The following is a 57,223-nucleotide window of genomic DNA, read 5'->3' on the forward strand; positions in this document are numbered from 1 at the left end:
GGTGTCGCTCATGTCGCTCCTTGTGACACGCCGCGCACGCGCGCGACTGACTCTGCTACGGCGATTCTACCGCCGAGGGATCGGGAGGGCCCTGGTCACCGCGCTGCGGCGTTCATCCTCGCCAGCAGCAGCGCCTCGGTGCCGACGGCGTGGCGGAAAGTGTCCAGGTGCAGGGATTCGTTCGGGCTGTGCGCCCGCGAGTGCGGGTCCTCGACGCCGGTGACGAGGATCTGCGCCTCGGGGAACTCCCGGACGAGGTCGGCGATGAACGGGATCGACCCGCCAACGCCGAGGTCGACCGGCTCCACGCCGTATCCGTCGGCCATCGCCTGGCGGGCCAGGCCCACGGCCCACCCGCTCGTGTCGACGAGGAAGCCGTTGCCGAGGTCGAGATCCGAGAAGGTGAGTTCCGCGCCGAACGGTGCGTGCGCGCGCAGGTGCTCCTCGAGAGCGGCATACGCCTCCTCACCCGTCTGACCGGGCGCGACGCGAGCGCTGATGACGACGGTCACTTCGGGGAGCAGGGTGTTGGATGCCGACTCCACACTCGTGGCGTCGATGCCGATGACCGTGACGGCCGGCTTGTTCCAGATCCGGCTGAGGATGCTGTCACGACCGATCGGCGTCGTGCCGGGCAGGAGGCCGGCCTCGTCGCGGAGCGTCTCCTCGGTGTACTCGGGGGTCGGCGCGTCGCGCTCGGTCATCCCCTCGACAGCGACGGCGCCGTCCTCGTCCCACAGGGTGGAGAGCAGCCGCACGGTGGCCATCATGGCGTCGGGCACGGCGCCTCCGAACATCCCCGAGTGCGAGGCGTGGTCGAGGGTGCGCACCTTCATGGTGAAGCGGGCGTTGCCGCGCAGCGAGACCGTGAGTCCCGGAGTGGTCGAGTCCCAGTTGCCCGAGTCCGCGACGACGATGGCGTCCGCACGCAGCGCGTCCGCGTTGTCGCTGAGGAACTGGGCGAAGGAGCGGGAGCCGTACTCCTCCTCCCCCTCGATGAACAGCGACACCCCGAGGTCGAGATCGTCGCCGAGCACCTCGCGGACGGCCCGGAGCGCCGCCATGTGGGTCATGATGCCGGCCTTGTCGTCCGCTGCGCCGCGCCCGTACAGGCGTCCGTCACGGACCGTCGGCTCGAACGGCGGCGTCTTCCACAGCGCGTCATCGCCCGGAGGCTGCACGTCGTGGTGCGCGTAGAGCAGGATCGTCGGCTTGCCGCCTCGGGCGGCGCGGGTGGCGAGCACCGCCGGCTGCCCGAACTCGTCGGTGCCGGGAATCGCCGCTCGCAGGACGCGCACCTCGTCGAAGACGCCCGTGCCCTCGGCGAGCTCCGCCACGCGCTCGGCGCTGCGCTGGAGCTGGGTCTGGTCGAAGGACGGCCAGGCGATGCCGGGGATCCGCACCAGGTCGCCGAGATCGGCGAGTGCAGCGGGGATCCCCAGTGCCACCGCGTCGGCGACGGCGGATTCGACGGACGGGTCGGATTCGGGCTGCTCGGAGCTGGGAGCGTGCTCTGCGGTCATGCGAGTAATCTTAAGGCTTCACCCCGATTCGAGCCGAGGAGCCCCGTGGCCGCTAGCACCCCATCGACGAACGACGAGTCCGCCGAGACGCCGGCGGTCGGCAAGGGTCGACCGACCCCGAGCCGCGCCGAGCAGGTCGCTGCTCGCCGTCGCCCGCTGGTCGCGAACACGAAGGAGGCGAAGGCCGCCGCACGTGTCCAGCTGCGCGAGCAGCGCGAGCGCGCGCAGGCCGGTATGGCCGCCGGTGAGGACAAGTACCTCCCGCCGCGCGACAAGGGCCCCCAGCGGCGCTGGGTCCGCGACTACGTGGATGCCGGGTGGCACGCCTCCGAGTGGGTCATGGCCCTGATGGTGATCGTGATCCTCATCTCCCTCGTGCCCGACCCCACGTTCTCGTTCTACGCGTTCGTCGGCCTGTGGGTGTTCATCATCATCGCCGTGCTCGACATGGTCCTCCTCGCCGCCCGCGTCAAGAAGAAGGCCGCGGTGAAGTTCGGGAAGGACCGGCTCGAGAAGGGCCTCGGCTGGTATGCGGCGATGCGGTCGCTGCAGATGCGCTTCATGCGCCTGCCGAAGCCTCAGGTCAAGCGCGGCCAGTACCCGGCTTGACCCGTCCCGGTCGCTGAGCCTGTCGAAGTGTCAGGGACCGGTCCGCCGGCTCAGGCGCTGACGCGACGCAGTCCGCGATTGATCTGACGCGCCCACAGCGGGCCGCGGTACAGGAACGCCGTGTAGCCCTGCACCAGCGTGGCACCGGCATCCATGCGCTCGCGCACGTCGGATGCCGTCTCCACTCCCCCGACGGAGATCACGCAGAAGTCGTCGGGAACCGCCGCACGCACGACGCGGAGCACCTGCAGGGACCGCTCGCGCAGCGGCGCTCCCGAGAGTCCGCCCGCTCCGGCCGCCTCGACGACGTCCACCGGAGTGCTCAGCCCCTCACGACCGATCGTCGTGTTGTGGGCGATGATGCCGCCGAGCCCCTCGGCGACGGCGAGGCGCGCGATCGCGGCGATCTCGTCATCGGGCAGATCGGGTGCGATCTTGACGAGCAGCGGCGTGGTGCCGGCGGCATCCTTCACCGCACGGAGCAGGGGCGCGAGAGTCTCGACGGCCTGCAGGCCCCGCAGGCCCGGCGTGTTGGGTGACGAGACGTTGACGGCGAGGTAGTCCGCGAGGGGCGCGAGCCGGGTGGCGCTGGCGACGTAGTCGGCCGTGGCGTTCTCGACGTCGACGACCCTGCTCTTGCCGATGTTCGCGCCGACGATCGTCGCAGGGCGGCGACGGCGCAGCTTCGTCAGGCGCTTCGCCGCGGCATCGGCACCGGCGTTGTTGAATCCCATCCGGTTGATGACCGCACGATCGGGCACGAGACGGAACAGTCGGGGCTTGGGGTTGCCGTCCTGCGGGATCGCCGTGACCGTGCCGACCTCGACGTGTCCGAAGCCGAGGGCGGCGAGCCCGCGGACGCCGACGGCGTTCTTGTCGAACCCGGCGGCCACACCGAACGGCGAGTCGAACGTGAGCCCGAGCGTCTCGACGCGCTGATCCGGGGACGGCGCGCACAGCGCCCGCGTCACCCAGGAGAACGGCGGCAGGCCGAGCACGCGGATGACGGCCATGCCGGCGTGGTGGGCGAACTCCGGATCGAAGCGCGAGAGGACGGTGCGGAAGAGGAGGGGATACATCCCTGCCAGATTACCGGTCGGCTCCGGCCTGCTCCGACGCGGCGTGGTCGGCCCGCAGCTCGCCGATCGCGGTCTCGAAGTCCTCGAGGGAGTCGAACGCCTGATAGACGCTGGCGAAGCGCAGGTAGGCGACCTCGTCGAGATCGCGCAGGGGCCCGAGGATCGCAAGGCCGATCTCGTTGGCGTCCAGCTGCGAGACGCCGGTCTGGCGGACGGCCTCCTCGACCCTCTGGGCGAGGACGGCGAGGTCCGCCTCCGTCACCGGCCGCCCCTGGCACGCCTTGCGCACGCCGGAGATCACCTTGTCGCGGCTGAACGGCTCCATGACGCCGCTGCGCTTGATGACGCTGAGGCTGGCCGTCTCGGTCGTCGTGAAGCGGCCTCCGCACTCCGGGCACTGCCTGCGCCTGCGGATCGACAGTCCGTCATCGCTGGTTCGCGAATCGATCACGCGGGAGTCGGGGTGTCGGCAGAACGGGCAGTGCATGGTGTTACAGCGTAGCCGCTGCGTCGTCGCCTTCCTGGAAGCGCGCTTCGATCGCCTCGCCGTGCGCCGGGAGGACCTCGGCGTTCGCGAGTGCGACGACCCCGGCGCGGACCTCGGCCAGTGCCGCGTGGTCATAGGAGATGACCTGCTGCGGGCGCAGGAACGTGTAGGCCCCGAGACCCGGCGCGTAGCGCGCCTGGCCCCCCGTGGGCAGCACGTGATTGCTGCCGGCCATGTAGTCGCCGAGGCTGACCGGAGTCTGGTCGCCCACGAAGATCGCGCCGGCACTCGTGAACGCGGCTGCCGCCTCCTCGGCGTCCTCGAGGTGCAGTTCGAGGTGCTCCGGAGCGTACGCGTTGCTGAAGGCCGTGGCCATCGCGCGGTCGTCGACGAGGACGATCGCCGACTGCTCCCCGCTCAGCGAGACGCCGACGCGTTCGGAGTGCGCGGTGGATGACGCGAGGATCTCCGCCTCGGCGGCGACGCGCTCGGCGAGGTCCGCGTCGTCGGTGACGAGCATGGCCGAGGCCTGCTCGTCGTGCTCGGCCTGGCTGACGAGGTCGGCGGCGATGAGGCGCGCATCGGCTGTGCCGTCGGCCACGACCAGGATCTCGGTCGCACCGGCCTCCGAGTCGGTTCCGACGACGCCCGCGACGGCGCGCTTGGCGGAGGCGACGTAGTTGTTGCCGGGTCCGGACACCACGTCCACCGGGTCGAGATCGAGGTCCACCACGCCGTGGGCGAAGGCGCCGATGGCTCCTGCCCCGCCCATCGCGTACACCTCGGTGATGCCGAGGAGGCCCGCCGCGGCCAGGATCACCGGGTGGATGCGACCGCCCTGATCCTGCTGCGGAGGAGAGGCGAGAGCGATCTGCTGGACCCCTGCCACCTGTGCCGGGACGACGTTCATGATGACGCTCGACGGGTACACGGCTTTGCCGCCGGGGATGTACACGCCGACGCGGCCGACCGGCTGCCAGCGCTGGGTGATCCGCGCTCCGGGCCCGATCCGGGTGACTCGGGACTCCGGGACCTGCGCGGCGGATGCCTGCCGCACGCGAGTGATCGCCTCGTCGAGGGCTGCGCGGATCTCAGGCGTCAGCGCGGCGACGGCATCCTGGATGTGCTCGGCCGGCACGCGGATCTCGTGCCCGGTGACCCGGTCGAACTTCTCGGCCTGAGCGCGCAGGGCCGTCTCGCCTGCGGTGCGGACGTCCTCGACGATCCGCGCCGCGGTCTCGAGCGCTTCCGCGCGCGCCTGGGCGGCGCGCGGCACGGCGGCGAGCATGTCCGCCGGCGAGAGCTCGCGCCCCCGCAGATCGATGGTGCGCACGTCAGCCCTTCGTGATGTCTGCGATGTCGTGCAGGAAGCCGATGCGGCCGTCGTCGTGCCGCACGACGTAGGCGCCGCCGCGGTCCTCGATGACGAGGGCCCACGCGTCGGGGCCGATGCGGAACAACGGCTCTCCCCGCTCGTCGAACACGTCGCGCTCGGTCGGGGCCAGCGCCCAGAACGGCTGGAACTGGTCCGGCTCCGGTGCATCCGCCTGATCGGTCGCGGTGCGGGCGTACCCGGGCACGTAGTCGTCGTCGAGCTGCGGCGATGACCCGGGCTCGCCTCCGGCCGCGTGATCGGTCAGCGAGATGCTCGCCGCGGGCTCTTCCCGCTCGTGCGTGATCTCGTCGACGTCGATGTCGTCCACGAGCTCGGCGATGACGGCATCCGCCTCGTCATCCTCGTCCTCGTAGTCGTCCGTGATGATCGTGTTCTGGCGGGTGCGGTCGGCGGGCTCCTCATCGCCCGGCGCGACCGATGCGGCCGCGACCGCCGCAGGCTCGGGGCGGGTGTGCCGCGCGACGGGCCGGGCCGGGTTCGCGTTGCTGTGGGCGAGCGTGATGAGCCGGCCCCGGAAGTCATCGCGGATGCCGGGGATGAAAGGTGCGAAGACGGTGAGCAGGACGAGGGCCAGAGCGAGGATCAGCTCGGCGATGACCACCCAGCTGAAGACGTAGTCGCCTGGCAGCAGGACCGCAGAGAGCATCACCCACGTGCGATCGGCCCAGTAGACCGCCGCGACGGCGAAGGCGACGGAGGCGAACTGGTCGACGCCCAGCGACCCGACGCGCCGGATGCCCTCCGGCGAGAATCGGCGCAGCACGAGGAGGAAGGCGGCCGCCGTCGGCAGACCCACCGGCAGCAGCCAGGAGATCCCCTGATTCCAGATCGTGCCCGAGCCGAGCTCCGCGTACAGCGGGAAGAAAGACACGACCAGCATGAGCGCCCACGCGATCACGATGAGCAGCTCGCGCAGGGTGAAGCCGAGGATGCCGTGCTGAGGCACGACCTGTTCGGCGTAGAGCACGCCATCGTCCTCGGAGAACAGCTCTTCAGGTGCGTCCGTACTCATGAGTCCCTACCCTACCCGAGGCCGCCGAGTCCCACCCGGGGCAGACCTGCCCGTTCGGGCTGCCAGACTCACCCGAGGCAGGCGGGACCGAGCAACGACTTGAGGTCGCCGAACAGGTCTGCGGACACCTTGACGGGCATCGGCACGTCGAACACCTTCGCCGTCTGTCCGCGGTGCACCCGGAGGATCACCTCGGTCTCGCCGTTGTGGCGGCGGAGGACCTCGGCGAGCTCGTTCATGACGTGCTCGGTCGCGCGCTGCTCGGCGAGGAGCAGCGAGAGCGGACCCGCCGCGTCGAACGATCCGACGTCGGGGGCGAACGCCGACTGCGCGTGCAGGTTCAGGCCGTCATCGCGCCGCGACACACGGCCGCGGACGGCGAGGATCGCATCCTGCTGCAGCACGTGCTGGAACTCGGTGTAGGTCTTGCCCATGAACATGATCGTGACCTCGCCGTTGAAGTCCTCGACCGTGATCATGCCGTACGGGTTGCCGCTGGCCTTGGCGACGCGGTGCTGCACGCTCGTCACGAGACCCGCGACTGTGACCTGATCGCCGTCCTGCAGGTCTTCCGACGCGAGCAGGTTGTGGATCGAGATCGACGCGTGCTTCGCGAGCGGCACCTCGAGGCCAGCGAGAGGGTGGTCGGACACGTACAGGCCGAGCATCTCGCGCTCGAACGCGAGCTTGTCCTTCTTGGTCCACTCCGGACGGTCGGGGACCTTGGCGGGTGGCGCCTCTTCGTGCGCGTCGTACAGGCTGTCGAAGTCGAAGCCGATCGCGCCCTGGGCCTCGTTGCGCTTCTGGTCGACGGCGGCCTCGGTCGCATCCTCATGGATCTCCATGAGCGCACGGCGCGTGTCGCCCATCGAGTCGAACGCGCCCGCCTTGATCAGAGACTCGACCGTGCGCTTGTTCGAGACGTGCAGCGGGACCTTCTTGAGGAAGTCGTGGAAGGACGCGAAGTTCTCCTTCTCGCGCGACGTCACGATCCCGTCGACGACGTTGCTGCCGACGTTGCGCACCGCACCGAGGCCGAAGCGGATGTCCTCGCCGACGGCCGCGAAGAAGTTGATCGACTCGCGGACGTCGGGCGGGAGCACTCGGATGCCCATGCGACGGCACTCGTTGAGGTAGATCGCCATCTTGTCCTTGGAGTCGCCGACGCTCGTGAGCAGCGCCGCCATGTACTCGGCGGGGTAATGCGCCTTGAGGTACGCCGTCCAGTACGAGACGAGACCGTAGGCGGCCGAGTGCGCTTTGTTGAAGGCGTAGTCCGAGAAGGGCAGCAGGATGTCCCACAGCGCCTTGATCGCCGCCTCGCCGTAGCCGCGCTCCTTCATGCCGCCCGAGAAGCCCTCGTACTGCTTGTCGAGTTCGGACTTCTTCTTCTTGCCCATGGCGCGGCGCAGGATGTCTGCTTGACCGAGGCTGAAGCCGGCGACCTTCTGCGCGATCGCCATGACCTGCTCCTGATAGATGATCAGGCCGTACGACTCCTCGAGGATGTCGGCGAGCGGCTCCGCGAGTTCGGGATGGATCGGCGAGATCTCCTGGTGGCCGTTCTTGCGCAGCGCGTAGTTCGTGTGCGAGTTCGCACCCATCGGACCCGGGCGGTACAGGGCGATGAGGGCCGAGATGTCGCCGAAGTTGTCGGGCTTCATCAGGCGCATCAGCGACCGCAGCGGCGGGCTGTCGAGCTGGAAGACGCCGAGCGTGTCGCCACGGGCGAGCAGGTCGTAGACGGCGCGGTCGTCGAGCTCGAGGTGCTCGAGGTCGACCTCCTCGCCGCGGTTCATGCGGATGTTGTCGAGGGCGTCCGAGATGATCGTGAGGTTCCGCAGCCCCAGGAAGTCCATCTTGATGAGGCCCAGCGACTCGCACGACGGGTAGTCGAACTGCGTGACGATCTGGCCGTCCTGCTCGCGGCGCATGATCGGGATGATGTCGAGCAGGGGCTCGGACGACATGATGACGCCGGCCGCGTGCACACCCCACTGACGCTTCAGCCCCTCGAGACCGAGCGCGCGGTCGAACACCGTCTTCGCCTCGGGATCGGTCTCGATGAGGGCGCGGAACTCGCTGGCCTCCTTGTAGCGCGGGTGCGCCGAGTCGAACATGCCGTCCAGGGGCATGTCCTTGCCCATCACGGCCGGGGGCATGGCCTTGGTCAGGCGCTCCCCCATGCTGAAGGGGAACCCGAGGACGCGGCCGGCGTCCTTGAGCGCCTGCTTCGACTTGATGGTGCCGTAGGTGACGATCTGCGCGACGCGCTCGGATCCGTACTTCTCGGTGACGTACTCGATGACCTCGCCGCGGCGACGGTCGTCGAAGTCGACGTCGAAGTCAGGCATGGAGACGCGGTCGGGGTTGAGGAAGCGCTCGAAGATGAGACCGTGCTCGAGGGGGTCGAGGTCGGTGATCTTCATGGCGTACGCGACCATGGAGCCGGCACCCGACCCGCGCCCGGGGCCCACGCGGATGCCGTGGTCCTTGGCCCAGTTGATGAAGTCGGCGACGACGAGGAAGTAGCCGGGGAAGCCCATCTGCAGGATGATCCCGACCTCGTACTCGGCCTGCTTGCGGACCTTGTCGGGGATGCCGTTCGGGTACCGGTAGTGCAGCCCCGCCTCGACCTCCTTGATGAGCCAGCTGTCCTCGGTCTCGCCGTCTGGCACCGGGAAGCGGGGCATGTAGTTCGCCGAGGTGTTGAACTCGACCTCGCACCGCTCGGCGATGAGCAGGGTGTTGTCGCAGGCCTCGGGGTGGTCGCGGAAGAGCTGGCGCATCTCCTGCGCCGTCTTGATGTAGTAGCCGTCGCCGTCGAACTTGAAGCGGTTCGGGTCGTCCATGGTCGACCCGGACTGCACGCACAGCAGCGCCGCATGCGCGTCGGCCTCGTGCTGATGCGTGTAGTGCGAGTCGTTCGTCGCCACCAGAGGGATGCCGAGGTCCTTGGAGATCTTCAGCAGGTCGCTGATCACGCGCCGTTCGATCGACAGACCGTGGTCCATGATCTCGGCGAAGTAGTTCTCCTTGCCGAAGATGTCCTGGAACTCGGCCGCCGCCGCGCGCGCGGCGTCGTACTGACCGAGGCGGAGCCTGGTCTGGATCTCACCCGACGGGCAGCCCGTCGTCGCGATCAGGCCCTTCGAGTACTGCTGCAGGAGTTCGCGATCCATGCGGGGCTTGAAGTAGTAGCCCTCGATGCTCGAGAGCGAGCTCAACCGGAAGAGGTTGTGCATGCCCTCCGTGGTCTGGCTCCACATCGTGGTGTGCGTGTAGGCGCCGGAGCCCGAGACGTCGTCGCTCTTCTGATCGGGTGATCCCCACGCGACGCGGGACTTGTCGCTGCGGTGCGTGCCAGGGGTCACGTACGCTTCGAGCCCGACGATCGGCTTGACGCCGGCGTTGCGCGCCGCGTTGTAGAACTCGAAGGCCGCGAAGGTGTTGCCGTGATCGGTGACGGCGATCGCCGGCATGCCGTAATCGGCGGCCGCCTGCGTCATCGCGTTGATCTTCGCAGCACCGTCCAGCATCGAGTACTCGCTGTGAACGTGAAGATGTACGAAGGAGTCGGATGCCACGGTTCGAGTCTACGTCGGGCCCCGGACGCCGGCGTCAGGGAGCCTCGTCGACCACGCTCACCCGCACCACGCGGTGCTCGTCCGGGACGTCCTGCGGCACGATCGAGTCGCCCTCCGGAAGGACCGTGTCGCTGAGCTGCGTGATCAGCGACCGCTGCGTGTCCAGCTCGAACGTGGTCGTACGACTCCAGCCGTCACCGGTGACCGCGTATGTGAACGTGGCGACATCGGCCGCAGGATCGTCGACGTGCATGCCGTCGACGAGTGCCAGCGCCTCGAACATCGCGGCACGCAGATCCGCCGGAGCCAGGGACGTGCTGAGCGTGCTGCTCATCGTCCACACCGCCGCCGCATCGGCCTCCGCGCCGCTCACCCCGCTGTTCGCGCGGAACCAGTCCAGCAGCGCCTGCGGGTCGCCCGGCATGTCGTCGAAGTCCTCGCGCCCGTCCAGGGTCGCGTCGCCGCTCTCGGTGTTGTTCGGATCACGGCCGCCCGGCAGCCGCCACAGGTCCGGCGTGCTCGAGCCCTCCTGCTGCAGGCGCTCCCAGGTGCGCACGGCGTCGTCCGCGTTCTCCCCCCATCGGTCGCCGACCGTCCAGGGCGCGCGCAGGTCCCACACCCACTCGTCCTCGCGATCCGCGGGGACGTAGAGGTCCGATGTGCGGGTCGTCACGAATGCGGCCTCGGCGTCCTCACGGGTGCCCATCGGCATGAGTTCGCCGGTCGCGGCATCCGGCATCGCGAAATTCAGGAAGGAATCGGTCTGCTCGATGCGCAAGTACTGCCCGGCGGACAGCGTCAGGTCGTCGGCCCCCGCCGTGCGCTCGGCGGCGCGCTCGAGGACCTCGGCTGCCGAGGCGGGTGCAGGTACCAGCACCGGCGGCGCACCGGGGTCCCCCGGGTCGACCGGGGCGAGGTTGGTGATCACGGTGGCGGCGACCGCGACGGCGGCTCCCGCCCCGACGAGCCCACCGGCCCACGCCCAGCGCCGACGTCGCGTGCGCACCGCACGCGGTCGGGACCGCACTTCGGCCATCAGCCGGTGCCGCGCGGCGGCGACATCGGATTCCTGGACGGCGGACTCAGGCGCCGCCGCTCGAACCACGTCGATAACGTCCATCTCAGCTCTCCTCCATCGCCATCCATGTCAGCCGGGTCGCGGAGTGCGATCCGGGAGGTGCGAGCCTGCGGCGGACGCGGTTCAACCGCGATCTCACGGTTCCCACCGGAACGCCGAGGGCCGCCGCCACCTGTTCGTACGTCAGATCCCCCCAGGCGTACAGCAGCAGGGTGTCGCGATCCTTGACCGACAGCGCAGCGATGCGCGGCGCGAGTTCTCGCAGGGCGGCCTGCGCATCGAGGTGCTCATCGGCCTCGTCGTGCGGCAGTCCGCCGGCCTCCCCGGCACCCGCAGATGCCTGGAAGGCCCGCCACTGCCTGGCCTCCATCGCCCGGTGACTGCGCACGAGCCGCGTCGCGATCCCGAGCAGCCAGGGCCGTGCGGATTCCCACACGTGATCGAAGCTGCCCCGACGGCGGAAAGCGACGAGGAACGTCTCGCTGAGGACGTCCTCGACGGCATCCTGCCCGACGCGCCGTCGGATGTATCCGCCCACGGCGCGCACGTGCCGCTCGAAGATCTGGGAGAACGCTCCCGGCTCGTCGAGCGACCGTCGGATGATCTCGCTGTCTGTGCTCACACTGTGTATTGCCCGCCGCGATGAATCCGGTTCACGAATTCTTCCGCAGGTCGAGCCGCATGATCACGCGGGGGAACCCGTTGAGCACCGACCGGGTCTCGGATGCCTGCACGAAGCCCGCCTTCTCGAACATCGCCTTGGTGCCGACGTACGCCATCGTCAGGTCGACCTTCTCGCCGCGGTTGTCGACGGGATAGGCCTCCACGGCCGGCGCACCCCTTTCGCGCGCGTATTCGACCGCTCCTTCGACGAGGGCGTGCGAGATGCCCTGTCTACGGTGCCCCGGTCTTACTCTGATGCACCACAGCGACCACACGTCCAGATCGTCGACGTGCGGGATGCGCCGGTTCGTGGCGAAGCCCGTGCTCCGCCGCGGCTGCAGCGCCGCCCATCCGACCGGCTCGTCGTCCAGGTACGCGAGCACACCGGGCGGCGGGTCCTGCCGGCACAGCTCGCGGACCTTGTCAGCGCGCTCGGGCCCGCGCAGGGCGTTGTTCTCGGTCGACGAGAGCCGGTAGCTCAGACAGAAGCACACGTTCGACGTCGGCTTCTTCGGCCCGACGAGCGCGGCGACGTCGTCGAACTCGGTGGCAGGTCGCACCTGGATGCCCATGCCGCCCAGTGTGACGGATGCCGCGGACATCGGCATCCGCCGCACTCAGGGATGGACGATGTTCTGATCGGTGTTCGTGTAGTGGATCGAGTCGGCGATCGAGCCGACGAGGCCCATCGAGACCTTCAGCAGCCCCGGCTCGACGTCTCCGAGCGCGGGCGGCGTGTCGAGCCCGAGGGTGATCCCCTCACCGCCGAGGGTCGTCGCCGTGACCGAGCCGAGATAGACGGAGACGTGACCCTTCAGCGACATCGTGTCCGCCGTGGTGACGAGGCCCGGTCCGTCGGGCGGGCGCACGGTCAACGAGAACCCGTCGATCGTGATCGAGTCGGCCTCGATCTTCAACGCGCGGACGGTGCCGCCGTCGACCGTCGGCACGCTGACGATGCTGATACCGCGCAGCCCCGTGAACGACAGCCCGCCCGCGCCCATGGACGCCGGAGTCCCGGTGAACACCGGAGCCCCGTCGTCGACGGGCGCCGGAACGGGATCCTTGTCGGCGTCCTTCTCGTCCGCGTCGGGCTTCTCGGCGCCCGACTCCTCGTCGGATGCATCGTCACCAGGCAGCAGCTCGTCCACGATGCCGGGCTCCTCCGGCTCCTCCGTGGTCGGCGGCGGAGTCGTCTCACCCGGTGCCGGGTCGTCCTTGGGGCACAGGAACGACAGGAACGAATCGCAGAAGCCGGTGTGCCGCGGCGCCGGGGCGGCGTTCACGGCGAGCGGCGCGGCGACCAGCAGCGCCGCGACGACGGCCGCCGCGCGCAGTCGGCGGCGCCTCACTCGGCAGCCTCCTGCGGTTCCTCCTGCCGCGCCGCGCTGCGCGCCTTAGCCGCAGCCCTCGCTTCAGGAGTCATCCATGCGACCACGATCACGCCGCCCACGCAGGCCAGGATGGTGCCCAGCAGGAATCCGCCGAGGTTGACGCCGATCAGCGCGTACAGTCCGACAGCCAGCGAGAGCACGCCGTAGAACACGTGGTGGGCGGGCATGGTGATCGACAGGATGCCGAGCAGCAGCAGGCCGACGGGGATGAGGGTCGCCTGCATCCCCTCGATGCCCATCTGCACGTGCAGGTGCCCGAGGTCGAGCTGGCCGGAGAAGAACATCTCCACGCCCGAGATCGCGACGAGCAATCCGCCGACGAACGGCCGTTCGCGGCGCCACGCCGAGAACCTGCGCAGGGGACGCCGCGCGGCGCGTCGGGAGGTCATCACAGGATTCGCCTCGGTCAGAAGCACGGAGTCGAACCGTCCGTCAGCTCGAGCGACATGCCGGTCAGGGTGAAGACCGAAGCCTGCGTGCTCCACGCGGTCTGCTGCAGGTTGGCGATCGAGACGGTGTCGGCGTCCTGCGCGAAGTCGCCCGCGCTGCCCTTCGCCTCGGTCGTGACGGTGGACGCGTCGACGCCGATGCGGATGCTGCCGAACGACGCATCGCCCCTCAGACCCGTCATGCCGATCTGCAGGTCGGACGCGCTGGCCGGCTTGTCGCCGCCACCGGCCTTGATGAGCACTCCGACGGTGCCCAGCGGCGTCTCGGTGACGACGGACTGGCACAGGTCGCTGAGCGTGGCGCTCTTGATGTTGGCGATCGCGACGGTGTGCTCGCCGCCCTCGGAGTCCTTCGCCACGCCCGCGTACTGCGAGAATCCGGTTCCCTCGAGCTGGCTGGCCGAGATCTGGAACTGGCTGCCGGACACGGCGAACGAGACGGGGACCGCGCCCTGCGCGACTCCGCCGAGGAGGACTGCTGCGACGACGCCGACGGGCACCGCTGCCAGGGTGACGCGACCGGCGTGGGACTTCGTGAGTGACGGGAACTTCATCGATCCTCCTGTATCGGGCCGTCGTCTTCGGCGGCTGTACGAGCATAACCCTCATTGACTCAGAGTCAATATGGGTACCGCATGTCGCTCCGATCGGTAGGCTGGGGCGATGCCCGAGGAACGCCGCAGCCGTCTCTCGCCGGAGGACCGCCGCACGCAGCTCATGATCGTCGGCGTCAACTTCCTCGCCGACCATCCCCTCGACGAGCTCTCGATGGACGAGCTCGCCCGGCGAGCAGGCGTCTCACGGGCGCTGCTGTTCCACTACTTCGACTCGAAGCAGGGCATGCACCGCGCCGTCGTCACGACCGCCCGCGACAGCCTGCTCCAGGCCACCGCGCCCCGCGCGGACCTTGCGCCGCGCGAGCGGATCGACGACACGCTGCGCCGATTCGCCAGCTTCGTGCGCGATCATCGCGGAACGTTCCTGTCGCTCGTCCGCGGCCCCGCCAGCGGGGACCCGACCGTGCGCGCCCTCGTCGACGAATCCCGCGAGTTCAACGCAGAACAGCTCAGGGAGGCGTTCAGCGAGCTCGGCATCCCCGATTCGCGCGCCGTGCGGATGGCCCTGCGCGGCTGGGTCTCCTTCGCCGAGGAGGTCTTCGTCAGCCTCGCCGCCGACGACCTCGACGACGACAGCGAACTCGTGGCGTTCCTCGTCCACACGCTCGACGGCGCCGTGGCCGCCGCCTGCGAGAGCTCGTTCTGAGTTCAGGCGTCGCCGCGCAGCACGTCCAGGGCGTGCACGAAGTCCGCAGGGTACGGTGACTCGAACTGCACCCACTCCCCCGTCGTCGGGTGCGTGAACGCGAGCCGGTGCGCGTGCAGCCACTGCCGGGTGAGCCCGAGCCTGGCCGACAGCGTGGGGTCGGCGCCGTACAGCGGGTCGCCGACGCAGGGATGCCGGTGCGCGGCCATGTGCACGCGGATCTGATGAGTGCGTCCCGTTTCGAGGTGGATCTCCAGCAGCGAGGCTCCGGGGAACGCCTCGCGCGTCTCGTAGTGCGTCACGGACGGCTTGCCGTCGGGGACGACCGCGAACTTCCACGAGTGGTTGGGATGGCGCCCGATCGGTGCGTCGATCGTGCCCGCCAGCGGGTCGGGATGCCCCTGCACCACGGCGTGATAGATCTTCTCGACCGTGCGCACCTTGAAGGCGTGCTTGAGGGCGCTGTATGCCGACTCGGACTTCGCGACGACCATCAGGCCGCTGGTTCCGACGTCGAGCCGGTGCACGATGCCCGCGCGCTCTGCGGCACCGCTGGTCGCGATCCGGAAGCCCGCGCCGGCGAGAGCGCCGAGCACGGTCGGGCCGTCCCACCCGAGCGACGGGTGCGCTGCGACACCGGTGGGCTTGTCGATCACGACGATGTCGTCGTCGTCGTAGACGATGCCGAGCTCCGGCACCTCGACGGGGACGATCGTCGGCTCCTGCTTGGGCGCCCACTCGACCTCGAGCCACGACCCGCCGCGCAGCCGATCCGACTTGTCGAGCACCGCGCCGTCGAGGCGGACACCGCCCGCGGCGGCGACCTCAGCGGCGAAGGTGCGCGAGAATCCGAGCATCTTGGCCAGCGCTGCATCCACGCGCGTCCCGTCGAGCCCGTCCGGGACGGGCAGCGATCGCGACTCCACGATCAGGCTTCTCTCTGGGCGACCTCGGGCTCGCCGTGGCCCGAACCTGCGGCATCCGCCGACTCGACGTGATCCTTCTCACGCGTGCCGTCGAGTCGGATGCCGAGGACGACCAGCAGCGCCACGGTGATCATGCCGCAGACGATGAAGATGTCGGCGACGTTGAAGATCGCGGGCATCATCCACGGCATGGAGATCATGTCGACGACGTGGCCCACGGCGAACCCGGGCTCGCGGAAGAAGCGATCCGTGAGATTGCCGAGCACCCCGCCGAGGAGGCATCCGAGCACGACGGCCCAGATCCGCGATCGCAGGTCGAAAGCCTTCCAGATGATCACGACCGCGACGACGGACAGCGCGATCGTGAAGATCCAGGTGTAGTCGGAGCCGATCGAGAACGCGGCGCCGGGGTTGCGCACGAAGTACAGCTGGAGGAACTCGCCGAGCACCGGCACGACTTCGTGCAGCGGCAGGTGCTCGACCGTGAGGTGCTTCACGAACTGATCGGCGGCCAGCACCAGTGCCGCGAGGATCGCGACGATGATGCCGGCCGCCGACCGACGAAGGGAACGGCGTTCAGCCAAAGGGCTGACCTACAGTCCGATCGCAGAGACCGGGGTGGAGTCCGTCGTGTTCGACTTCTCGTCGAGGTCGCGGAGCTGGCCCTCGATGTAGCCGCGCAGCTGCGTGCGGTAGTCGCGCTCGAAGTTGCGCAGCTCGGTGATGCGCGCCTCGAGGGTGTTGCGCTCGCGCTCGAGTCGTGCCGACTCCTCGCGCTGCTTGGCCTGAGCCTCGGTGCGGATGCGCTCGACCTCGGACTCTGCCTCGGAGATGAGCTGCTTCTTCTTCGACTCGCCCTCGGCGACGTGCTCGTCGTGCAGGCGCTGAGCCAGCTCGATGATGCCGGCCGTCGCGGACGTGGAGCCTGCGGCGTCGATCGGAGCGGCGGCTGCGGGCGCGGCAGGAGCTGCGGCGACGGGCGCGGGAACCTCGTCGACGACGGCGGGAGCGGACTCCTCGGCCTTCGCCTCGGCCGCCGGCTTCTCGCCGGACTCGTATGCGGCGAGCTTCGCCTTCAGCTCGGCGTTCTCCTCGAGTGCCTTGCGCCACTCGACGACGATCTCGTCGAGGAAGTCATCGACCTCGTCCGGGTCGAAGCCGTCCTTGAATCGGACGTGCTGGAACTGCTTGGTGACGACGTCATCCGGGGTCAGTGCCATTTTCTCGGCTCCTCTTTCGATGAGTTCTGCTGCCAGTGTCTGAAGCATGGCTTGTGTGGATCCGGCGCGTACCCGGGGCGCGCACCTCCGTGCAAGCATAGCCCCCGATCAGATGAACTGCCTCACGATGGCCATGAGGATGAGCACGGCGAGGATCGTGAACGTGAAGCCGAAATCCAGTGACAGCGTGCCGATGCGCAGCGGAGGGATGAAGCGTCGGAAGAGACGGATCGGCGGGTCGGTGACCGTGTAGACGACCTCAGCCGCCACGAGGCCGGCACCCTTGGGCCGCCATTCGCGGTTGAACAGCGGGATGTAATCCAGGATGAGCCTCGCGAACAGCACGAAGATGTAGATCAGCAGGACCAGGTGGACGATCGAGGCGATCCAGGAGACTACGGCCACGGATCAGGAGTGGTCGAAACCCGCGGATTCCGGGTCTGCGCTGGCGATGCCGCCGTGCCCGGAGACGGCGATGTTCTCGGGCGAGAGCAGGAACACCTTGCTCGTGACGCGCTCGATGCGCCCGTAGAGGCCGAGCGAGAGTCCGCTCGCGAAGTCGATGAGGCGACGCGCGTCGGCGTCGGACATCTGCGAGAGGTTGATGATGACCGGAACGCCCTCGCGGAAGCTCTCGGCGATCAGCTGCGCGTCGCGGTACTGCTTGGGGTGCACCGTGAGGATCTCGTTGACAGCGCCGGCGGAGGGCTGCTTCACGGCGACCGGGCGGCGCAGCGGGGTCACGGGAGCGGCGACGACCTCTTCATGGTCGCGGTCGCGGTCACGGTCACGGTCACGGTGCGCGCGTGCCGGAGCCGCCTGCTCTTCGTAGGTTTCTTCCTCATCGGCCAGGCCCAGGTACACCATGGTCTTCTTCAGCGGGTTTCCCATCGTGTCCTCCGTGTTCGACGTGGGCTGATCTGTTTCGAGGTTAACCCCGGTCAGGCCGGGGTCCGGTTATTGCCGACCCGATCCGCAGGTGTGTCGCACCTGCCGCGATCGCCTCGGCGAAGTCGCCGGTCATTCCGGCGGAGATCCAGGTGGCATCCGGCTCGAGCGCGCGCACCGCTGCGGCGATGCCGTGCAGTCTCTCGAAGGCCGGGGCCGGGTCCTGGTCGAGCGGAGCGACGCCCATGACGCCGCGCAGCCGCAGCGAGGGCAGCGTGAGGACGTGCTCCGCCAGGCGCTCGACGTCGGCGGGCGCGATGCCCCCGCGGCCGGCGTCATCGGTGAGGTTCACCTGCACGAGGACGTCCAGCGCGTCATCGTCATCCGCTGCTCTGTGCAGGGCATCGGCGAGCTTGACGCGGTCGACCGAGTGCACGGCATCCGCGCTGCGGCGGATCGCCGCGGCCTTGTTCGTCTGCGCCTGCCCGATGAAGTGCCAGCGCAGCCCGTCGAGCGCTGCCTCGGCGCGCTTGGCCGTGAGCTCCTGCTGCCGGTTCTCTCCCACGTCGAGCACGCCGAGCGCGTGCAGCTCGTGGACGAGCGCTGCCGGATGGAACTTCGTCACCACGATCCGGGTGATCCCGGCCGGGTCGCGCCCGGCCAGACGCGCGGCGTCGGCGATGCGCGCATCGATCGCCGACAGCCGCGCGGAGAGGCTCACTTCAGGAACTCGGGGATGTCGATGTCGTCGTCCGCGAATGCCGGCTCGAGGCTCGTGGTCGGGATGCGCGGCGCCGGCTGCGTCGCGGCAGGCTCGGCGGTCTGCGCCTCGGTCTCGTCGTCGGACAGCGTGACCTCGGGCAGGGAAGCCGGCTCCGGGCGCGAGACGACCATCGGGTCCAGACGCAGCGACGGCTCGCCGCCGTCGAAGCCTGCCGCGATGACGGTGACGCGCACCTCGTCGCCGAGCGTGTCGTCGATGACGGTACCGAAGATGATGTTGGCCTCGGGGTGCGCGGCCTCCTTGACGAGGTCGGCGGCGTCGTGGATCTCGAAGATGCCGAGGTTCGAGCCACCCTGGATCGACAGCAGCACGCCGTGCGCGCCTTCGATGGATGCCTCGAGCAGCGGGGACTCGACCGCGAGCTCGGCGGCCTTGATGGCGCGGTCGGCGCCACGGGCGGAGCCGATGCCCATGAGGGCGGAACCCGCGCCCTGCATGACCGACTTGACGTCGGCGAAGTCGAGGTTGATGAGGCCGGGTGTGGTGATGAGGTCGGTGATGCCCTGCACACCGGCGAGGAGCACCTGGTCGGCCGTGGCGAACGCCTCGATCATCGAGATGCCGCGGTCGCTGATCTCGAGCAGTCGGTCGTTCGGGACGACGATGAGGGTGTCGACCTCTTCCTTCAGCTTCGCGACGCCCGCCTCCGCCTGGCTCTGGCGACGGCGGCCTTCGAACGAGAACGGCTTGGTGACCACACCGATGGTGAGGGCGCCGATGGACTTCGCGATGCGGGCCACGACCGGTGCACCACCGGTGCCGGTTCCGCCGCCCTCGCCGGCGGTGACGAAGACCATGTCGGCGCCGGTCAGGGCCTGCTCGATCTCTTCGGCGTGGTCCTCAGCGGCACGGCGTCCGACCTCGGGATCCGCGCCTGCGCCGAGACCGCGGGTGAGCTCGCGTCCGACGTCGAGCTTGACGTCGGCGTCGCTCATGAGCAGCGCCTGGGCGTCGGTGTTGACAGCGATGAACTCGACGCCGCGAAGGCCGAGTTCGATCATGCGGTTGACGGCGTTGACGCCGCCACCGCCGACGCCGACGACCTTGATCACGGCGAGGTAGTTCTGGTTCTGGCTCATGGCCGGCCTCCGATTGTCGAGCCTGGAAAGAATGTGAACCTTAAACCTCAACTAGAGGTGTAAAGTATTTCCCGGTATTGCGTTCTCTTGATCGAAGGTAAGCGCCGTTCCCGCGCGCGCGGGCAAGGACACGGGCGTGTCGCGCGTTTCCCCTCGCGGACGACCGGATCCAGGCGTCGGAGGACGTCAGCCGACGACCGGCACCTGCGGGGACGAGACGTCGATGCTGCGGGCGTCGGGCTTGGCGACGAGGACGCTGCTGAGGGTGACGCTCTTGAGGACGGAGTCCTCGGAGCTCCCCCACACGACGGTGAGACCGGTCGACAGCTTCAGCGTCACGTCGTCCAGCGTGCCGGCGGTGACCTCGGTCAGCTGCGCCCGCAGATCGTCCGGCAGGGAGCGGACGACGAGTCCCGCGGCCTCGAAGACGTCCGACCCCGGGCCGCCCTCGACATGCAGGATCGGCTGCCCGTCCGGCACCTGCTCGGTCGTGCTCAGCGCGACGCCGGCGGCATCCACGAGCGTGTAGCCGGCACCCGACTCGATGACGCCGATCGGTGTGCGCTCGACGATCCGCACGGTGAGGTCGTGCGGGGGCTTCGCCTCGAGCGCGTAGGTCTCGATGAGCGGGAACGCCAGCAGGGCCGCCTTGACCTCGCTGTCGTCGACGAGGGCGAGAGGCCGGCCGATCTGGTCGGACAGCGCGGCCTCGATGGTCGCCGCATCGAGCCTGGAGGCGCCGGCGACCGTGATCCGCTCGACGGCGAACAACGGGCTGTACGCGGCGATGACGCTCCCGCCGATGAGGAGCACGACCGCGCCGAGGGCGCCGAGCCACATCATCCGCCGGCGACGCGAGCGCTGCGTGAACCGCCGGATCTCGGCGCGCAGGCGCTTGCGGCGCGCACGTGCGGCCTTCCAGACGTCGCGCGCGGTGAGCCCTTCCAGGCTCTCCTGTTCGTCGAACACATCCGGGTCGCGGTCCTCATCCGCCCGGTCGGGCGTCAGAGGCCGCGCGCCCGCATCCCCTGCATGCAGATCGGCCGGCCCGCGCGACGCACTGGGGCGGCGGGGCCGCGTCGGAGCGGACTGCGCCTCCTCCGGCGGAGTCGGAAGCGGGGCCGGGCGACGCACGGGTCAGCCTTCTGCGTTCTGCCGCAGCGCCTCGAGCACCTGCGGGATGATCAGGTAGACGTTGCCGCAGCCCAGGGTGATCACGTAGTCGCCCTCGCGGGCGATCGAGGCGGTGTACTCCGCCGCCTGCTGCCAGTCGGGCACGTAGTGCACGTGCCCCTGGTCGGCGAACGCCCCGCTGACGAGTTCTCCGGTGACGCCGGGGACGGGATCCTCCCGGGCGCCGTAGACGTCGAGCATGACCGTGTGGTCGGCGTGCGTCTCGAGCACCTCGGCGAACTCCCGGTACATGTGCTGGGTGCGGGAGTACGTGTGCGGCTGCTGGATGGCGATGATGCGTCCGTCGCCGACGACGCCGCGCGCAGCCTCGAGCGCCGCCTTCACCTCGGTGGGGTGATGGGCGTAGTCGTCGAACACGCTGACGCCGCGCTCGACGCCGTGCAGCTCGAACCGGCGGACGGTCCCGGCGAACCCCTCCACCGCGCGCACGGCGTCGCCCAGCCCGTAACCGAGCGAGAGAAGAACGGCGACGGCGCCGGCGGCGTTGATCGCGTTGTGGGCTCCGGGGACGGCGAGCTGCATGTGCTCGGACTCTCCCCCGCGTGCGACGGTCGCCGCGACGGGACCCGTGGCCGAGATGTCCGTGAGGCGCACATCTGCGCCCTCGGCGGTGCCGAACGTGATGACGTTCGGGTGCGAGAGGCCTGCTGCGACGCGCAGCGCTCCCGGATCGTCGCTCGAGATCACGACCGCCTCGGTGGCGGCATCCGCGAATCGGATGAACGCGTCGTGGAACGCCTCGTCGGATCCGTAGTGGTCGAGGTGATCGGGGTCGACATTGGTGATCAGCGCGATGGCCGTGTCGTAGAGCAGAAAGGTGCCGTCCGACTCGTCGGCCTCGACGACGAAGAGGTCGTCCGCCCCGGAGGCGCTCGAGGTCCCGAGCTGCTCGATGACACCGCCGTTGACGAAGTTCGGATCGGCGCCGAGCGCCTGCAGCCCCGTGACGATCATGCCGGTCGAGGTCGTCTTGCCGTGGGCGCCTGCGACGGAGACGAGTCGGCGGCCTCCGATCAGCCAGTGCAGCGCCTGGGAGCGGTGGATGACGTGCAGTCCGCGTTCCTTCGCTGTGACGAACTCGGGGTTCTCGGGCCAGATCGCTCCGGTGTGCACGACCGTGTCGGCATCCCCGAGGTACGCGGCGTCGTGGCCGACGTGGACGGTCGCCCCCGCGGCGGCGAGAGCCTGCAGATTGTCGCCGTCGGCCCGGTCGGATCCGGAGACGCGGATGCCGGCGTCGAGGAACATCTTCGCCAGGCCGCTCATGCCGGAACCGCCGATCCCGATGAAGTGGGCCGCGGTGATGGACTCCGGGATCGGGAGCGAGAGGTCAGGTCTGATCATGTCGGATCCATCCTAATTCGCGGAGCCGAGGAGCGGGCTCAGCGCCCCGCGCCGAGGGCGCGATCGATCATCGCGATGACGTTCTCGGTGCCCGTGCGCGTGCCGACCTGCTCGGCCGCCACGGCCATCGCGTCGATGCGGGTGCGGTCGCCCATCAGCGGCACGATCTCCCGGCGCACGACGTCGCCGTCGAACGTGCCGTCCTCGAGCAGGATCGCCGCTCCTGCCGCGATCGCCGACGCCGCGTTCAGACGCTGCTCGCCGTTGCCGACCGCGTAGGGCACGTACACGGCGGGGATGCCGAGCGCGCTGATCTCGCTGACCGTCGCGGATCCGGCTCGCGAGACGATCAGGTCCGCGAGAGAGAACGCCAGATCCATGCGGTCCACATACCGCCGCATCGCGTAGCCGGGCACCTCAGGGTCTTCGAGCTCGCTGCGCTCGCCCGTGATATGCAGCAGCTGCCATCCGGCGGCGAGCACGTCTCCCCACGACCCGGCGATGGCCTCGTTGAGACGCTGAGCGCCGAGCGACCCGCCGAACACGAGCAGAACCGGGCGGCCGGCATCCAGCCCGAACGTCGCTGCGGCCTCGGCGCGCAGCGCCGAACGGTCCAGGGCGACGATCTCGCGACGCAGCGGCATCCCGACGACCTCGCTGTTCTTGAGCGGCGTGCCGGCGAAGGCGACGCCGATGCCCGCCGCTCCCCCGGCTCCCAGCCTGTTCGCGAGGCCGGGCTTCGCATTCGCCTCGTGCACGACGTACGGCACGTTCTCGCGACGCGCCGCGATGTAGGCCGGTGCCGAGGCGTATCCGCCGAATCCCACCACGACGTCGATCGCGTGCTCGCGGATGTGACGCCGCACCTGACCGACAGCCCGCCCCAGGCGCGAGGGGAACCTGAGCGCCTGCGTGTTCGGCCGCCGCGGGAACGGCACCTTGTCGACGATGAGCAGCTCGTAGCCGCGCTGAGGGACGAGCCGCGCCTCCAGGCCCTCCTTCGTGCCCAGGACGAGGACGTCGGCGTCGGGCTCCCGCTCGCGCAGTGCGTCGGCGACGGCGAGCAGGGGGTTCACGTGCCCGGCGGTGCCACCGCCGGCGAGAAGGTACGAGGTCACTTCGCGACCATACCCCGTTCGGATGCGGGAATCGTGCGAGCGAACGCCAGCAGCACGCCGCACGCGAGGAGCACCGCCAGCAGCGCCGTTCCGCCCTGCGACATGAACGGCAGCGGCACGCCCATGACGGGGAAGACGCCGATCACGACGCCGATGTTGATGAGCGCCTGACCGAGGATCCAGACGGTGATCCCGCCCGTCGCGACGCGGATGAACGGGTCGGTCGTCTTGCGCATGATGTGGAACGCGCCGACCGCGAAGAACGTGAACAGGGCGAGCACGACGATGCAGCCGATGAGACCGAGCTCCTCGCCGACGATCGCGAAGATGAAGTCGTTGGCGGCCGCGGGGAGCCATCCGTACTTCTCCTGCGAGTTGCCCAGGCCGAGGCCGAAGATCCCGCCGTTCGCCATGCCCCAGACGGCGTGGATCGACTGGTAGCAGTCGTGCTCGTAGTTGCTCATGTCGGAGCAGACGGCGGTGATGCGGCGCATCCGGTCGGGGCTGACGATCGCGAGGGCGACGACGCCGACGATCCCGAGGAGCACGGGCAGGATGAACAGCCGCAGCTTGACCCCGGCGAAGAAGAGGCAGCCGAGCAGGATCAGCACGAGCACCATCGCCGTGCCCAGGTCGTTGCCCGCGATGACCGTTCCGATCGCGAGCAGTGCGACCGGAACGACGGGGATGAAGACGTGGTGCCAGATGGCCAGGCGGGTGCGCTTGCGCAGCAGCACATAGGCGATCCACAGGGCGAGGGCGAGTTTGAGGAACTCCGACGGCTGCATCGAGACGACGCCGAGGTCGATCCAATTGCGGTTTCCGGCGTCCTCGATGCCCAGCGGGGTGAACACGAGCAGCTGCATCAGCGTCGCGAGGATCAGCGCCGGCCAGGCCATCTTCTTGAGGAATCCGATCGGCAGCCTGCTCACGAGGAACATCAGGGGGATGCCGATGACGGCGAACGTCGCCTGCTTGAGCGCGGTGTCCATCACACCGGTCTCGGTCGCGCTGGTGGCGGAGATGACCATGACGATCCCGAAGATCGTCAGCAGCAGCGCCGTGGAGGAGATGAGGAGGAACTCGCTCGAGGGCGGGGTGAAGATCCGTCCGAGCGAGACGCGCGCCGCGAGGCCCCGCGCTCCGGAGTCAGGGCCGGTGCGCGGAGGGCGAGCCACCTGTGTCATCGGCACTCCCCTTGTCGATCCACGTGCGCACCGCCTCGGCGAAACGGCGGCCACGATCCGCGTAGCTCGTGAACTGGTCGAAGGATGCCGCCGCCGGGGCCAGCAGCACCGTGCTCCCGTCGGTCGCGATCCCTCCGGCGAGTTCCACCACTCGGGTCATGACATCTTCAGTCTCACCAGTGACGACCTCGTGGACCGGAACGTCCGGCGCGTGTCGTGCGAATGCGGCGACGATCTCGTCGCGCCGGACGCCGATCACCAGTGCTGCGCCGGCCGTGCGGCCGGCGTCCGCGATGAGCTCCGTGAGGTCGACGCCTTTGAGGTCGCCGCCGACGACCCAGAGGGCGCCGGGGTATGCGCGCAGCGAGGATGCCGCAGCGTGAGGGTTGGTGGCCTTGGAGTCGTCCACCCATGTGATTCCCGCGTGACGGGCGATGACCTGGATGCGGTGCTCATCGAGGCGGAATCCCTCGAGCGCGCGGCGGATGGCCTCCGGCTGCGTCCCGAGAGCGCGGGCGAGAGCGCTCGCGGCGAGGATGTTCTGGACGATGTGCGGCGCCGACAGCCCGAGCCGCTCGAGGTCGGCGATCGTCGTGAGCTCGAGGGCGCTGTTGCGGCGGTCGTCGAGGAAGGCGCGATCGGCGAGGATGCCGTCGACGACGCCGAGGTCGCTGGGACCCGGCACGCCGAGATCGAAGCCGATCGCCCTGGCGCCCTCGGTGACGTCGGCGTCCTCGACCATCTCGCGTGTCGCGAGGTCGGCCTTGTTGTAGACGCACGCGATGCGCGTGTTGCGGTAGACGAACGCCTTCGCAGCGCGGTAGGCGTCGGCGCTGCCGTGCCAGACGAGGTGGTCGTCGGCGATGTTCAGGCACACCGACGAGTGCGGCACGAGCTCGCCCGCAGGCTCGCTCTGACCGATGTACCAGAGCTGATGGCTGGACAGCTCGACGACGAGCGCGTCGAAGCCGGCAGGATCGCGCACGGCGTCCAGCACCGGGACCCCGATGTTGCCGCACGGCGCTGCGCGCAGTCCGCCTTCGACGAGCAGCGTCGCGGTGAGCTGCGTCGTGGTGGTCTTGCCGTTGGTGCCGGTGATGAGCACCCAGTCGGCCGGGGTTCCGTCGGCGCGCAGGACCTTGTCGCGCACGCGCCAGGCCAGCTCGACGTCGCCCCACAGAGCGATTCCAGCATCCTGCGTCCACCGGATCAGCGGATGCGACGGCGCGAAACCGGGGGATGCGACGACGACCTGTGGCGCGAAGTCGACGAGCTCCTGCGGTGCGGCATCCAGCGGTCCGAGCGCGAGGCGCGCGCCGATGACCGGGACCAGCCGCTCGTACTCCTCGGAGGCGGACTCGGAGAGCACGAGGACGTCGGCACCGAGCTCGGTGAGGGTGTCTGCGGCCGAGAACCCCGTGACCGAGAGCCCGAGGACCGCGACGCGCAGACCCTTCCAGTCGGCGTGCCAGCTGGTGAGGGCGTCCAGGGGCGCGCTCATGCGAGCGTCAGCCACTCGACGTAGAACAGACCGATCGCTGCGACCGCGAGGAGCCCGGCGATGATCCACAGGCGCACGACGATCGTGACCTCGAGCCAGCCGCGCATCTCGAGATGGTGGTGGAACGGGCTCATGAGGAACAGTCGCTTGCCGCGGGTGAGCTTGAAGTACAGGCGCTGCAGGATCACCGATCCCGACGACAGCACGAAGATCCCGGCGATCACGAGCAGGAGCAGCTCGGTGCGGGTGAGGATCGCCATGGCGGTGATCACGCCGCCGATGGCCATGGATCCGACGTCGCCCATGAAGACCTTGGCCTTGGGCGCGTTCCACCACAGGAAGCCGATGAGACCGGAGGCGAAGGATGCCGCCACGATCGCGAGGCTGAACGGATCGCGGACCTCGTAACACGCGTCGAGCGCATCGCTGTCGACGCCCGTTCCCACGCAGGACTGCTTGAACTGCCAGAAGGCGATGAGGCTGTACGCGCTGACGACGAAGACGCCGGCACCGGCGGCGAGGCCGTCCAGACCATCCGTGAGGTTGACGCTGTTGGAGGTCGCGATGCCGATGACGGCGATCCAGACCAGGTAGACGATCCAGCCGATGATCACCCCGAACGCGAACAGGTTCAGCCACGAGATGTCGCGGAACAGCGAGATGTAGCCGCTTGCAGGGGTCTGCTCGTACTGGTTGGGGAAGTTCAGCGCGACGACGCCGAACGGGATCATGACGACGAGCTGACCGATGACCTTGCGCCAGCCTGAGAGGCCCAGGCTGCGCTGGGAGCGCACCTTCATGTAGTCGTCGATGAATCCGACGGCTCCGAACCCGACCATGAGCCACAGCACGAGGATCGCCGAGAGCGCCGGCTCGCTGCCGCCGGCGACGACGCCGGTGAAGTAGCCGACGATCGTGCCGACGATGAAGATCACGCCGCCCATGGTGGGCGTGCCGCGCTTGGCCTCGTGGCTCGGGTTCGCGATGTCTTCGGGGGTGCGGATGACCTGCCCCCAGCCCCACCGGCGGAACAGCCGGAGGAAGACGGGGGTGAGGAACAGGGTGAAGGCGAGCGATATCGCGGCCGCCATGAGGAGTGATCTCACGAGAACAATTCTCCCAGACGATCGCCGAGGTGCCGGAGCCCCACCGAGTTGGACGATTTCACGAGCACGCGGTCGCCGTCGCGCAGCTCGGTGCGCAGGTACTCGAACGCGGCATCCTGATCGGGCAGATGGATCGCCTCGCTGTCCCAGGATCCCTCGCCGACGGCGGCGAGGTACAGCCGGCGCGCCTCGGGCCCGACCACGACGATGCGCTGGATGTTCAGGCGGACGGCGAGCAGCCCGATCCGATCGTGCTCCTCCCCCGCGGTCTCGCCCAGCTCGCTCATGGCACCGAGGACTGCGACGGTGCGTTCACCGGGCGCGGTGATCTGCGCGAGCGTGCGCAGAGCTGCGGCCATGGAGTCGGGGCTGGCGTTGTACGCGTCGTTGATGATGCGGACGCGGTCGTTGCCCATCGGCTGCATCCGCCACCGCTCGGCGATCTCGACGGTCTCGAGTCGGGCGATGGCGTCCGATGGCGACACGCCGAGGGCGCTGGCGGCCGTGATGGCGGCGAGGGCGTTGCCGATGTGGTGGGCGCCCAGTACCTTCAGCTGCAGCGGGTAGGAAGCCCCGCCCGTCGTGACGGTCGCGCGCGTGCCGGATGCCGACACCTCGACGTCGGATGCCCGGACACCGGCTTCCTCGTTCTGTCCGAAGCCGAGGACGGTCATCCCCCGCCCGTCGGCGATCTCGCGCATGGCGGCCACGCGCGGGTCGTCGATGTTCAGGACGGCCGTGCCGTCGGCGCGGGATGCTGTAACGAGCTCGGACTTCGCCTTGGCTGTGGCCTCGATGCCGCCGAAGCCCCCGGCGTGCGCCATGCCGACCATGAGGACGACGGCGACGTCGGGTTCCACGAGGCCCGCGAGCTTCGCGATGCTGCCGGGCGCTGCGGCGCCGAACTCGCTGACGAGGTACCGCGTGGTGTCGGTGACGCGGAGCATCGTCACCGGGGCGCCGACCTCGTTGTTGTAGGAGTTGATGGGCGCGATCGTCTCGCCGTCGTCCTGCAGGATCCGCGCCAGGAAGTTCTTCGTCGTCGTCTTGCCGTTCGACCCGGTGATGCCGACGATCCTCAGATCGCCTGCCGCGCGCACGCGCGCGACGACCTCACGGGCGAGCGCGCCGAGGGCCTCGACGACGTCGGCGACGACGATCTGGGTGATCTCGTCGTCGACGACGTGCTCCACGAGGGCGAGAACGGCGCCGTTGGCGACCGCGGCGCCGACGAACCGGTGGCCGTCGGTCTCGGCGCCGGGCTTGGCGACGAAGATCCCGCCCGCGGTCATGTTCCGCGAATCGGTGTCGACGACACCGTGCACGACAGTACGGTCGGTGTCGGTTCCGACGAGGTGGAGGTCGCCGCCGGTGATGGTTGCGATCTCGGCGAGCGACAGGGCGATCATGACGTCTCCATGCGCGGCACGGGGCCGGCTACTTGAACTTGGGCAGCGGCTCGTCCATCGGCTCGGTGGACGGCGATACGCGGTAGGTCTTCAGGACCTGTGTCATCGCCTTCTGGAAGGCGGATGCGGTTGCTGCGGACGATGTAATCCTAGTCGGCTGGTCCAGAGTGACCACGACGGCATACTTCGGGTCGTCGATCGGGGCGATGCCGACCATGCTCGTGTAGTACACGCCCTTCTTGTAGCCGCCCTTGCCGTCGGTGACCTGCGCGGTACCGGTCTTGATGCCGATCCGGTAGCCGGGAATCTTGATCTGATCGGCGAGCCCGCCCTGGACGGCGACGTTCTCGAGCATCCGCTGGAGGGTCGTCGCCGTGCTCTTCTTGATGACCTGCTCGTGCTTCGGAGCCTCAGGGGTGAGCACGGTGCCGTCGGGCATCGTGCACGACTCGATCAGCGAGACATCGATCTTCTCGCCGTCGTTGCCGATCGCCTGGTAGACGTTCGCGAGCTGAGGTGCGGTGACGGTGTAGTACTGGCCGAACGTCGTCGTGTAGAGAGACTGCGCATCCCACTCGGAGACGGGGTGGATCTCACCGGTCGCCTCACGGGGGAAGTCGATCGTCTTCTGCCCGACGCCGAACTTCTCCAGGTAGTCGTAGCGCACCTGCGGGTCGACCATGGTGCCGAACTTCGACAGGGCGACGTTCGACGAGTCGATGAGGGCGCCTGCGAGCGTGTACTGGTAGGCGCCGTGGATGAACGCGTCGTTGATGACGGCGCCGTTGGAGAACTTCTCGTGGCTGGATGCCGTGACCGTCGTGTTCATGTCGACGGCGCCGGAGTCGAGAAGGGCCGCGGCCGTCACTGCCTTGAACGTGGAGCCGGGCTCGAAGGTGTTGCCGAACACCTTGGTGCCCCAGTCATCGGGGGACGAGGCGTCCAGGTCGTTGGGGTCGAGGGAGGGCCATTCGGCGGCGGCACGGATCTTGCCGGTCTCGATCTCGACGACCGTGACCGTGCCGGATTGCGCCTTCTGCTTCTGCGCCTCCTCGGCGATCATCTGCTGCAGGTACCACTGCAGGTCGCTGTTGATCGTGAGGGTCACGGTGCCGCCGTCGACGGCATCCACGGTCCGCTCGCTTCCGGGGATCGTGACGCCGTCCTTGCCGCGGAGGTAGCTGCGCTCCCCACTCGTGGGAGACAGGCACTGCGTCTCCATCTGCTCGATGCCGGCCTGACCGTCGCCGGCCGAGTCGACGTAGCCGACGACGTTGCCGGCGACGGCGCCGTTCGGATAGACGCGGGTCTCGCGGGCCTTCGCGTAGACGTACAGCAGCCCGAGGTCGCGCAGCTCGAGGTACTTCTCGGTGCTGAGGCCCTTGGCGAGCTGGTAGTACTGCGAGTTCGGGTCGGCCTCGAGATTGGTCGCGACGGCCGCGCGCAGTTCCTCGGGGTCCTGCCCGATGATCGCCGCGATCTGGTCGGATGCCTCGTTCCACGGCACCTCGGGAGGATTCTTCTCGTCGTCCTCGAGCTCCCGCATCAGGCTCGGACTGAGCTGGGCGTCGTAGACCTTGACGCTCGATGCGAGGGCGATGCCGTTCTGATCGACGATCGAGCCGCGGTCGCCGTGGATCGTGTCGGTGCTGCCGAGCTGGCCAACCTGGAGCGAGTCCTCGACGTGGTCGCTGGCGCTGACGACCTGGATGTCGACCAGGCGCACGACGAAAGCCGACAGCACGATGAGGATGACGGCGAGGGCGACGACGGTCCGGCGGCGCGGTCCGCGCGTGGCTCGAGTGGTCATGCGGCTCTCTCCGTGTCCTGTGTCAGCGGTGGGTCGGTGTCAGCGGGTGGTGGGGCTGGGGAGGCCGTCGGTGATGGCCGGCGGCAGGTCGGGGTCCTTCTTCGTGCTCTTCTCGGCGTTCTCCTCCGCCGCCGCGGCCTCCTGCGCGTCCTCGTCGAGCAGGGCGTTGTTGACGGCACCCGCTCCCTCGGGGTTGACCGTGGAGCTCCAGCTGGCGCCCTCGTCCGAACCGAGCACGGCCGAGTCGCTCAGTCGCAGGTACGACGCCGGACCTGCGACGACGAGGCCGAGCTGATCGGCCTTCGTCGCCAGGAGCTGCGGTGACGAGATCCCGGCGAGGTCGTCCTGCAGGGCGCTGGCCTGAAGGTCCAGTTCGCGCTGTTGGGAGGTGAGGTCGGCGAGGACGAACGAGTCGTTGGTGATCGCCAGCGACAGCCCGATCTGCGCGGCGGCGATCGCGGCGGCGCCGGCCACCGCGACGAGGGCATAGGCGAGCTTCGGACGTCGACGCGGGGCCGGTGCCGTGACGCGCGTGAGGCGGCGCTCCGTGCGAGGCGCCGTGGTGTTCGGCCGGGTCTCGGGCAGCAGGGCTGCTGCGGTGGCGCGGCTCATGCGGCCTCCCTCACTCGTTCTGCGGCGCGCAGGCGCACCGGGATGGCACGCGGATTGCGGGCCTTCTCGTCGTCGCTGGCGAGTTCGGCGCCCTTGGTGAGCGTGCGGAATCGCGGTGCGTGCTCCGGCAGCTCGACGGGGAGTCCGGCCGGAGCGGTGGATGCGGATGCCGCGGCGAACGCCTGCTTGACGAGGCGATCCTCCAGCGACTGGTAGCTCATGATCACGATCCGGCCGCCGACGGCGAGAGCATCCATCGCGGCGGGGATCGCGTCGGCGAGCACGCTCAGTTCCGAATTCACCTCGATGCGCAGAGCCTGGAACACTCGCTTGGCGGGGTGACCGGCGCGCTGCGCCGCCGCCGGGGTCGCAGCCTGCAGCAGGTCCACGAGGTCCTGCGAGCGGACGAGGGGCTTCTCGTCGCGCGCCTGCACGATGAAGCGGGCGTAGCGGGCGGCGAGCTTCTCCTCGCCGTACCGCTCGAAGATGCGGCGGAGGTTGCCCTCGCTGTAGGTCGCGAGCACCTCGGCCGCGGTCACGCCCTTGGTCTGGTCCATCCGCATGTCCAGCGGAGCGTCCTTGGAGTAGGCGAAGCCGCGGTCTGCTTCGTCGAGCTGGAGCGAGGAGACGCCGAGGTCCATGAGGATGGCCGAGGCGCCCTGCGCGTGCAGGCCGATCTCGTCGTAGACCGTGTGGACCAGGGTGATGCGGTCGGCGAAGCGCGCGAGACGTTCGCCGGCGATGCGCAGTGCGTCGGTGTCGCGGTCGAGTCCGATCAGGCGGATGTTCGGAAATCGCTCGAGCAGCGCTTCGGAGTGCCCGCCCATGCCGAGCGTCGCATCGACGACGATCGCGCCGTCGTGCTGCAGCGCCGGAGCCATGAGCTCGATGCAGCGCTCGAGGAGAACCGGGGTGTGGATGTCGCGGAGGTTCATGATCGTTTCCGGGGACCTGGGCCCTGATCCCCCTCCGCTTCACGACCCGGCACCGGGGAAGTGTGTCGGGGCGGGAGCGGCGGGGCATCACAGCCGAGGTCAGAAGAGTCCGGGAATCACCTCCTGCTCCAGTTCTGAGTAGCTCTCCTCGCCGGCGGCGAGGTAGTCGTTCCAGGCCGCGGCATCCCAGATCTCGGCGTGGGCGCCGACGCCGGTGACGATGAGCTCCTTCTCGAGCCCCGCGTACTGGCGGAGGTGACCGGGGATGGTGATGCGGTTCTGGCTGTCGGGCATCTCTGCGCTGGCCCCCGAGAGGAACATGCGCAGGAAGTCACGGGCCTGCTTGTTGCTGAGCGGTGCTTGCCGGATCCGCTCGTGCATCGCCTCGAACTCGGCCGTGCTGAAGACGTACAGGCAGCGCTCCTGACCGCGGGTGACGACGATGCCGCCTCCGAGGTCCTCACGGAACTTCGCCGGAAGGATGACGCGACCCTTGTCGTCGAGCTTCGGTGAATGCGTTCCCAGCAACATCGGCCATCACCCCCTTCGTCCGGCCAACTCGAGGTGTTCCCCACTTTACTCCACTTCCCTCCACTTTTATAGGAAGAGTTGCGAAGAGAATGGCAGAACTTCGGAGCGCACGCGAACAGACCCGCATGATTCCGCGGGTCAGCGGCATGGAGTTCCGGTGGAGGACAGTGGAGCGGGAGTGGAGGAGATCGGCTCAGAGCGACGAAAAAGCCCGGATGCGATGCGCATCCGGGCTTGTGGAGTGGGGGCTGGTGGAGGCCCCGGGGTCAGTGACCCTCGTGGCGTCGATCCCAACGGTCGTTCATGCGGTCCATGAAGGACGTGGAGCTCTGGGGGCCCTTCGGCGCCTGGGCCTTCGGCGAACGGCTGGTGCCGCTGCGGCGCGTGGGGGTCGCGGCGAGGATCACGCCGGCGAGCATGGCCGCGAAGCCGACGACGCCGACGACGATGCTGACGACCGGGCCGAGCTGGCTGCCCAGTGCGACGCCGGCGACGAGCGCTCCGATGCCGACCAGCAGCAGGACAGCGCCGTAGACGAGGTTGCGGTAGCTGAGTGCTCGGTCGCCGGAGGGCGCGCTGACGATGTCGGCATCGTTGTGCAGGAGATGGCGTTCCATCTCATCGAGCAGACGCTGCTCCTGTTCAGACAGTGGCATGACGCCTCCCTCGGGTCGGTGTCCTCCAGTTTACGCTCAGCGCGACGACTGAGGCTAGGTTTCGGCTGAGAACCTAAGCTGATTATCGTGCCCCTCTCCCATCAAGTCCAGCAGGCCGTCGCCACCCGCCTGGATCGCTTCACCGCAGGTGTGCGGGCCGAGTCCGCGGAGTACGGGGCGGATGCCGCATTGTTCATCGAATCCGCCGTCGCCACCCTGCAGGGAGGCAAGCGTCTGCGGGCGCGCTTCTGCCACGCCGGCTGGCAGGCGGTCGCCCGTTTCTCCGACCGAGCGGCCGCTGAATCCGACGCCGTATGGGACCTGTGCGCCGCGCTCGAGGTGTTCCAGTCGGCCGCGCTCGTGCACGACGATCTGATCGACAACTCGGACACCCGCCGCGGCCGGCCGGCGGCGCACCGCGCCCTGGAGCACGAGCACGTCTCCCGCTCATGGGGCGGCGATGCGGCGGCGTTCGGCCGCTCGGCCGCCATCCTGCTCGGCGACCTTCTCATCTCGTGGAGCGATGATCTGCTCGAGGACGCCCTCGCGCAGCATCCGCATGCCGCCGACGTCCGCGCGGGATACGCGCGGATGCGTCGGGACGTCACCACCGGCCAGTTCCTCGACATCGCCGAGGAGTCGGCGTGGCGCGTCAATCCCGACGACGAGCACGCCGAACGCGCACTGCGCGTCGTCTCGCTGAAGTCGGCCAGGTACAGCATCGAGCAGCCGCTCGCATTGGGTGCGGCGCTCGCGGGCGCGGATGCCGACCAGCTCCGCGCGCTGCGCGCGTTCGGACACCCGGTCGGGATGGCCTTCCAGCTGCGCGATGACGTCCTGGGCGTGTTCGGCGACGAGTCCGTCACCGGAAAGCCGGCGGGCGACGACCTGCGCGAGGGCAAGCGGACCGTGCTCGTGGCGCTGACACGGCAGAACCTCGACGCCCCCGCGCGCCGTGTTCTGGACGAGCTGCTGGGCGACCCGCATCTCGATGCGAGCCAGGTCGCGGCGCTGCAGGCGACGATCACGGACTCGGGCGCGCTGGACCGCGTCGAGGCGATGATCGAGGACTACGCCGCAGCGGCCGATCGCGCCCTGTCGGGCGCACGACTCGAGAATGCGGCGGTCGGCACGCTCCGCCAACTCGCGAGGGCCGCGACGGTCAGAACCGCCTGAGGCCTCAGGCCAGTGCGCGCGCGACGCGGCGGACGGCGCTCTTGTGCCCGTCGAGGAGTGCGGCGATGGGCGTTCTGCCGAGCTCCTCGTCCTCGGCCAGCAGCCAGTCGATGATCTCGTCGTCGGAGAAGCCGGCATCTGCGAGCACGATGATCGTTCCGCGCAGCGACGCCAGGGGGCGTCCGTCGACGATGAAGACGCCGGGAACCGCGAACGCGCCGTTGCGGGTAGAGCCGACCAGATGCTGCTCGGCGATCAGTCGGCGGACCCGGCCGAGCGGCTCCCCCAGGACCTCGACGAGGTCAGGGGTGGTCAGCCATTCGCCGGTGGATGCAGCAGGTACGTCAGACACGTCTCGACTATCTCACCTCCGCCGCGACAGCGCACATCGCCTCTTCTTTCACATGCATCACATTCGTCACTTTGGTTGACTTCTCTTTACATCCGTGTCAGCGTTTCAGGGTCCGAACAGGGGGGAAGCCTTGAGACTCACAGCGATGTCGAACCGCAAGAGATACACCCAGATCGGTGCTCCGGCTGCGATGGTCAGCGTCCTGGTCGGAGCGCTGGCCGCAACGCCCGCCCACGCCGCCGTTCCGGCGGACACCGCGCCGACGCCGCTGCAGGCCCGCGCCGGTGGCGCGCTCCAGCTCGAGAAGACCACCCGCCCGGTCCCGGCAGCCGTGAAGCCCGCCTCGTACACCGTGCGCCCGGGCGACACGATCGCCGGCATCGCACAGCGGCACGGCCTCGCGACGGTCGACGTCCTGAAGTGGAACGGCCTGGGATGGCGTACGGTCATCTACCCCGGCCAGAAGATCCGTCTCGCCGCTCCTGCCGCGGCAGCGGCCGCACCTGCCGCACCGACCGCGGCCGCATCGCCGTCGGCCAAGCCCGCGGCGTCGCACACGGTCGTCGCCGGCGACACGATCTTCGCGATCGCGAAGAAGCACGGCACGTCGGTCGACGCGATCCTCGCAGCGAATGGCCTGGGCCGCGGCGCGATCATCTACCCGGGTCAGAAGATCCGCATCAGGGCCGCGAAGGCGCCGCAGCCGGCCGCAGCGGCCGCCCCGGCATCCGTTCCCACGCCGTCCGCCGCATCCACCTCCGCCGACCTCAACGCGCTCCAGGCGGAGAACGCCACCCTCATCATCCGCATCGGTCGCGAGCTCGGCGTCCCCGAACGCGGCATCGCCATCGCACTGGGCACGTCCATGGTCGAGGCCTGGCTCCGCAACCTCGAGTGGGGCGACCGCGACTCCCTCGGCCTCTTCCAGCAGCGCAGCAGCACGGGCTGGGGTGAGCCCGAGCAGATCATGAATCGCGGGTACAGCATCCGCGCGTTCTTCGTCGGCGCATCCAACCCGGACGGCACGACCACCCGAGGCCTCCTCGACATTCCGGGGTGGGAGAAGATGTCGTTCGCCGATGCCGCACAGGCCGTGCAGATCTCCGCGTACCCCGATCGTTACGCGAAATGGGAGCACGCGGCGTACACGTGGCTCGAGCTCTACGGCTGAGCGTCGGCGCATGCCCGCCTTCCCGCGGAATTCCGGGCCAAGGGTGAGGCGCTCCCCGGGCTTTCAGCCAGTTCTCCATAGAATCTGTACGTGACGACCAATCAGCAGGCCGACGCCCTCATCGGGCGGCTTGTCGACGGTCGGTACCGGGTTCGTGCGCGGATCGCGCGCGGTGGCATGGCCACCGTGTACGTCGCCACCGATCTCCGCCTCGAGCGGCGCATCGCCCTCAAGGTCATGCACGGCCACCTCAGCGACGATGCCGTGTTCCAGAGCCGGTTCATCCAGGAGGCACGTGCAGCCGCCCGCCTCGCGGATCCGCACGTCGTCAACGTCTTCGATCAGGGCCAGGACGGCGAACTCGCCTACCTCGTCATGGAGTATCTGCCCGGCATCACGCTGCGGGAGCTCCTCCGCGAGCAGAAGCGGCTCACGGTCCCGCAGACGATCTCCATCATGGATGCGATCCTGTCAGGGCTCGCGGCGGCTCACAAAGCCGGCATCGTGCACCGGGACGTCAAGCCCGAGAACGTGCTGCTCGCCGAGGACGGCCGGATCAAGATCGGCGACTTCGGACTCGCGCGGGCCACCACGGCGAACACGGCGACCGGGCAGCAGCTGCTCGGCACGATCGCATATCTCGCACCCGAGCTGGTCACGCGCGGCACGGCCGATGCGCGCAGCGACATCTACGCCCTCGGCATCATGCTCTACGAGATGCTGGTCGGCGAACAGCCCTACAAGGGCGAGCAGCCCATGCAGATCGCTTTCCAGCATGCGACGGAGTCGGTGCCGCGCCCGAGCGTGCGCAACCCCGGCGTACCGGAGCAGTTGGACGAGCTCGTGCTGTGGTCGACGGAGAAGTCTCCGGACGAGCGGCCGGACGACGCCCAGGAGATGCTCGACCGGCTGCGCGAGATCGAGCGTCAGCTCGGCATCTCCCCCGCGCCTGCCGCGACCACGACGCCGATGCGCACGCAGTCCGACTCGGGCGACCTCACCAAGGTCATGCCTTCGACGATGGTGCTCGATCCCGTCACGGGGCCCGTCGCCGCGCAGCCGGTGGACAACGCGACGCTGCTTCGCCGTCGTACCTCGAAGCGCCGGGCGCGCGGGGCGTTCCTGCTCGCCCTCGTGATGCTGCTCGCCGTACTGGCCGGAGGCGTCGGCTGGTGGTTCGGGTCGGGGCCCGGTTCCCTCGTGGCGGTGCCCTCGGTCGCCGGAATGACGTACGATCAGGCGGCCGCCGCGCTGAAGGACGAGGGCTTCGTCGCCGTGCAGGCGGATGAGAGCTCGGTGGATATCGACCCAGGGCTCGCGATCCGCACTGATCCCGGCGAAGGGGACCGGCTCGACAAGGGCACTGAGGTGACGGTGTTCGTGTCGACGGGCCCGGCCCCGCGCACGATCGAGAAGCTCAACGGCAAGACCGTGGATGAGGCGAAGGACTATCTCGCCGGGCTCGGGATCAACGTGTCCGACGAGATGCTGATGCTGTACTCGAGCGCCGACAATGACGTGGTGATCAACGCGAGCATCACCCCGCGCGCCGGCGGCGACCCCGTCGCGTGCGGCGAGGGCTGCGAGGTGTTCGAGGACGACACCGCCGATCTCATCGTGTCGCTCGGCGGCCTGCCGGACGTCACCGGAATGACGGTCAACGAGGCGTCGAACGCGCTGGGCGAGAAGCAGATCACGACGACCACCGTCGAGGAGTACAGCAACGACGTCGAGCAGGGCCGCGTGATCCGCACCGGGGAGCGCTCGGAGCCGGGCAACTGGCGGCCCGGAGACACCATGACGCTCGTCGTCTCGCTCGGACCGCAGCTGTTCGAGGTCCCCGAGGTGACGGGGATGACGCGCGACGAAGCCGCTCAGGCGCTTCGGGATGCCGGATTCGAACCGACGTGGAACGGCTTCTGGAGCGCACTCGCCGACTCCAACACCGAAGTCACAGGAACCGATCCGGCCGCGGGATCCATGCGCCGCTCCGGAGCCGAGGTCTACATGCAGATCCGCGGCGTGCTCTAGCGGCATCCGCCCGTCGACAACGCAGAAACCGCCCTTCCTCGGCATCCGGAAGGGCGGTTCGTACGTTCTCGACCGCCCCTCGTGTCACCCGGAGCGGGCCAGCGCACGACGGATGCGCGCGATCAGCGCGCGTGCGCCGTCGCGGAGGTCATCAGCCCCGACGAGGATGACGCGATAACCGGCATCCTCGAGGAGTTGCACCCGGGTCAGATCGCTCAGCCATCGTGAGCGGGATGTTCGATGCTCGTCACCCTGGTACTCGATGATGAGTCGAGCGCTCCGGTAACCGAGGTCGCCGTGGCGCTTGCCTTTCGCGGTCATGACTTCGAGCTGCACCTCGGGTTCCGGGAGCCCGCCCGCGATCAGGGCCAATCGAAGCAACGACTCGCGTGGCGAATCGACTGGCGCCCTGAGCATCCCGAGCGCCCATTTGAGAGCGACCGCTCCGCGACGCCTCCCGTGTCGCCGGACGGCATCGGCAAGCATCTCCGGCGTGCACAGCGGCGGCCGCCGACCGAAGTCCGTGCGCTCGCCACTGATGAGGAAGTCGCCGACCGCGACCAGCCAGCGCCGGGAAAGACGTGTGGAGAGCTGACACCATACGTCCGCCGGCGCGAGGACCAGAACGCCCGCGAGCAAGAACGTCGGAAGATCATCATCGGGACGCTCCCACCCGACGACTCCCGGTCTTCGGACACGACCGCGGGCGCCGACCGCCGTGACATGCAATGGCCCGCCGCGAGAAGGCAACGGCATCCGCCACAGCTCGGCTGCGGTCTCATGGCTGAAGCACTGATGCGGCCGGAGGGCCTTGCCGAGCGCGGCGCATCGATCGCGCAACGTCTCCAGCGGAGCATCCGCCCTCACGCCGTGGAACGGGCGCTGCAGATCCCGACCTCGCATGCGCTTGTCGCTCACCCCTCGAGCTGCGCCCACCTGGACGTGGAAGACCTGCCCTTGGAGAGAACTGGGCAATCGAGTCCGTGGCTGCATGCCCCGATCCTGCCGCCTGCTGTGGCGGCGCGTCCGGGGTTATCCACACCGCCCGTCGACAACGCAGAAACCGCCCTTCCTCGGCATCCGGAAGGGCGGTTTGCGCGTTATGGGCCACACGCGAGCGGACTCAGCGCTTCTCGAGCTCCTCGGCGACGAGGAACGCGAGCTCCAGGCTCTGCATGTGGTTCAGGCGAGGGTCGCACAGGCTCTCGTAGCGCGTGGCGAGACCTTCTTCATCGATCTGCTCGGATCCGCCCAGGCACTCCGTGACATCGTCTCCGGTCAGCTCGACGTGGATGCCGCCGGGGAAGGTCCCGACCGCGCGGTGCGCCTCGAAGAAACCGCGCACCTCGTCGACGACGTCGTCGAAGCGACGCGTCTTGTACCCCGTCGGCGTGGTGATGCCGTTGCCGTGCATGGGGTCGGTCACCCACAGCGGCTGAGCGCCCGAGTCGCGGACGGCCTCGAGCAGCGGCGGCAGAGCGTCGCGGATCTTCCCCGCGCCCATGCGCGTGATGAACGTCAGGCGTCCGGGCTCGCGGTTCGGGTCGAGCTTGTCGATCAGCGCGAGCGCCGTCTCGGGTGTCGTCGTGGGGCCGAGCTTCACGCCGATGGGGTTGCGGATCTTCGAGAAGTAGTCGACGTGCGCGCCATCGAGGTCGCGCGTGCGCTCCCCGATCCACAGGAAGTGCGCGGAGGTGTTGTACGGCGTGCTCGTGCGGGAGTCGATGCGGGTCATCGGGTGCTCGTAGTCCATGAGCAGGCCCTCGTGACCGGTGAAGAACTCGACGCGCTTGAGCTCGTCGAAGTCGGCGCCCGCCGCCTCCATGAACTTGATGGCGCGGTCGATCTCGGCCGCCATGCGCTCGTAGCGCTGGTTCGCCGGGTTCTGCGCGAACCCCTTGTTCCACGAGTGCACTTCGCGGAGGTCCGCGAAACCGCCCTGCGTGAACGCCCGGATCAGGTTCAGCGTGGATGCCGCGGTGTGATACCCCTGCAGCAGACGGCCGGGGTCGGCCTGACGCGAGCCCTCGGTGAAGTCGTAGCCGTTGACGATGTCTCCGCGGTATGCCGGGAGGGTGACGTCTCCGCGGGTCTCGGAGTCGCTGGAGCGGGGCTTCGCGAACTGCCCGGCCATGCGCCCCATCTTCACGACGGGCATCGACGCGCCGTAGGTGAGAACGACCGCCATCTGCAGCACGGTCTTGATCCGGTTGCGGATCTGCTCGGCCGTCGCCCCGGCGAACGTCTCGGCGCAGTCGCCGCCCTGCAGCAGGAACGCCTCGCCGGATGCCGCGCGGGCGAGCCGGTCGCGGAGGTTGTCGACCTCACCGGCGAACACGAGAGGCGGGAGCGCGGCGATCTGCTTCGAGATGTCCGCCACGCGCTCAGCATCGGGCCAGGTCGGCTGCTGCTTGATGGGGAGGTCGCGCCAGGAGTCGAGAGCGTGCTGAGGCATCTGCCCATCTTACCGGCGCGGAGCGCAGCGCCGTGCCGTCATGACCGCCGCGGCATCCGCTCCTTGACCGAGGACGCGTAGACGTCGTCGTACTCCTGCTCCCCCAGTCGCTGGAGGGCGACCATGATCTCGTCGGTGACCGACCGGAGGATGTAGCGGTCGTTCTCCATCCCGGCGTAGCGGGAGAAGTCGAGCGGCTCTCCGATCACGATGCCGACGCGCACGACCCGAGGGACGGTCCGGCCGATCGGCATCGCCGTGTCGGTGTCGACCATGACGACGGGGATCACCGGCACCTTCGCCTCGAGAGCCATGCGCGCGAGCCCGGTGCGCCCGCGGTACAGCTTGCCGTCGGGGCTGCGGGTCCCCTCCGGATAGATGCCGAGCAGATCGCCGCGCCCGAGCACCTGAAGTCCGGTGTTGAGCGACGCCTCGGAGGCTTTGCCTCCCGAGCGGTCGATGGGGATCTGCCCCGTCGCCTTCATGAAGTTCTTGGTCGCCCAGCCCTTGAGGCCGCGCCCGGTGAAGTAGTCGCTCTTCGCCAGGAACGACATCGGCCGGTCGATGAGCAGCGGAAGGAAGATCGAGTCGGAGACCGAGAGATGGTTGCTCGCGAGAATCGCCGCACCGTTGCGGGGCACGTTGGCCCGGCCCACGATCCACGGGCGGAAGACCGCCTTGACGATGGGGCCCACCACCACGTACTTCATCAGCCAGTAGAACATCGTCTGGAAGTCTATCTCCGGGGTGTCGGACCGACCATCATCGCCGCGTCGACGACCTCCCGAAGGCGTGCGACTGAGTCTCACTTGATACGCTACTGAATACCAAAATCCACCGGGTCTGCATGAGGTTGTGCCCTAGACTCAGGGAAAGCCGTGCCCGACCGGTACCGAAGGAGCTGCCGTGGTCCAATTCGAAGTCCCCGCGATCGTCCCCGCCGACCCCGAGGCGAACATCACCGATCTTCTGGTGAAGCGCGTCGAGGCCACCCCGAACCTCGCGCTGTTCTCCGTCCCCGACGGCTCCGGCTGGCGCGACATCACCGCCGCCGACTTCCAGACCGCGGTCATCGCGCTCGCGAAGGGCTTCGTGGCAGCCGGCATCCAGCCCGGTGAGAAGGTCGGATTCCTCGCGCGCACGACCTACGAGTGGACGCTGGTCGACTTCGCGCTCTTCTACGCCGGCGCCGTGATGGTACCGATCTACGAGACCAGCTCCCCCGCCCAGATCCAGTGGATCATGGAGGACTCCGGCGCGATCGCGATCATGCTCGAGTCCGCTGACCACTTCGCCAAGTTCGACGAGGTGCGCGGCGACCTTCCGCTCGTCCGCGACGTCTGGCAGATGCACCTGGGCGCCATCGACACGCTGACCGCCGCCGGTTCGGGCGTCGAGGATGCCGAGATCGAGCGACGCCGCAACATCGCCATCGGCTCCGACATCGCGACCCTCATCTACACGTCCGGGTCGACCGGACGCCCGAAGGGCTGCGTGCTCACGCACAGCAACTTCGTCGAGCTCGCCCGCAACTCGGCGAAGTCGCTCGACAAGGTCGTTCAGACGCCCGGAGCATCCACGCTGCTGTTCATCACGACCGCCCACGTCTTCGCGCGGTTCATCTCGATCCTGGACGTCCACGCCGGTGTGCGCACCGGGCACCAGCCCGACACCAAGCAGCTGCTGCCCGCGCTCGGCTCGTTCAAGCCCACCTTCCTCCTCGCCGTGCCGCGTGTGTTCGAGAAGGTCTACAACTCCGCCGAGCAGAAGGCAGAGGCAGGCGGCAAGGGCAAGATCTTCCGCGCCGCGGCCGCTGCCGCGATCGAGCACTCGCGACTGCTCGAAGAGGGCCAGAAGATCCCGTTCGGACTGAAGATCAAGTTCGCCCTGTTCGACAAGCTCGTCTACGGCAAGCTGCGCGAGGCGATGGGCGGCAACGTCCAGTACGCCGTCTCGGGCTCCGCTCCTCTCGGCCCGCGCCTCGGCCACTTCTTCCACAGCCTGGGCGTCGTGATCCTTGAGGGCTACGGCCTGACCGAGACGACGGCACCCGCCACGGTCAACGTCGCCGACAAGACGAAGATCGGCACGGTCGGCCCTGTGCTCCCTGGCGTCGGTGTGCGTCTCGCCGAGGACGGCGAGATCGAGGTCAAGGGCATCAACGTGTTCCGCGAGTACTGGAACAACCCCGAGGCGACCGCCGAGGCGTTCGACGACGGCTGGTTCCGCACCGGCGACATCGGCAGTTTCGACTCCGAGGGCTACCTCACGGTCACGGGCCGCAAGAAGGAGATCATCGTCACGGCCGGCGGCAAGAACGTCGCTCCGGCTGCGCTCGAGGACCCGATCCGGGCGAACCCGATCGTGGGTCAGGTCGTCGTGGTCGGCGATCAGAAGCCCTTCATCTCGGCTCTCATCACCCTCGACCCGGAGATGCTGCCGACATGGCTCGGCAACAACGGTCTGCCGTCCGACATGTCGATCGCGGATGCCGCGAAGAACGAGGCAGTCCGCGCCGAGGTGCAGCGTGCCGTCGACATCGCGAACAAGAGCGTCTCGCGTGCGGAATCGATCCGCAAGTTCACGATCCTCGACACGGAGTGGACCGAGGCGAGCGGTCACCTCACCCCGAAGATGTCGATCAAGCGCAACGTGATCGTGTCGGACTTCGCCGACCAGATCTCCGCGATCTACGACGAGCCGGTGCAGACGACGAACGTCGCGATCGGCTGAGAGCCTACGGAAGAATGCCCCGGTTTCGGCCGGGGCATTCTTGTGCACAGACCCCGTCTTGCCGACGAGACCCCGTCATGTCGACGTGATTACGACGGGGTCTCGTCGCTGAGACGGGGTCTGTGGGAAGCAGGTGTCAGAACCAGTCGCTCTCGCGGATCTCGCGCATCGCGGTCTTGCGATCCTCCGGAGCGAGACGCGAGAGATAAAGCATCCCGTCGAGGTGATCGGTCTCGTGCTGGAGAGCCTGGGCGAGCAGCCCCTCCCCCTCGAGGACGACCGGTTCGCCGTCGAGGTCGATGCCCTCGACCCGTGCCCACGGGTGGCGCAGCGCGTCGTGCCAGAGCCCGGGCACCGACAGGCATCCCTCACCGGTCGGCACGGGCTCGCCGCGCACCTCGGTGAGGACGGGATTGATGACGTATCCGACGTCGCCGTCGATGTTGTAGCTGAACGCCCGCACCGCGACGCCGATCTGCGGAGCTGCGACCCCGGCACGGCCGGGGAGCTTCACGCTGTCGACGAGGTCGGCGATGAGCGAGCGCACGCCGTCGTCGATCTGCTCGACCGGCGAGCACTTCGTGCGCAGCACGGGGTCGCCGAAGACGCGGATCTCGCGAGCGGTCATCAGGCGGCCTTCGCCCGCAGGCTCTCGACGAGCACAGCCGCGAGCTCACGAGCCGCCTGACGCGTCTCGGGCTGCAGATTGGCGAAGACGATGGCCCCGCCGCCGGCGATCTGCGCGTCGTACGGCATCCGCACGACGTGCTTGGCGCGGGTCTTGAAGTGCGCCTCGAGCTCGTTCAGGCGCACCAGGGGGCTCCCGGGCGTCGACTGGTTGAGCACGATGATGGCGTTCCGCGCCTGCTCCTCGTGGCCGTTGGTCTCGAGCCACGTCAGCGTCTCGGACGCCAGGCGCGCTTCGTCGACGCTGAGCCCCGACACGATGACGATCTGATCGGCCAGGTCGAGCGTGGCCCCCATCACCGAGTGCACGATGCCCGTTCCGGTGTCGGTGAGCACGAGCGAGTAGTAGTGCGCGGCGACGCCGGCGACATTGCGGTAGTCCTCGTCGTTGAAGGCCTCGGCGATGTGCGGATCGGTATCGGATGCCAGCACGTCGAGGCGCGTGGAGTCACGGGCGACGATCGCGGAGAGGTCGTGGTAGCCCTTGACCTCGTCGTGGATCCTGACGAGGTCGCGCACGGACTTGCCACCCGGGGTCCGGACGATGCGGTCGGCGAGGGTGCCGCGGTCGGGGTTCGCGTCGACCGCGATCACGCGGTCTTCGCGCGCGTCTGCGAGCGCCATGCCGAGCAGTGCGGTGACGGTCGTCTTGCCGACGCCGCCCTTGCGCGAGAGCACGGGGACGAAACGAGCGCCTCCGGAGAGGGCGTTGGAGATGCGCGCGGTGAGGGCCTTGCGCTCACGTGCCCGCTTGCCGTCGCCGATGTTGATGCGCCGCCCCGAGAGCGAGTAGAGCAGGTGGCTCCACGCGCCCTCGGGCTCGGGCTTGGTCAGCTGGCTCGGGTTGAGGAGGCGGTCGGCCGTCAGCAGGTCGGCGGTCTCGCGGGACGACTGCCCGGCCTGCTCGCCGAATCGCTTGGCCGTCAGCGCGATCTCTGGGGCGGGGGCTGCGGGCTTCGCGGCGGGCGCGGGAGGGGTGGCGGGAGCCACCGCTGCCGCGGGTGCGGCGGGAGCGGCAGGCGCCGGCGCCGGGGCGGCCTCGGGCTCGTCGACGACGTCCTCGATCGGCTCGGGCTCCTCGACGGGTTCGGACTCCTCGACGGGCTCCGCCTCCTCGGTCACCTCGACCGCATCCACAGCGCTGATCGCAGCATCCGGCTCCGCAGCATCCTCATCGTCGTGAGGGGGCTCGATCTCGCCGACGAGGATCTCGCCCGAGAACTCGCCGTCGACGATGTCATCCTCGACCAGGTCGTCGTCCTCGTCCGCACCGGCGGGCAGCGTGACGCTCACCTGCGAGGTGTGCCCGAGGATGCCGAGCGCGGTCGTGTCGAGCGATGCGGCCTCGTCGAGGATGCCGAGATCGTCGCCCTCCGAGGGGGAACTGTTCTTCGTGGTCACTGTGTCACTCCAAGCTTGTGCGAGCGTGTCGCCCGCACAAGATTACTTGGCGGGGGTGATCACGACCAAAAGATCCCCGGCATCGACCTGCTGAGTGGAGGCGATCGCCAGCCGCTCGATGACGCCGTCGACGGGTGCGGTGATCGCCGCCTCCATCTTCATCGCCTCGATGGATGCGACCGGTTCGCCGGCCCGCACGGACGCCCCGACCTCGACCTTGAGGGAGACCACACCGGAGAACGGCGCCGCCACCTGACCGGGCTGCGAGCTGTCCGCCTTCTCGGCCTCGTGCGTGTCGACCGCGACCGATCGGTCGCGCACGAACACCGGACGGAGCTGCCCGTTGAGGGTGGTCATGACGGTGCGCATGCCCCGCTCGTCGGCCTCGCCGATCGCCTCGAGGCCCACGTAGAGCTGCACGCCGCGGTCGATCTCGACGAGGTGCTCCTGCCCCTGGACGAGTCCGTACAGGTAGTCGGCCGTGTCGAGCACGGAGAGATCGCCGAACAGCTCGCGCTGCTGCGCGAACTCCCTGGTCGGGGCCGGGAAGAGCAGCGTGTTCAGCCGCTCGCGCCGCTCGCTGCTCGATCCCGCCAGTGCCGTCTCGTCGTCGGCCGAGATCTCGGTGAGTCCTGTGCGCACGGTGCGGCCGGCTAGCACCTTGCTGCGGAACGGCTCGGGCCACCCGCCGGGCAGGTCGCCGAGCTCACCCGCCATGAAGCTGACGACCGAATCGGGGACGTCGTACTTCTCGGGGTTCGCCTCGAAATCGGCAGGATCGGCCTTCACGGCCGCGAGGTGCAGCGCGAGGTCGCCGACGACCTTCGACGACGGCGTGACCTTCGGCACGCGACCGAGGATGCGGTCGGCCGCGGCGTACATGTCCTCGATGAGCTCGAAGTCCGAGGCGAGCCCGAGCGCCTTCGCCTGCTGACGCAGGTTCGACAGCTGACCGCCCGGGATCTCGTGGTGATAGACACGGCCGGTGGGGCCGGGAAGCCCGGACTCGAAGGGCGCGTACTGGTTGCGAACCGCCTCCCAGTAGGGCTCGAGGTCCGAGACGCCGGCCAGGTCGATGCCGCTGTCGCGCTCGGTGTTCGCCAGCGCCGCGACGAGCGACGAGAGCGAGGGCTGACTGGTCGTCCCCGACAGCGGAGCGGATGCGGCATCCACGGCGTCAACGCCCGCAGCGCTGGCCGCGAGCAGGGTCGCGAGCTGCCCGCCGGGGGTGTCGTGGGTGTGCAGGTGCACCGGCAGGTCGAAGCGCTCGCGGAGCGCGCGCACCAGCGTGGCGGCGGCCCCGGGGCGCAGGAGCCCGGCCATGTCCTTGATCGCGAGGACGTGCGCGCCGGCGTCCACGATCTGCTCGGCCAGGCGCAGGTAGTAGTCCAGCGTGTAGAGGTCTTCGGCGGGGTTCAGCAGGTCGCCGGTGTAGCAGAGCGCGACCTCGGCGACCGCGGTGCCGGTGGCGCGCACCGCGTCGATCGCCGGGCGCATCTGCGACACGTCGTTGAGCGCGTCGAAGATGCGGAAGATGTCGATGCCGCTCGTCGCCGCCTCGCTGACGAACGCCTCGGTCACCGCCGTCGGGTACGGCGTGTAGCCGACGGTGTTGCGGCCCCGCAGCAGCATCTGGATGTTGATGTTCGGCAGCGCCGCCCGCAGCTTGTCGAGCCGCTCCCAGGGGTCCTCCCCGAGGAAGCGGAGCGCGACGTCGTACGTGGCTCCGCCCCACGCCTCGACAGACAGGAGACCGGGGGTCAGCCGGGCCAGGTACGGGGCGGCGGCGGCGAGGTCGCGCGTGCGCACGCGCGTCGCCAGTAGGGACTGGTGCGCGTCGCGGAACGTCGTATCGGTGATCGCGAGGGCGGACTGCTCCCGCAGGGCGCGGGCGAAGCCCTCCGGACCGAGCTCCTGGAGCCGCTGGCGCGAACCCGCGGGCGGCTCGGCAGCCAGGTCGATGCTCGGGAGCTTCGCGGCCGGGTCGATCACGCCGGGGTGGTCGCCGTTGGGCTTGTTGACCGTGACGTCGACGAGCCAGTTCAGCAGCTTGGTCCCGCGGTCCTTGGACACGCGGCCCTGCAGCAGGTCGGGGCGCTCGTCGATGAACGAGGTGCTGATGTCACCGGCGATGAACGCGTCGTCGGCGAGGAGCGCCTGCAGGAACGGGATGTTCGTCGAGACGCCGCGGATGCGGAACTCCGCGAGTGCCCGGCGCGCACGCCCCACGGCCGCTTCGAAGTCGCGACCGCGGCAGGTGAGCTTGGAGAGCATGGAGTCGAAGTGCGGGCTGATCTGCGCGCCCTGGTGCACGGTGCCGCCGTCGAGGCGGACACCGGCGCCGCCGGGCGAACGGTAGGTGGTGATCTTGCCGGTGTCGGGGCGGAATCCCTGCGTCGGATCCTCAGTGGTGATGCGGCACTGCAGAGCGGCACCGCGCAGATGGATGCTGTCCTGCTGCAGCCCGAGGTCGGCGAGCTTCGCTCCGGCCGCGATGTGCATCTGCGCCTGCACGAGGTCGACGTCGGTGACCTCCTCGGTCACGGTGTGCTCGACCTGGATGCGCGGGTTCATCTCGATGAAGACGACCTCGCCGGCCCGCTCCCCTGCGGTCTCGAGGAGGAACTCGACGGTCCCGGCGTTCTCGTAGCCGATCGACCGGGCGAACGCGATCGCGTAGCCGTGCAGCGCCGTCCGGATGCTGTCGTCGAGGTTCGGAGCAGGTGCGATCTCGACCACCTTCTGGTGGCGCCGCTGCACCGAGCAGTCGCGCTCGAACAGATGAACCGTCTCGCCGGTCTTGTCGGCGAGGATCTGCACCTCGATGTGGCGAGGACGCACGACCGCCTGCTCGAGGAACATGCGCGGGTCGCCGAACGCGCTCTCGGCTTCGCGCATCGCCTCGGCGAGTGCGGCCGGGAGGTCGGCCTTCTTCTCCACGCGGCGCATGCCGCGGCCGCCGCCGCCCGCGACGGCCTTCGCGAACACCGGGAAGCCGATCTCGTCGGCCTGGGCGACGAGTGCGTCGACGTCGTCGGATGCTTCGGTCGAGCGGAGCACCGGCACGCCGGCCTCGATCGCGTGCCGCTTGGCCTCGACCTTGTTGCCCGCCATCTCGAGGACTGCGGAGGGCGGGCCGATGAAGACGATGCCGTTCGCGGCCGCCTTCTCGGCGAGCTCGGGGTTCTCGGAGAGGAACCCGTAGCCGGGGTAGATCGCATCGGCGCCCGACTCGAGCGCGACACGGATGATCTCGTCGACGCTCAGGTACGCGCGCACCGGGTGGTCGCGCTCACCGATCTCGTACGCCTCGTCGGCCTTGAGCCGGTGCTGCGAACCGCGGTCCTCGTACGGGAACACGGCAACGGTCCTGGCCCCCACTTCGAACGCTGCTCGGAAGGCGCGGATCGCGATCTCGCCGCGATTGGCCACAAGGATCTTCTGGAACATGCACACCTCTGGTAGCTCGATGTGCGGCGCAGTCGACGCACACGGGGCGGGGCTGAGTGTTCTCCAAGCCTAGGGGAAGGTAACGTGGTCTCCGTGCACGTACTCAGCGTCAGCTCCCTCAAAGGCGGTGTCGGCAAGACGACCGTGACCCTCGGATTGGCCTCTGCGGCCTTCGCCCGGGGTGTCCGGACTCTCGTCGTCGACCTCGACCCGCAGTCCGACGTCTCCACCGGCATGGACATCCAGGTCGCCGGTCGACTCAATGTCGCGGACGTGCTGGCCAACCCCAAGGAGAAGGTCGTCCGCCAGGCGATCACCTCCAGCGGCTGGGCGAAGGTGCACCCCGGAACCATCGACGTCCTCATCGGCAGCCCGTCGGCCATCAACTACGACGGTCCGCACCCGAGCGTCCGCGACGTTTGGAAGCTCGAAGAGGCACTGGCCTCCGTCGAGAGCGACTACGACCTCGTGCTCATCGACTGCGCCCCTTCGTTGAACGCGCTCACCCGCACGGCGTGGGCCGCGAGCGACCGGGTCATGGTCGTCACCGAGCCGGGGCTCTTCTCGGTCGCCGCCGCCGACCGCGCCCTGCGCGCGATCGAAGAGATCCGCCGCGGCCTCTCCCCCCGTCTTCAGCCGCTGGGCATCGTCGTCAACCGCGTGCGCCCGCAGTCGATCGAGCACCAGTTCCGCATCAAGGAGCTGCGCGACATGTTCGGCCCGCTCGTGCTCTCCCCGCAGCTGCCGGAGCGCACGTCGCTGCAGCAGGCGCAGGGCGCGGCCAAGCCGCTGCACATCTGGCCGGGCGACTCCGCACAGGAGCTCGCCGCCGACTTCGACCTGCTGCTGGACCGCATCGTGCGCACCGGCCGCGTCCCCGTCCCGGAGACCGGCGCCCAGGCCTGAGGCACTCACGTTTCGACTCGTCGCTGCGCTCCTCGCTCAACGCGTTTCGTCTGCGCGGCCGGCCCATGGCCGCTCCGCTCAACGACCCGCGTGAGAACTCGACCGAAAGCGGGTCGCCCCGCGGAAGCGGCGCAGCCGCCGAAGACGAAACGGGCTTGAGCGAGCGGAGCGAGTCGAAGCCGAGGCTTAGGCGGAGCGCTTGGCGCGGCGGGCGCTGAGCTCGTCGACGGGGTCCGGCGCCGTGGGGTCGAACTCCACGAGCGTGGACTCCACCTCGCGAAGCACCTTGCCGACAGCGATGCCGAACACACCCTGGCCGCGGCTGACGAGGTCGATGACCTCATCGTTCGAGGTGCACAGGTAGACCGAGGCGCCATCGCTCATGAGCGTGGTGCCCGCGAGGTCACGGATGCCGGCGGCACGCAGCTGATCGACGGCCGTGCGGATCTGCTGCAGCGAGATGCCGGTGTCGAGCAGACGCTTGACGAGCTTGAGGACGAGGATGTCGCGGAAGCCGTAGAGACGCTGCGAACCGGAGCCGCTGGCGCCGCGCACGGTCGGCTCGACGAGTTCGGTGCGCGCCCAGTAGTCGAGCTGGCGGTAGGTGATCCCGGCGGCACGGGCTGCGACAGCACCGCGGTAGCCGACCTCGTCGTCCATCGCCGGAAGGCCGTCGGTGAAGAGGAGTTCGGTCACGAACCGCGGGTCGCCTGCACGCTCATCCGCATTCATTTGACTTCCTCTCTGACGGGTTACCCCCACGCTAGAGCAGTGCCCTGCCCCGGGCAACGACATCCGCTTCGCTGTGGGGGTGTGTCGCAACCTGTTCGTTACGAAAGCACGCGGGCGAGCGCTTCGTTGACGAAGGCCGCCCTGACCTCACTGATCTTGCCCGCCAGTTCCGGACCCATCTCACGCGCCCTTCCCCGGGATGCGGCGTCCGTCCTGCGCAGCAGCGCCGACATGGCCGACTCGATCAGCGACACCTCGCGCTCCGCGCTCTGGCGGACCGTGCGGAGGTGACGCGGCTCGATGCCGTGACGGTCCAGGGCGACGAGGCCGCGCAGCAGCGTGACGGTCGACTCGGGGTAGGTCTCGGCCGCGGCGATGATACCTGTGCTGATGGCGTCGTTGAGGATCTGGGGCCCCGCTCCCGCCGCGGAGAGCAGCTCCTCGCGGCGGTACCGGCGCGGCGCCGGGGCGATCGAGGGCGGCGGGGCGAACGCGAGGCCGGTGTCGCCGTTCGCCTCGGCCTCGTCCAGCTGCTCGCGGATCACGCTGAGCGGCAGATAGTGATCGCGCTGGAGGGTGAGTCCGAGGCGCAGCCGCTCGATGTCGGACGCCGAGAACTTGCGGTAGCCGGACTCGGTGCGCGAGGGCGTGACGATGCCCTGAACCTCGAGGAACCTCAGTTTGCTGGAGGTGAGGTCGGGGAACTCCGGGGTGAGCCGTGCGAGGACCTGACCGATGCTCAGGAGCCCCGCGGACGCAGAGCGATCGCGGGCGGGAAGCGCCGCCATCAGTCGGACGCCACCGCGAGGTCGGCGGGCGAGATGAAGAAGTTCAGACGGAACTTGCCGATGCGCAGCTCCGATCCGTTGACGAGTTCGCTGCGGTCGACGCGCTCCCCGTTGACGTATGTGCCGTTGAGCGAACGCTGATCGATGATCTCGAATGAACTGCCCGAGCGCGTGATCTCGGCGTGACGGCGCGAGACCGTGACATCGTCGAAGAAGATGTCGGCCTCAGGATGCCGCCCGATCGTCGTGACGTCGGTGTCGAGCAGGTAGCGGGCCCCGGCCATCGCGCCCGAGCGCACGAGCAGGAGAGCCGAGCCGGTGGGCAGCGCCGAGATCGCGGACTGCTCGACCTCGGTCAGCTCCGCGCCGAACGGGACGAAGGAAAGGTCGGAGTCGTGTCCGAATGTCTGCGTGGCGTCGTGCCGCTGCTCACCGTCGCGGTGAATCGACGAGCCGCGAGCCGGTCGGCTTTCGAAATCTGTCACGGTGGCCCTCCTTCCGATCCAGACTAACGGATCGAGCGACCGCCGAGCGAGGCCCAGTACGACACAGCACGCGCACACGGCCATTTCCTAGGCTGGACTTGTGCACACCCTCACCTCACGACGCCCCCTCACCCCGTACGTGATCGCCGCAGCGCTGCTCGCCGCGTTCGCCCTCCTGTTCGCCTGGCCGCAGTCGGCCGCCGCGCACGACACCCTCGCCGACTCCAGCCCTGCGGCGGGCTCGACCGTCGAGACGCTGCCGGAGGAGCTCACCCTCACGTTCACCGCCGCCTTGATCGGCGGCGAGGGATCGACCGAGGTCGTCGTGACGGATGCCGCCGGCGAATCCGTCACCGACGGCCCCGCCGAGGTGGACGGCGCGATGGTCACCCAGCCATTGACCGGCGGCGGCGAGGCCGGCGAGTACCGGGTGCTCTGGAAGGTCGTCTCCAGCGACGGGCATCCGACGGATGGCGAGTTCCGCTTCACCGTGACCACCGGTTCGACCCCCGAGACCGCGACGCCGTCGGCGACGCCCACCGAGAGCGCCTCGACCGAGCCGAGCGCGTCCGCGACCGCGACGCCCCCCGCGGAGGAGGGAACGCCCGCCGACGGCGACTCCTTCGCGCGCAATCTGCCCTGGATCATCGGCGGCATCATCCTGGTGGCAGGACTCGGTGCGCTCATCGCCGTGCTGGTGGCGAAGAGCCGCCGCGAACCGGGGGCGGCGGAACAGCACGAGGCCGGGTCGGACGACCCCGCAGAGCGATAGGCTTGAGGCATGCCACACTACGACGTCGTCATCCTCGGCGCGGGCCCCGGCGGGTACGTCGCCGCAGTCCGCAGCGCACAGCTCGGCCTGTCCACCGCGATCATCGAAGAGAAGTACTGGGGCGGTGTGTGCCTCAACGTCGGCTGCATCCCCTCCAAGGCTCTGCTCAAGAACGCCGAACTCGCCCACACCCTGAACCACAAGGCCGAGTTCTTCGGCATCTCGGGTGACTTCACGATCGACTTCGGCAAGGCGTTCGACCGCTCCCGCGAGGTCGCCGAGGGCCGGGTCAAGGGCATCCACTTCCTCATGAAGAAGAACAAGGTGACCGAGTACAACGGCCGCGGCACCTTCACCGGCCCGAAGGCGATCTCGGTCGCCAAGGCCGATGGCACCACCGAAGAGGTCACGTTCGACAACGTCATCATCGCGACAGGATCGAAGGTGCGCCTGCTCCCCGGCGTCGAGCTCAGCGAGAACGTCGTCACCTACGAGGAGCAGATCCTCAGCCGCGAGCTCCCCGAGTCCATCGTCATCGTCGGCGCGGGCGCCATCGGCATGGAATTCGCCTACGTCCTCACGAACTACGGCGTGAAGGTCACGATCATCGAGTTCCTCGACCGCGCGCTCCCCAACGAGGATGCCGACGTGTCGAAGGAGATCACCAAGCAGTACAAGAACTACGGCGTCGACATCCTCACCTCCACCAAGGTCGAGAAGGTCGTCGACAACGGGTCGTCCGTCACCGTCACCTACACCGGCAAGGACGGCAACCAGGCCTCCATCGAGGCCGGCAAGGTCCTCATGTCGGTCGGCTTCGCACCGAACATCGAGGGCTTCGGACTCGAGGCGACCGGCGTCAAGCTCACCGAGCGCGGCGCGATCGACATCGACGACCACATGCGCACCAACGTCGACGGCATCTACGCGATCGGCGACGTCACCGCGAAGCTGCAGCTCGCGCACGTCGCCGAGGCGCAGGCCGTCGTCGCCGCCGAGACCATCGGCGGTGCCGAGACCCAGACGCTGGGCGACTACCGGATGATGCCGCGCGCGACATTCTGCTCGCCGCAGGTCGCCTCGTTCGGCCTCACCGAGCAGCAGGCCAAGGACGAGGGCCGCGAGATCAAGGTCGTGACCTTCCCGTTCATGGCCAACGGCAAGGCGCACGGCCTCGGCGAGCCGGTCGGCTTCGTGAAGATGATCGCGGATGCCGAGCACCTCGAGCTCATCGGCGCGCACATGATCGGCCCGGACGTCTCGGAACTTCTGCCCGAGCTCACGCTCGCGCAGAAGTGGGACCTCACCGCTCTCGAGCTGGCCCGCAACGTGCACACGCACCCGACGCTGTCGGAGGCGCTGCAGGAGGGCTTCCACGGCCTCGCGGGCCACATGATCAACTTCTGACACGCACCCGAAGAAGGAAAACCCGGCTTCCGAGTACGTCTCGGCCGGGTTTTTCTTCTTTCACCGGCGCGGATCCAGGGACGCGAGCGTTTCCGCGACGACTTCTTCGACGACCCCGGCCGCGGCATCCCGATCGGCGGGGACGAGCCCGATGCGGGTGCGGCGATCGAGCACGTCGTCGGCATCCAGCGCCCCCTCGGCGCGCACCGCGAAGGCGACCTCGGCGCGGGTGATGTCGATGCCCTCGGCCACCGTCTCGGCGGCGCCTGGGCCGCCCGCGGCGAGCACCGCCGCAGCCTCTGCGCCGTAGCGGGCGCGCAGCGACGCCGACGACCTCCGAGCGGTCGCTGCGCCGCTGACCGGCACCGGCGAGTCGGGGGCACCGACCAGCGGGAGCCGGCGGGTTCGGCAGGGCGCGGCATCCAGACCGGCATGGCGGGACGCGAGGTCGACGGCATCCTGCGCCATCGCACGGTATGTCGTGAGCTTTCCACCCAGGATGCCGACGACGCCGTTCGACGAGACCTCGACGCGATGGCGGCGCGAGATGTCCGCCGTGGAGGACCCGGCCCCGGACTCGATGAGCGGCCGCAGGCCCGCGAACGTGCCTCGCACGTCGTCGCGCGTCAGCGGCCGGTTCAACGCCTGGGAGAGCGTGCCCAGCAGGAAGTCGATCTCGTCCGCCGTCGGCTGCGGGACGTCGGGGATGCCGCCGGGCGCATCCACGTCCGTCAGCCCCACGATCACGCGCCCGAGCTGCACGGGCAGCGCGAAGACGAAGCGACTGATCGACCCGGGATGCGGCACGGTCAGCGCCGCCGTCGGGTTGCCGAGCGTCGCGGCATCCAGGACCAGGTGCGTGCCCCTGCTCGGCCGCAGACGGATGTCGGAATCGAGGCCTCCTGCCCACACGCCCGCCGCATTGACGACGGCGCGGGCGCGCACCCGGGCCGAGCCGCCGCCGAGCTCGTCGTGCAGGGTGGCCCCCGAACCGTCGACGTCCGACGCGCGTGTCCTCGTGAGGATCATCGCGCCGTGCGCAGCCGCGGTGCGGGCGATCGCGACGACGAGGCGCGCATCGTCGACGAGCTGCCCGTCGGTGCCGACCACGCCGCCGCGGAGTCCCCGCCTGCTCAGCGCCGGGAACATCGCGACCGCCTCCGCCGGTGACGCCCGATGCGGTCGCGGCAGGACGCGTCCCGGTGTTCCGGCGACGCGGCGCAGACCGTCCCCCAGCCAGAACCCGATCTCGCCGACGGTGCGCTGCGTCGTCGAGACGCCCTGGACGAAGGGCAGCAGCTGCGGGAGGGTGCGGGTCAGGTGCGGGGCGGTGCGGGTCATGAGCAGGTGCCGCTCGACCGCGCTCTCCCTCGCGACGGCGACGTCGCCGGATGCCAGATAGCGCAGGCCGCCGTGCACGAGCTTCGAGCTCCAGCGGCTCGTGCCGAACGCGAGATCGTGGGCCTCAGCGAGGACGACGGACAGGCCGCGGCTCGCGGCATCCAGAGCGACGCCGGCACCGGTCACACCGCCGCCGATGACGAGCAGATCGACCTCGTCCCCGCCGGTCAGCCGATCCCATTCGCGGATCCGGCGCGTCGCGTTCAGCATCGCCGAGGAGCGGACACCGGAGTTCATGGTCGCAGGTATCCGTCCATCGCACAGGTGAGCTCGGTGTGCCATTCCGCCTCGCCGATCAGGGCGGAGACGGCGTTGTGCGAGAGCACAGCGGACTGCACGATGAGCAGCATCATGATCGACATGTCGTCGGCATCGCCGGGCCTGACGGTACCGCCCCGCTGGGCGTGCACGATGGCATCGGCGAGCCATCTCAGCATGACGCGCTGGCTCGTGCCGACCCGCTCCAAGCTGTACTGCGTGAACGCCTCCGGCTCGCTCGAGAGCAGGCTGCCGAACACGGCATCCTGCCGGAAGGCATCCGCGAAGCGCACCGCCTCGGCGACGAGCTCGGCCCGTGTGCTCACGGCGGTCTCGAAGCCGCTCAGGAGCAGGACCGTCCGGCGCAGGAGCGCAGCCCGCACGACCTCATCGACGCTCGACCAGCGCCGGTAGATCGTGGGCCGGCTGACCTTCGCCTCGCGGGCGAGCTCGGCGATCGTGAGTCCGGCCGTTCCCCGCGCGGAGATCAGAGCGGCGGCCCGGTCGAGGATGTGCGCGTCCGTGGCATCCCACGACGGCAGATCCGCACGGACCTCGCTGCGGGCGGACGGCTCGCTGATTGCTTGACGATCTTCCACAATGTGTCACACTGTAACGCATGACGACGGAGACCACACCTGCCGCGATGATGCGTTGGAACGGATGGGGCGACCCCGACCTCGCCAAGGATCTGCCGCTCGCGGTGCGCGCACTGCTGCCGACGGTGATCGGGCGCGTGCAGCGTCCGCAGCCCGCGGTCTCCCTCGCCGACGTCCGCATCGCGCCCTCCGCGCTCACGGACGATGACCGGCGCGCGCTCGGCGACATCGTCGGCGACGCACACGTGAGCACCGACGACGAGACGCGCATCCGGCACGCGGGCGGACGATCGACGATCGACCTCGTCCACCGGCGAACGGCCGATCAGGAGGCGCCGGATGCCGTCGTCTCCCCCGCCGGCCGCGACGAGGTCGCCGGCGTCCTGCAGTCCTGTGCGGAGCGCGGGCTGGCCGTGATCCCGTTCGCAGGCGGCACGAGCGTCGTCGGCGCCCTCGATCCGGAGCGCGGCCCGCATCGCGCGGTGATCGCCCTGGACGTGCGGCGCCTGAGCGGCCTCCTGCACCTGGACGAGACCAGCGGCGAGGCACGCTTCCTCGCCGGCACCACCGGCCCCGAGGCCGAGCGCCTGCTCGCCGAGCACGGCTTCGAACTGGGGCACTTCCCGCAGAGCTTCCTCTACGCCACGCTCGGCGGATTCGCGTCGGCGCGCTCATCCGGCCAGAATTCGGCGGGCAACGGCCGGTTCGACGCGATGGTCACGGCCGTGCGCGTCGCGACCCCGACCGGCGAGGTCGCCCTCGGCGGCGCGCCGGGAACGGCGGCGGGGCCCGATCTGATGCGCGTGTTCCTGGGGGCCGAGGGCGTCCTCGGTGTGATCACCGATCTGAGTCTGCGCGTGCACCGCCTGCCCGAGACGCGCCTGCACGAGGGATGGACCTTCCCCGACTTCGCCACGGGCGTCGACGCCCTGCGGCGCGTCGCCCAGCTCGGCACCGGGCCCACAGTGATCCGGCTGTCCGACGAGGCCGAGACCGGGATCGGACTCGCGCAGCACGGCAGGATCGGCAAGGCCCTGTCGAAGGGATGCAGCGCCGTCACCGTGTTCGAAGGGGACCCCGACGTGGCCGCCGCCCGTCAGGCACTGACGGCGAAGGTGCTGACGGATGCCGGCGGGCGTTCCACCGGGCCGGAGCCCGCCGAGGAGTGGGCGAAGGGCAGGTTCGGCGCCCCGTACCTGCGCGACGCGCTGCTCGACCACGGCGTGTTCTGCGAGACGCTCGAGACCGCGACGGTCTGGTCGAAAGTCGCCCAGGTGAAGACGGCGGTCACGGATGCGCTGCGCACCGGATTCGCCGATCACGACGCGAAGGCGCTCGTGATGTGCCACATCTCGCACGTGTACCCCACGGGAGCTGCCCTCTACTTCACGATCATCGGCAACCTCAAGGGCGACGTCCTCTCCGACTGGGATGCCACCAAGTCCCGGGTGAACGATGCGATCCTGCAGGCCGGCGGCACGATCAGCCACCACCACGGCGTCGGGCGCGACCATGCACCCTGGCTGGCGGACGAGATCGGCGACGGCGGCATCCGCATCCTGCGCGCACTGAAGACCGA

54 protein-coding genes (2 of these 54 only partly in view) are annotated in these 57,223 nt (G+C 69.2%); 10 read left to right on the forward strand and 44 right to left on the reverse strand.

The annotated features are described in order from the left end of the window. A protein-coding gene (erpA, locus tag AB0269_RS06445; protein WP_175988077.1) for an iron-sulfur cluster insertion protein ErpA crosses the window boundary here: on the reverse strand, positions 1-12 show its 5' portion. It extends 351 nt beyond the left edge of the window; 12 of the gene's 363 nt are visible here — the first part of the coding sequence; the start codon lies at positions 10-12; its stop codon lies beyond the left edge, outside the window. A gap of 83 nt (positions 13-95) precedes the next feature. Next, positions 96-1,523, reverse strand: coding sequence for a dipeptidase (locus AB0269_RS06450; protein ID WP_366210393.1), 1,428 nt, complete (start codon positions 1,521-1,523; stop codon positions 96-98). A 45-nt stretch (positions 1,524-1,568) separates the two neighbouring features. On the opposite strand from AB0269_RS06450, the gene AB0269_RS06455 reads away from it, so the two are divergent. Further along, a complete protein-coding gene (locus tag AB0269_RS06455) occupies positions 1,569-2,132 on the forward strand; it encodes a DUF3043 domain-containing protein (RefSeq protein ID WP_366210394.1) in 564 nt (187 codons plus the stop codon). A gap of 50 nt (positions 2,133-2,182) precedes the next feature. Here AB0269_RS06455 and AB0269_RS06460 read toward each other — a convergent pair whose 3' ends face one another. The 11 genes from AB0269_RS06460 to AB0269_RS06510 all read right to left on the reverse strand — a co-directional run bounded on the left by AB0269_RS06460 (position 2,183) and on the right by AB0269_RS06510 (position 13,831). Then, positions 2,183-3,211 carry a quinone-dependent dihydroorotate dehydrogenase gene (locus AB0269_RS06460; RefSeq protein ID WP_366210395.1) on the reverse strand — a complete coding sequence of 343 codons (1,029 nt, stop codon included), beginning with the start codon at positions 3,209-3,211 and terminating at the stop codon, positions 2,183-2,185. 10 nt (positions 3,212-3,221) lie between these two features. Beyond that, entirely contained in the window at positions 3,222-3,698 is a 477-nt protein-coding gene (gene nrdR / locus AB0269_RS06465; RefSeq protein ID WP_366210396.1) for a transcriptional regulator NrdR, read from the reverse strand. 4 nt (positions 3,699-3,702) lie between these two features. After that, a complete protein-coding gene (gene hisD, locus AB0269_RS06470) occupies positions 3,703-5,031 on the reverse strand; it encodes a histidinol dehydrogenase (protein ID WP_366210397.1) in 1,329 nt (442 codons plus the stop codon). Between the two features lies 1 nt (position 5,032). Next, positions 5,033-6,106, reverse strand: a complete 1,074-nt coding sequence (locus AB0269_RS06475; RefSeq protein ID WP_366210398.1) for a hypothetical protein — start codon at positions 6,104-6,106, stop codon at positions 5,033-5,035. 68 nt (positions 6,107-6,174) lie between these two features. After that, entirely contained in the window at positions 6,175-9,693 is a 3,519-nt protein-coding gene (gene dnaE, locus AB0269_RS06480) for a DNA polymerase III subunit alpha (RefSeq protein ID WP_366210399.1), read from the reverse strand. 34 nt (positions 9,694-9,727) lie between these two features. Beyond that, complete coding sequence (locus AB0269_RS06485) at positions 9,728-10,813, reverse strand: hypothetical protein (protein WP_366210400.1); 1,086 nt, start codon at positions 10,811-10,813, stop codon at positions 9,728-9,730. A 1-nt stretch (position 10,814) separates the two neighbouring features. Beyond that, positions 10,815-11,393, reverse strand: a complete 579-nt coding sequence (locus AB0269_RS06490) for a sigma-70 family RNA polymerase sigma factor (protein WP_366210401.1) — start codon at positions 11,391-11,393, stop codon at positions 10,815-10,817. Positions 11,394-11,424: 31 nt separating this feature from the next. Further along, positions 11,425-12,006, reverse strand: coding sequence for a GNAT family N-acetyltransferase (locus AB0269_RS06495; RefSeq protein WP_366210519.1), 582 nt, complete (start codon positions 12,004-12,006; stop codon positions 11,425-11,427). 45 nt (positions 12,007-12,051) lie between these two features. After that, on the reverse strand, positions 12,052-12,786 hold the full coding sequence (locus AB0269_RS06500; RefSeq protein ID WP_366210402.1) for a hypothetical protein: 735 nt from the start codon (positions 12,784-12,786) through the stop codon (positions 12,052-12,054). Further along, on the reverse strand, positions 12,783-13,217 hold the full coding sequence (locus AB0269_RS06505) for a DUF6114 domain-containing protein (protein WP_366210403.1): 435 nt from the start codon (positions 13,215-13,217) through the stop codon (positions 12,783-12,785). The genes AB0269_RS06500 and AB0269_RS06505 overlap by 4 nt, the downstream gene beginning before the upstream one ends. A 17-nt stretch (positions 13,218-13,234) precedes the next feature. After that, on the reverse strand, positions 13,235-13,831 hold the full coding sequence (locus AB0269_RS06510) for a DUF6230 family protein (protein ID WP_366210404.1): 597 nt from the start codon (positions 13,829-13,831) through the stop codon (positions 13,235-13,237). Positions 13,832-13,940: 109 nt separating this feature from the next. Here AB0269_RS06510 and AB0269_RS06515 point away from each other — a divergent pair, with 109 nt between their 5' ends. Then, positions 13,941-14,540, forward strand: coding sequence for a TetR/AcrR family transcriptional regulator (locus AB0269_RS06515; protein WP_366210405.1), 600 nt, complete (start codon positions 13,941-13,943; stop codon positions 14,538-14,540). A 2-nt stretch (positions 14,541-14,542) separates the two neighbouring features. On the opposite strand, the gene AB0269_RS06520 is transcribed toward AB0269_RS06515, so the two are convergent. From AB0269_RS06520 to AB0269_RS06610, 19 genes are all read right to left on the reverse strand, one after another. Then, positions 14,543-15,466 (reverse strand): RluA family pseudouridine synthase, encoded by a 924-nt coding sequence (locus tag AB0269_RS06520; RefSeq protein ID WP_366210406.1) that lies wholly within the window; start codon positions 15,464-15,466, stop codon positions 14,543-14,545. Positions 15,467-15,468: 2 nt separating this feature from the next. Continuing rightward, positions 15,469-16,050 carry a signal peptidase II gene (gene lspA, locus AB0269_RS06525; RefSeq protein WP_366210407.1) on the reverse strand — a complete coding sequence of 194 codons (582 nt, stop codon included), beginning with the start codon at positions 16,048-16,050 and terminating at the stop codon, positions 15,469-15,471. A 9-nt stretch (positions 16,051-16,059) separates the two neighbouring features. After that, on the reverse strand, positions 16,060-16,686 hold the full coding sequence (locus AB0269_RS06530) for a DivIVA domain-containing protein (protein ID WP_366210408.1): 627 nt from the start codon (positions 16,684-16,686) through the stop codon (positions 16,060-16,062). Positions 16,687-16,794: 108 nt separating this feature from the next. Then, entirely contained in the window at positions 16,795-17,091 is a 297-nt protein-coding gene (locus AB0269_RS06535) for a YggT family protein (protein WP_366210409.1), read from the reverse strand. Positions 17,092-17,094: 3 nt separating this feature from the next. Further along, the gene (gene sepF, locus AB0269_RS06540; protein WP_366210410.1) at positions 17,095-17,577 is read right to left on the reverse strand and encodes a cell division protein SepF; all 483 of its coding nucleotides are present in this window, start codon (positions 17,575-17,577) and stop codon (positions 17,095-17,097) included. Between the two features lie 40 nt (positions 17,578-17,617). Next, complete coding sequence (locus AB0269_RS06545; protein ID WP_366210411.1) at positions 17,618-18,295, reverse strand: YggS family pyridoxal phosphate-dependent enzyme; 678 nt, start codon at positions 18,293-18,295, stop codon at positions 17,618-17,620. After that, positions 18,292-19,437, reverse strand: a complete 1,146-nt coding sequence (ftsZ, locus tag AB0269_RS06550) for a cell division protein FtsZ (protein WP_175988056.1) — start codon at positions 19,435-19,437, stop codon at positions 18,292-18,294. Before ftsZ ends, AB0269_RS06545 begins: the two co-directional genes overlap by 4 nt. 186 nt (positions 19,438-19,623) lie before the next feature. After that, positions 19,624-20,571 carry an FtsQ-type POTRA domain-containing protein gene (locus tag AB0269_RS06555; RefSeq protein ID WP_366210412.1) on the reverse strand — a complete coding sequence of 316 codons (948 nt, stop codon included), beginning with the start codon at positions 20,569-20,571 and terminating at the stop codon, positions 19,624-19,626. A 3-nt stretch (positions 20,572-20,574) separates the two neighbouring features. Next, positions 20,575-21,975 (reverse strand): UDP-N-acetylmuramate--L-alanine ligase, encoded by a 1,401-nt coding sequence (gene murC, locus AB0269_RS06560; RefSeq protein WP_366210413.1) that lies wholly within the window; start codon positions 21,973-21,975, stop codon positions 20,575-20,577. Between the two features lie 38 nt (positions 21,976-22,013). Continuing rightward, entirely contained in the window at positions 22,014-23,093 is a 1,080-nt protein-coding gene (locus AB0269_RS06565; protein ID WP_366210414.1) for a UDP-N-acetylglucosamine--N-acetylmuramyl-(pentapeptide) pyrophosphoryl-undecaprenol N-acetylglucosamine transferase, read from the reverse strand. Continuing rightward, a complete protein-coding gene (ftsW, locus tag AB0269_RS06570) occupies positions 23,090-24,280 on the reverse strand; it encodes a putative lipid II flippase FtsW (RefSeq protein WP_366210415.1) in 1,191 nt (396 codons plus the stop codon). The genes AB0269_RS06565 and ftsW overlap by 4 nt, the downstream gene beginning before the upstream one ends. Continuing rightward, on the reverse strand, positions 24,243-25,781 hold the full coding sequence (gene murD, locus AB0269_RS06575) for a UDP-N-acetylmuramoyl-L-alanine--D-glutamate ligase (protein ID WP_366210416.1): 1,539 nt from the start codon (positions 25,779-25,781) through the stop codon (positions 24,243-24,245). Before murD ends, ftsW begins: the two co-directional genes overlap by 38 nt. Next, positions 25,778-26,887 carry a phospho-N-acetylmuramoyl-pentapeptide-transferase gene (mraY, locus tag AB0269_RS06580; RefSeq protein ID WP_366210417.1) on the reverse strand — a complete coding sequence of 370 codons (1,110 nt, stop codon included), beginning with the start codon at positions 26,885-26,887 and terminating at the stop codon, positions 25,778-25,780. The genes murD and mraY overlap by 4 nt, the downstream gene beginning before the upstream one ends. After that, complete coding sequence (gene murF / locus AB0269_RS06585; RefSeq protein WP_366210418.1) at positions 26,884-28,296, reverse strand: UDP-N-acetylmuramoyl-tripeptide--D-alanyl-D-alanine ligase; 1,413 nt, start codon at positions 28,294-28,296, stop codon at positions 26,884-26,886. Before murF ends, mraY begins: the two co-directional genes overlap by 4 nt. A gap of 28 nt (positions 28,297-28,324) precedes the next feature. Continuing rightward, positions 28,325-30,106, reverse strand: a complete 1,782-nt coding sequence (locus AB0269_RS06590; protein WP_366210419.1) for a penicillin-binding protein 2 — start codon at positions 30,104-30,106, stop codon at positions 28,325-28,327. Between the two features lie 39 nt (positions 30,107-30,145). After that, a complete protein-coding gene (locus AB0269_RS06595; RefSeq protein ID WP_366210420.1) occupies positions 30,146-30,718 on the reverse strand; it encodes a hypothetical protein in 573 nt (190 codons plus the stop codon). After that, positions 30,715-31,653, reverse strand: coding sequence for a 16S rRNA (cytosine(1402)-N(4))-methyltransferase RsmH (gene rsmH, locus AB0269_RS06600; protein WP_366210421.1), 939 nt, complete (start codon positions 31,651-31,653; stop codon positions 30,715-30,717). The genes AB0269_RS06595 and rsmH overlap by 4 nt, the downstream gene beginning before the upstream one ends. A gap of 99 nt (positions 31,654-31,752) precedes the next feature. Then, positions 31,753-32,184, reverse strand: coding sequence for a division/cell wall cluster transcriptional repressor MraZ (mraZ, locus tag AB0269_RS06605; protein ID WP_366210422.1), 432 nt, complete (start codon positions 32,182-32,184; stop codon positions 31,753-31,755). A gap of 266 nt (positions 32,185-32,450) precedes the next feature. Further along, positions 32,451-32,840: a DUF3040 domain-containing protein gene (locus AB0269_RS06610; RefSeq protein ID WP_366210423.1), complete on the reverse strand. Its 390-nt coding sequence runs from the start codon at positions 32,838-32,840 to the stop codon at positions 32,451-32,453. Between the two features lie 87 nt (positions 32,841-32,927). On the opposite strand from AB0269_RS06610, the gene AB0269_RS06615 reads away from it, so the two are divergent. Then, positions 32,928-34,016, forward strand: a complete 1,089-nt coding sequence (locus AB0269_RS06615; protein WP_366210424.1) for a polyprenyl synthetase family protein — start codon at positions 32,928-32,930, stop codon at positions 34,014-34,016. Between the two features lie 4 nt (positions 34,017-34,020). Here the strand turns inward: AB0269_RS06615 and AB0269_RS06620 are convergent, their stop codons facing one another. Further along, complete coding sequence (locus AB0269_RS06620) at positions 34,021-34,368, reverse strand: Rv2175c family DNA-binding protein (RefSeq protein ID WP_366210425.1); 348 nt, start codon at positions 34,366-34,368, stop codon at positions 34,021-34,023. A 145-nt stretch (positions 34,369-34,513) separates the two neighbouring features. On the opposite strand from AB0269_RS06620, the gene AB0269_RS06625 reads away from it, so the two are divergent. Together AB0269_RS06625 and pknB are read left to right on the forward strand one after the other, a co-directional pair. After that, complete coding sequence (locus AB0269_RS06625) at positions 34,514-35,539, forward strand: LysM domain-containing protein (protein WP_366210426.1); 1,026 nt, start codon at positions 34,514-34,516, stop codon at positions 35,537-35,539. Positions 35,540-35,629: 90 nt separating this feature from the next. Continuing rightward, positions 35,630-37,570 carry a Stk1 family PASTA domain-containing Ser/Thr kinase gene (pknB, locus tag AB0269_RS06630; protein WP_366210427.1) on the forward strand — a complete coding sequence of 647 codons (1,941 nt, stop codon included), beginning with the start codon at positions 35,630-35,632 and terminating at the stop codon, positions 37,568-37,570. A gap of 84 nt (positions 37,571-37,654) precedes the next feature. Here the strand turns inward: pknB and AB0269_RS06635 are convergent, their stop codons facing one another. The 3 genes from AB0269_RS06635 to AB0269_RS06645 all read right to left on the reverse strand — a co-directional run bounded on the left by AB0269_RS06635 (position 37,655) and on the right by AB0269_RS06645 (position 40,750). Then, positions 37,655-38,488 (reverse strand): hypothetical protein, encoded by an 834-nt coding sequence (locus AB0269_RS06635; RefSeq protein ID WP_366210428.1) that lies wholly within the window; start codon positions 38,486-38,488, stop codon positions 37,655-37,657. A gap of 205 nt (positions 38,489-38,693) precedes the next feature. Continuing rightward, the gene (locus AB0269_RS06640) at positions 38,694-40,025 is read right to left on the reverse strand and encodes a class II 3-deoxy-7-phosphoheptulonate synthase (RefSeq protein WP_366210429.1); all 1,332 of its coding nucleotides are present in this window, start codon (positions 40,023-40,025) and stop codon (positions 38,694-38,696) included. A gap of 38 nt (positions 40,026-40,063) precedes the next feature. After that, positions 40,064-40,750: a lysophospholipid acyltransferase family protein gene (locus AB0269_RS06645; RefSeq protein ID WP_366210430.1), complete on the reverse strand. Its 687-nt coding sequence runs from the start codon at positions 40,748-40,750 to the stop codon at positions 40,064-40,066. A 181-nt stretch (positions 40,751-40,931) separates the two neighbouring features. Here AB0269_RS06645 and AB0269_RS06650 point away from each other — a divergent pair, with 181 nt between their 5' ends. Continuing rightward, the gene (locus AB0269_RS06650; protein WP_366210431.1) at positions 40,932-42,758 is read left to right on the forward strand and encodes a long-chain fatty acid--CoA ligase; all 1,827 of its coding nucleotides are present in this window, start codon (positions 40,932-40,934) and stop codon (positions 42,756-42,758) included. Positions 42,759-42,894: 136 nt separating this feature from the next. Here the strand turns inward: AB0269_RS06650 and def are convergent, their stop codons facing one another. The 3 genes from def to AB0269_RS06665 are packed head-to-tail and all read right to left on the reverse strand — an operon-like array spanning position 42,895 to position 48,296. Continuing rightward, positions 42,895-43,386, reverse strand: a complete 492-nt coding sequence (gene def, locus AB0269_RS06655) for a peptide deformylase (protein ID WP_366210432.1) — start codon at positions 43,384-43,386, stop codon at positions 42,895-42,897. Beyond that, the gene (locus AB0269_RS06660; RefSeq protein WP_366210433.1) at positions 43,386-44,846 is read right to left on the reverse strand and encodes a MinD/ParA family protein; all 1,461 of its coding nucleotides are present in this window, start codon (positions 44,844-44,846) and stop codon (positions 43,386-43,388) included. The genes def and AB0269_RS06660 overlap by 1 nt, the downstream gene beginning before the upstream one ends. Positions 44,847-44,888: 42 nt before the next feature. Next, positions 44,889-48,296: a pyruvate carboxylase gene (locus AB0269_RS06665; RefSeq protein WP_366210434.1), complete on the reverse strand. Its 3,408-nt coding sequence runs from the start codon at positions 48,294-48,296 to the stop codon at positions 44,889-44,891. A gap of 93 nt (positions 48,297-48,389) precedes the next feature. On the opposite strand from AB0269_RS06665, the gene AB0269_RS06670 reads away from it, so the two are divergent. Next, the gene (locus tag AB0269_RS06670) at positions 48,390-49,202 is read left to right on the forward strand and encodes a ParA family protein (RefSeq protein WP_175988125.1); all 813 of its coding nucleotides are present in this window, start codon (positions 48,390-48,392) and stop codon (positions 49,200-49,202) included. A 186-nt stretch (positions 49,203-49,388) separates the two neighbouring features. On the opposite strand, the gene AB0269_RS06675 is transcribed toward AB0269_RS06670, so the two are convergent. From AB0269_RS06675 to AB0269_RS06685, 3 genes are all read right to left on the reverse strand, one after another. Next, complete coding sequence (locus AB0269_RS06675) at positions 49,389-49,934, reverse strand: MerR family transcriptional regulator (RefSeq protein ID WP_175988023.1); 546 nt, start codon at positions 49,932-49,934, stop codon at positions 49,389-49,391. A gap of 98 nt (positions 49,935-50,032) precedes the next feature. Then, positions 50,033-50,722, reverse strand: coding sequence for a MerR family transcriptional regulator (locus AB0269_RS06680; RefSeq protein ID WP_366210435.1), 690 nt, complete (start codon positions 50,720-50,722; stop codon positions 50,033-50,035). Further along, positions 50,722-51,207 carry an FHA domain-containing protein gene (locus tag AB0269_RS06685; protein WP_366210436.1) on the reverse strand — a complete coding sequence of 162 codons (486 nt, stop codon included), beginning with the start codon at positions 51,205-51,207 and terminating at the stop codon, positions 50,722-50,724. The genes AB0269_RS06680 and AB0269_RS06685 overlap by 1 nt, the downstream gene beginning before the upstream one ends. Positions 51,208-51,307: 100 nt before the next feature. Here AB0269_RS06685 and AB0269_RS06690 point away from each other — a divergent pair, with 100 nt between their 5' ends. Together AB0269_RS06690 and lpdA are read left to right on the forward strand one after the other, a co-directional pair. Then, the gene (locus tag AB0269_RS06690; RefSeq protein ID WP_366210437.1) at positions 51,308-51,979 is read left to right on the forward strand and encodes a copper resistance CopC family protein; all 672 of its coding nucleotides are present in this window, start codon (positions 51,308-51,310) and stop codon (positions 51,977-51,979) included. A gap of 9 nt (positions 51,980-51,988) precedes the next feature. Next, complete coding sequence (gene lpdA / locus AB0269_RS06695; protein ID WP_366210438.1) at positions 51,989-53,386, forward strand: dihydrolipoyl dehydrogenase; 1,398 nt, start codon at positions 51,989-51,991, stop codon at positions 53,384-53,386. 60 nt (positions 53,387-53,446) lie between these two features. Here the strand turns inward: lpdA and AB0269_RS06700 are convergent, their stop codons facing one another. Together AB0269_RS06700 and AB0269_RS06705 are read right to left on the reverse strand one after the other, a co-directional pair. After that, positions 53,447-55,024: a glycerol-3-phosphate dehydrogenase/oxidase gene (locus tag AB0269_RS06700; RefSeq protein ID WP_366210439.1), complete on the reverse strand. Its 1,578-nt coding sequence runs from the start codon at positions 55,022-55,024 to the stop codon at positions 53,447-53,449. Beyond that, positions 55,021-55,644, reverse strand: coding sequence for a helix-turn-helix domain-containing protein (locus tag AB0269_RS06705; protein ID WP_366210440.1), 624 nt, complete (start codon positions 55,642-55,644; stop codon positions 55,021-55,023). The genes AB0269_RS06700 and AB0269_RS06705 overlap by 4 nt, the downstream gene beginning before the upstream one ends. 20 nt (positions 55,645-55,664) lie before the next feature. On the opposite strand from AB0269_RS06705, the gene AB0269_RS06710 reads away from it, so the two are divergent. Beyond that, positions 55,665-57,223, forward strand: the 5' portion of a protein-coding gene (locus AB0269_RS06710) for an FAD-binding oxidoreductase (protein ID WP_366210441.1). It continues 58 nt past the right edge of the window; the window shows 1,559 of its 1,617 coding nt (coding positions 1-1,559); its start codon is at positions 55,665-55,667; its stop codon lies beyond the right edge, outside the window.

The organism is Microbacterium sp. NPDC077644, from assembly GCF_040702785.1.
Lineage (GTDB): Bacteria > Actinomycetota > Actinomycetes > Actinomycetales > Microbacteriaceae > Microbacterium.

What these genes read in the sequence shown, in the direction of transcription:
- AB0269_RS06530 (WP_366210408.1), bottom strand. Translation starts at nt 16,686, where the DNA reads ATGGCACTGACCCCGGATGACGTCGTCACCAAGCAGTTCCAGCACGTC.
- murD (WP_366210416.1), bottom strand. Translation starts at nt 25,781, where the DNA reads ATGAGCGCGCCCCTGGACGCCCTCACCAGCTGGCACGCCGACTGGAAG.
- AB0269_RS06625 (WP_366210426.1), top strand. Translation starts at nt 34,514, where the DNA reads ATGTCGAACCGCAAGAGATACACCCAGATCGGTGCTCCGGCTGCGATG.
- AB0269_RS06640 (WP_366210429.1), bottom strand. Translation starts at nt 40,025, where the DNA reads ATGCCTCAGCACGCTCTCGACTCCTGGCGCGACCTCCCCATCAAGCAG.
- ftsW (WP_366210415.1), bottom strand. Translation starts at nt 24,280, where the DNA reads ATGACACAGGTGGCTCGCCCTCCGCGCACCGGCCCTGACTCCGGAGCG.
- AB0269_RS06475 (WP_366210398.1), bottom strand. Translation starts at nt 6,106, where the DNA reads ATGAGTACGGACGCACCTGAAGAGCTGTTCTCCGAGGACGATGGCGTG.
- AB0269_RS06700 (WP_366210439.1), bottom strand. Translation starts at nt 55,024, where the DNA reads ATGAACTCCGGTGTCCGCTCCTCGGCGATGCTGAACGCGACGCGCCGG.
- lpdA (WP_366210438.1), top strand. Translation starts at nt 51,989, where the DNA reads ATGCCACACTACGACGTCGTCATCCTCGGCGCGGGCCCCGGCGGGTAC.
- AB0269_RS06515 (WP_366210405.1), top strand. Translation starts at nt 13,941, where the DNA reads ATGCCCGAGGAACGCCGCAGCCGTCTCTCGCCGGAGGACCGCCGCACG.
- AB0269_RS06645 (WP_366210430.1), bottom strand. Translation starts at nt 40,750, where the DNA reads ATGTTCTACTGGCTGATGAAGTACGTGGTGGTGGGCCCCATCGTCAAG.
- AB0269_RS06590 (WP_366210419.1), bottom strand. Translation starts at nt 30,106, where the DNA reads ATGACCACTCGAGCCACGCGCGGACCGCGCCGCCGGACCGTCGTCGCC.
- AB0269_RS06595 (WP_366210420.1), bottom strand. Translation starts at nt 30,718, where the DNA reads ATGAGCCGCGCCACCGCAGCAGCCCTGCTGCCCGAGACCCGGCCGAAC.
- AB0269_RS06485 (WP_366210400.1), bottom strand. Translation starts at nt 10,813, where the DNA reads ATGGACGTTATCGACGTGGTTCGAGCGGCGGCGCCTGAGTCCGCCGTC.
- mraZ (WP_366210422.1), bottom strand. Translation starts at nt 32,184, where the DNA reads ATGTTGCTGGGAACGCATTCACCGAAGCTCGACGACAAGGGTCGCGTC.
- def (WP_366210432.1), bottom strand. Translation starts at nt 43,386, where the DNA reads ATGACCGCTCGCGAGATCCGCGTCTTCGGCGACCCCGTGCTGCGCACG.
- AB0269_RS06510 (WP_366210404.1), bottom strand. Translation starts at nt 13,831, where the DNA reads ATGAAGTTCCCGTCACTCACGAAGTCCCACGCCGGTCGCGTCACCCTG.
- AB0269_RS06450 (WP_366210393.1), bottom strand. Translation starts at nt 1,523, where the DNA reads ATGACCGCAGAGCACGCTCCCAGCTCCGAGCAGCCCGAATCCGACCCG.
- AB0269_RS06495 (WP_366210519.1), bottom strand. Translation starts at nt 12,006, where the DNA reads ATGGGCATCCAGGTGCGACCTGCCACCGAGTTCGACGACGTCGCCGCG.
- sepF (WP_366210410.1), bottom strand. Translation starts at nt 17,577, where the DNA reads ATGGGAAACCCGCTGAAGAAGACCATGGTGTACCTGGGCCTGGCCGAT.
- AB0269_RS06460 (WP_366210395.1), bottom strand. Translation starts at nt 3,211, where the DNA reads ATGTATCCCCTCCTCTTCCGCACCGTCCTCTCGCGCTTCGATCCGGAG.
- AB0269_RS06505 (WP_366210403.1), bottom strand. Translation starts at nt 13,217, where the DNA reads ATGACCTCCCGACGCGCCGCGCGGCGTCCCCTGCGCAGGTTCTCGGCG.
- murC (WP_366210413.1), bottom strand. Translation starts at nt 21,975, where the DNA reads ATGATCAGACCTGACCTCTCGCTCCCGATCCCGGAGTCCATCACCGCG.
- AB0269_RS06680 (WP_366210435.1), bottom strand. Translation starts at nt 50,722, where the DNA reads ATGGCGGCGCTTCCCGCCCGCGATCGCTCTGCGTCCGCGGGGCTCCTG.
- nrdR (WP_366210396.1), bottom strand. Translation starts at nt 3,698, where the DNA reads ATGCACTGCCCGTTCTGCCGACACCCCGACTCCCGCGTGATCGATTCG.
- AB0269_RS06610 (WP_366210423.1), bottom strand. Translation starts at nt 32,840, where the DNA reads ATGCCACTGTCTGAACAGGAGCAGCGTCTGCTCGATGAGATGGAACGC.
- AB0269_RS06675 (WP_175988023.1), bottom strand. Translation starts at nt 49,934, where the DNA reads ATGAATGCGGATGAGCGTGCAGGCGACCCGCGGTTCGTGACCGAACTC.
- rsmH (WP_366210421.1), bottom strand. Translation starts at nt 31,653, where the DNA reads ATGAACCTCCGCGACATCCACACCCCGGTTCTCCTCGAGCGCTGCATC.
- AB0269_RS06665 (WP_366210434.1), bottom strand. Translation starts at nt 48,296, where the DNA reads ATGTTCCAGAAGATCCTTGTGGCCAATCGCGGCGAGATCGCGATCCGC.
- murF (WP_366210418.1), bottom strand. Translation starts at nt 28,296, where the DNA reads ATGATCGCCCTGTCGCTCGCCGAGATCGCAACCATCACCGGCGGCGAC.
- ftsZ (WP_175988056.1), bottom strand. Translation starts at nt 19,437, where the DNA reads ATGAGCCAGAACCAGAACTACCTCGCCGTGATCAAGGTCGTCGGCGTC.